At 70.5% G+C, this 56,495-nt stretch carries 56 protein-coding genes, 1 tRNA gene, 1 other RNA gene and 1 pseudogene (1 of these 59 cut by a window edge); 21 read left to right on the top strand and 38 right to left on the bottom strand.

Translation table 11 applies throughout. The features are described 5' to 3' along the window. Window positions 1-632 precede the first annotated feature (632 nt). Both ACFHWS_RS01680 and ACFHWS_RS01675 read right to left on the bottom strand, forming a co-directional pair. Window positions 633-705, bottom strand: a tRNA-Ala gene (locus tag ACFHWS_RS01680). Between the two features lie 90 nt (window positions 706-795). Next, window positions 796-1,350: a YqgE/AlgH family protein gene (locus ACFHWS_RS01675; protein WP_123605053.1), complete on the bottom strand. Its 555-nt coding sequence runs from the start codon at window positions 1,348-1,350 to the stop codon at window positions 796-798. A gap of 235 nt (window positions 1,351-1,585) precedes the next feature. Between ACFHWS_RS01675 and ACFHWS_RS01670 the strand changes: the two genes are divergently transcribed. Beyond that, window positions 1,586-2,389 carry an S-methyl-5'-thioadenosine phosphorylase gene (locus tag ACFHWS_RS01670; RefSeq protein ID WP_416567472.1) on the top strand — a complete coding sequence of 268 codons (804 nt, stop codon included), beginning with the start codon at window positions 1,586-1,588 and terminating at the stop codon, window positions 2,387-2,389. On the opposite strand, the gene ACFHWS_RS01665 is transcribed toward ACFHWS_RS01670, so the two are convergent. From ACFHWS_RS01665 to ACFHWS_RS01620, 10 genes are all read right to left on the bottom strand, one after another. Beyond that, a complete protein-coding gene (locus ACFHWS_RS01665) occupies window positions 2,351-2,611 on the bottom strand; it encodes a hypothetical protein (protein WP_416567471.1) in 261 nt (86 codons plus the stop codon). The two genes, ACFHWS_RS01670 and ACFHWS_RS01665, sit on opposite strands and share 39 nt — an antisense overlap. A gap of 3 nt (window positions 2,612-2,614) precedes the next feature. After that, on the bottom strand, window positions 2,615-3,589 hold the full coding sequence (locus tag ACFHWS_RS01660; RefSeq protein WP_416567470.1) for a hypothetical protein: 975 nt from the start codon (window positions 3,587-3,589) through the stop codon (window positions 2,615-2,617). A gap of 124 nt (window positions 3,590-3,713) precedes the next feature. After that, window positions 3,714-4,087, bottom strand: a transfer-messenger RNA (tmRNA) gene (gene ssrA / locus ACFHWS_RS01655). Between the two features lie 123 nt (window positions 4,088-4,210). Next, window positions 4,211-4,687, bottom strand: a complete 477-nt coding sequence (gene smpB / locus ACFHWS_RS01650; RefSeq protein ID WP_416556104.1) for an SsrA-binding protein SmpB — start codon at window positions 4,685-4,687, stop codon at window positions 4,211-4,213. 152 nt (window positions 4,688-4,839) lie between these two features. Then, entirely contained in the window at window positions 4,840-5,715 is an 876-nt protein-coding gene (ftsX, locus tag ACFHWS_RS01645) for a permease-like cell division protein FtsX (protein ID WP_416556103.1), read from the bottom strand. Between the two features lie 96 nt (window positions 5,716-5,811). Beyond that, window positions 5,812-6,492 carry a cell division ATP-binding protein FtsE gene (gene ftsE / locus ACFHWS_RS01640; protein WP_123603706.1) on the bottom strand — a complete coding sequence of 227 codons (681 nt, stop codon included), beginning with the start codon at window positions 6,490-6,492 and terminating at the stop codon, window positions 5,812-5,814. 219 nt (window positions 6,493-6,711) lie between these two features. Further along, window positions 6,712-7,827: a peptide chain release factor 2 gene (prfB, locus tag ACFHWS_RS01635; protein ID WP_282233698.1), complete on the bottom strand. Its 1,116-nt coding sequence runs from the start codon at window positions 7,825-7,827 to the stop codon at window positions 6,712-6,714. A 45-nt stretch (window positions 7,828-7,872) separates the two neighbouring features. Further along, window positions 7,873-8,388, bottom strand: coding sequence for a PadR family transcriptional regulator (locus tag ACFHWS_RS01630; protein ID WP_123603708.1), 516 nt, complete (start codon window positions 8,386-8,388; stop codon window positions 7,873-7,875). 220 nt (window positions 8,389-8,608) lie between these two features. Continuing rightward, complete coding sequence (locus tag ACFHWS_RS01625) at window positions 8,609-9,952, bottom strand: serine/threonine-protein kinase (protein ID WP_416556102.1); 1,344 nt, start codon at window positions 9,950-9,952, stop codon at window positions 8,609-8,611. 111 nt (window positions 9,953-10,063) lie between these two features. Further along, a complete protein-coding gene (locus ACFHWS_RS01620) occupies window positions 10,064-11,146 on the bottom strand; it encodes a hypothetical protein (RefSeq protein WP_416567469.1) in 1,083 nt (360 codons plus the stop codon). A gap of 184 nt (window positions 11,147-11,330) precedes the next feature. On the opposite strand from ACFHWS_RS01620, the gene pruA reads away from it, so the two are divergent. Beyond that, window positions 11,331-12,959 (top strand): L-glutamate gamma-semialdehyde dehydrogenase, encoded by a 1,629-nt coding sequence (gene pruA, locus ACFHWS_RS01615; protein ID WP_416567468.1) that lies wholly within the window; start codon window positions 11,331-11,333, stop codon window positions 12,957-12,959. Between the two features lie 19 nt (window positions 12,960-12,978). On the opposite strand, the gene ACFHWS_RS01610 is transcribed toward pruA, so the two are convergent. Further along, window positions 12,979-13,479: a DUF6912 family protein gene (locus tag ACFHWS_RS01610; protein ID WP_416556099.1), complete on the bottom strand. Its 501-nt coding sequence runs from the start codon at window positions 13,477-13,479 to the stop codon at window positions 12,979-12,981. Between the two features lie 108 nt (window positions 13,480-13,587). Between ACFHWS_RS01610 and ACFHWS_RS01605 the strand changes: the two genes are divergently transcribed. Both ACFHWS_RS01605 and ACFHWS_RS01600 read left to right on the top strand, forming a co-directional pair. Then, window positions 13,588-13,815 (top strand): helix-turn-helix transcriptional regulator, encoded by a 228-nt coding sequence (locus tag ACFHWS_RS01605; RefSeq protein WP_416556098.1) that lies wholly within the window; start codon window positions 13,588-13,590, stop codon window positions 13,813-13,815. 122 nt (window positions 13,816-13,937) lie between these two features. Next, on the top strand, window positions 13,938-14,588 hold the full coding sequence (locus ACFHWS_RS01600) for an Rv3235 family protein (RefSeq protein ID WP_416556097.1): 651 nt from the start codon (window positions 13,938-13,940) through the stop codon (window positions 14,586-14,588). A 34-nt stretch (window positions 14,589-14,622) separates the two neighbouring features. On the opposite strand, the gene secA is transcribed toward ACFHWS_RS01600, so the two are convergent. Beyond that, a complete protein-coding gene (gene secA, locus ACFHWS_RS01595; RefSeq protein ID WP_416556096.1) occupies window positions 14,623-17,577 on the bottom strand; it encodes a preprotein translocase subunit SecA in 2,955 nt (984 codons plus the stop codon). A 172-nt stretch (window positions 17,578-17,749) separates the two neighbouring features. Here secA and ACFHWS_RS01590 point away from each other — a divergent pair, with 172 nt between their 5' ends. Further along, complete coding sequence (locus ACFHWS_RS01590; RefSeq protein ID WP_416567467.1) at window positions 17,750-18,877, top strand: GNAT family N-acetyltransferase; 1,128 nt, start codon at window positions 17,750-17,752, stop codon at window positions 18,875-18,877. Window positions 18,878-18,977: 100 nt separating this feature from the next. Here ACFHWS_RS01590 and hpf read toward each other — a convergent pair whose 3' ends face one another. From hpf to mtrA, 5 genes are all read right to left on the bottom strand, one after another. Beyond that, complete coding sequence (hpf, locus tag ACFHWS_RS01585; protein ID WP_416556094.1) at window positions 18,978-19,673, bottom strand: ribosome hibernation-promoting factor, HPF/YfiA family; 696 nt, start codon at window positions 19,671-19,673, stop codon at window positions 18,978-18,980. A gap of 270 nt (window positions 19,674-19,943) precedes the next feature. Then, entirely contained in the window at window positions 19,944-20,660 is a 717-nt protein-coding gene (locus tag ACFHWS_RS01580) for a ComF family protein (protein ID WP_416567466.1), read from the bottom strand. A 13-nt stretch (window positions 20,661-20,673) separates the two neighbouring features. Next, window positions 20,674-22,500 carry an LpqB family beta-propeller domain-containing protein gene (locus ACFHWS_RS01575; RefSeq protein WP_416556092.1) on the bottom strand — a complete coding sequence of 609 codons (1,827 nt, stop codon included), beginning with the start codon at window positions 22,498-22,500 and terminating at the stop codon, window positions 20,674-20,676. Next, window positions 22,497-24,185: an MtrAB system histidine kinase MtrB gene (gene mtrB / locus ACFHWS_RS01570; RefSeq protein ID WP_416556116.1), complete on the bottom strand. Its 1,689-nt coding sequence runs from the start codon at window positions 24,183-24,185 to the stop codon at window positions 22,497-22,499. Before mtrB ends, ACFHWS_RS01575 begins: the two co-directional genes overlap by 4 nt. A gap of 130 nt (window positions 24,186-24,315) precedes the next feature. Then, window positions 24,316-25,005: an MtrAB system response regulator MtrA gene (gene mtrA / locus ACFHWS_RS01565; RefSeq protein ID WP_281551702.1), complete on the bottom strand. Its 690-nt coding sequence runs from the start codon at window positions 25,003-25,005 to the stop codon at window positions 24,316-24,318. Between the two features lie 208 nt (window positions 25,006-25,213). Here mtrA and ACFHWS_RS01560 point away from each other — a divergent pair, with 208 nt between their 5' ends. The 5 genes from ACFHWS_RS01560 (at window position 25,214) to ACFHWS_RS01540 (ending at window position 30,551) form a co-directional block, all read left to right on the top strand. After that, the gene (locus ACFHWS_RS01560; protein WP_416556091.1) at window positions 25,214-26,074 is read left to right on the top strand and encodes a hypothetical protein; all 861 of its coding nucleotides are present in this window, start codon (window positions 25,214-25,216) and stop codon (window positions 26,072-26,074) included. After that, complete coding sequence (locus ACFHWS_RS01555) at window positions 26,071-26,709, top strand: DUF4129 domain-containing protein (protein ID WP_416556090.1); 639 nt, start codon at window positions 26,071-26,073, stop codon at window positions 26,707-26,709. The genes ACFHWS_RS01560 and ACFHWS_RS01555 overlap by 4 nt, the downstream gene beginning before the upstream one ends. Next, entirely contained in the window at window positions 26,706-28,115 is a 1,410-nt protein-coding gene (locus ACFHWS_RS01550; RefSeq protein ID WP_416556089.1) for a DUF4350 domain-containing protein, read from the top strand. Before ACFHWS_RS01555 ends, ACFHWS_RS01550 begins: the two co-directional genes overlap by 4 nt. After that, a complete protein-coding gene (locus ACFHWS_RS01545; RefSeq protein WP_416556115.1) occupies window positions 28,109-29,110 on the top strand; it encodes an AAA family ATPase in 1,002 nt (333 codons plus the stop codon). Before ACFHWS_RS01550 ends, ACFHWS_RS01545 begins: the two co-directional genes overlap by 7 nt. A 64-nt stretch (window positions 29,111-29,174) precedes the next feature. Continuing rightward, window positions 29,175-30,551 (top strand): DUF58 domain-containing protein, encoded by a 1,377-nt coding sequence (locus ACFHWS_RS01540; protein ID WP_416556114.1) that lies wholly within the window; start codon window positions 29,175-29,177, stop codon window positions 30,549-30,551. Here ACFHWS_RS01540 and ACFHWS_RS01535 read toward each other — a convergent pair. Further along, entirely contained in the window at window positions 30,524-31,534 is a 1,011-nt protein-coding gene (locus tag ACFHWS_RS01535) for a stage II sporulation protein M (RefSeq protein WP_416567504.1), read from the bottom strand. The two genes, ACFHWS_RS01540 and ACFHWS_RS01535, sit on opposite strands and share 28 nt — an antisense overlap. 22 nt (window positions 31,535-31,556) lie before the next feature. Here ACFHWS_RS01535 and ACFHWS_RS01530 point away from each other — a divergent pair, with 22 nt between their 5' ends. Together ACFHWS_RS01530 and ACFHWS_RS01525 are read left to right on the top strand one after the other, a co-directional pair. Next, the gene (locus ACFHWS_RS01530) at window positions 31,557-32,642 is read left to right on the top strand and encodes an RDD family protein (protein ID WP_416556113.1); all 1,086 of its coding nucleotides are present in this window, start codon (window positions 31,557-31,559) and stop codon (window positions 32,640-32,642) included. Between the two features lie 39 nt (window positions 32,643-32,681). Further along, a complete protein-coding gene (locus ACFHWS_RS01525; protein WP_278173964.1) occupies window positions 32,682-32,834 on the top strand; it encodes a hypothetical protein in 153 nt (50 codons plus the stop codon). A 204-nt stretch (window positions 32,835-33,038) separates the two neighbouring features. Here ACFHWS_RS01525 and manA read toward each other — a convergent pair whose 3' ends face one another. The 7 genes from manA to ACFHWS_RS01490 all read right to left on the bottom strand — a co-directional run bounded on the left by manA (window position 33,039) and on the right by ACFHWS_RS01490 (window position 39,256). Then, window positions 33,039-34,229, bottom strand: a complete 1,191-nt coding sequence (gene manA, locus ACFHWS_RS01520) for a mannose-6-phosphate isomerase, class I (protein WP_416556086.1) — start codon at window positions 34,227-34,229, stop codon at window positions 33,039-33,041. Between the two features lie 10 nt (window positions 34,230-34,239). Continuing rightward, complete coding sequence (locus tag ACFHWS_RS01515) at window positions 34,240-35,454, bottom strand: SIS domain-containing protein (RefSeq protein WP_416556084.1); 1,215 nt, start codon at window positions 35,452-35,454, stop codon at window positions 34,240-34,242. After that, a complete protein-coding gene (locus ACFHWS_RS01510) occupies window positions 35,454-35,636 on the bottom strand; it encodes a Trm112 family protein (protein ID WP_416556083.1) in 183 nt (60 codons plus the stop codon). Before ACFHWS_RS01510 ends, ACFHWS_RS01515 begins: the two co-directional genes overlap by 1 nt. 66 nt (window positions 35,637-35,702) lie before the next feature. Beyond that, window positions 35,703-37,079, bottom strand: a complete 1,377-nt coding sequence (locus ACFHWS_RS01505) for a phosphomannomutase/phosphoglucomutase (protein WP_416567465.1) — start codon at window positions 37,077-37,079, stop codon at window positions 35,703-35,705. Window positions 37,080-37,231: 152 nt separating this feature from the next. After that, window positions 37,232-38,104, bottom strand: a complete 873-nt coding sequence (locus ACFHWS_RS01500; RefSeq protein ID WP_416556079.1) for a hypothetical protein — start codon at window positions 38,102-38,104, stop codon at window positions 37,232-37,234. A 54-nt stretch (window positions 38,105-38,158) separates the two neighbouring features. Continuing rightward, complete coding sequence (locus ACFHWS_RS01495; RefSeq protein ID WP_416567464.1) at window positions 38,159-38,371, bottom strand: DUF397 domain-containing protein; 213 nt, start codon at window positions 38,369-38,371, stop codon at window positions 38,159-38,161. A 24-nt stretch (window positions 38,372-38,395) separates the two neighbouring features. After that, window positions 38,396-39,256, bottom strand: coding sequence for a helix-turn-helix domain-containing protein (locus ACFHWS_RS01490; protein ID WP_416556077.1), 861 nt, complete (start codon window positions 39,254-39,256; stop codon window positions 38,396-38,398). Between the two features lie 166 nt (window positions 39,257-39,422). On the opposite strand from ACFHWS_RS01490, the gene ACFHWS_RS01485 reads away from it, so the two are divergent. Then, window positions 39,423-39,734 carry a hypothetical protein gene (locus ACFHWS_RS01485; RefSeq protein ID WP_416567463.1) on the top strand — a complete coding sequence of 104 codons (312 nt, stop codon included), beginning with the start codon at window positions 39,423-39,425 and terminating at the stop codon, window positions 39,732-39,734. Window positions 39,735-39,750: 16 nt separating this feature from the next. Here ACFHWS_RS01485 and ACFHWS_RS01480 read toward each other — a convergent pair whose 3' ends face one another. Further along, entirely contained in the window at window positions 39,751-41,256 is a 1,506-nt protein-coding gene (locus ACFHWS_RS01480; RefSeq protein ID WP_416567462.1) for an aldehyde dehydrogenase family protein, read from the bottom strand. A gap of 77 nt (window positions 41,257-41,333) precedes the next feature. On the opposite strand from ACFHWS_RS01480, the gene ACFHWS_RS01475 reads away from it, so the two are divergent. From ACFHWS_RS01475 to ACFHWS_RS01460, 4 genes are all read left to right on the top strand, one after another. Further along, a complete protein-coding gene (locus ACFHWS_RS01475) occupies window positions 41,334-41,669 on the top strand; it encodes an ArsR/SmtB family transcription factor (protein ID WP_416567461.1) in 336 nt (111 codons plus the stop codon). Window positions 41,670-41,697: 28 nt separating this feature from the next. Then, window positions 41,698-42,189: an SRPBCC family protein gene (locus ACFHWS_RS01470; RefSeq protein ID WP_416567460.1), complete on the top strand. Its 492-nt coding sequence runs from the start codon at window positions 41,698-41,700 to the stop codon at window positions 42,187-42,189. A gap of 150 nt (window positions 42,190-42,339) precedes the next feature. Beyond that, window positions 42,340-42,555, top strand: coding sequence for a helix-turn-helix domain-containing protein (locus ACFHWS_RS01465; RefSeq protein WP_416567459.1), 216 nt, complete (start codon window positions 42,340-42,342; stop codon window positions 42,553-42,555). Continuing rightward, entirely contained in the window at window positions 42,552-43,442 is an 891-nt protein-coding gene (locus tag ACFHWS_RS01460) for an SAM-dependent methyltransferase (protein WP_416556069.1), read from the top strand. Before ACFHWS_RS01465 ends, ACFHWS_RS01460 begins: the two co-directional genes overlap by 4 nt. Window positions 43,443-43,772: 330 nt before the next feature. Here ACFHWS_RS01460 and ACFHWS_RS01455 read toward each other — a convergent pair whose 3' ends face one another. Genes ACFHWS_RS01455 through ACFHWS_RS01440 form a run of 4 tightly spaced genes read right to left on the bottom strand, consistent with a single transcriptional unit; the run spans window position 43,773 to window position 47,948 of the window. Then, window positions 43,773-44,615, bottom strand: a complete 843-nt coding sequence (locus tag ACFHWS_RS01455) for an ABC transporter permease (protein WP_416556068.1) — start codon at window positions 44,613-44,615, stop codon at window positions 43,773-43,775. Then, window positions 44,612-45,523 carry an ABC transporter permease gene (locus tag ACFHWS_RS01450; RefSeq protein WP_416556067.1) on the bottom strand — a complete coding sequence of 304 codons (912 nt, stop codon included), beginning with the start codon at window positions 45,521-45,523 and terminating at the stop codon, window positions 44,612-44,614. Before ACFHWS_RS01450 ends, ACFHWS_RS01455 begins: the two co-directional genes overlap by 4 nt. Then, window positions 45,520-46,698, bottom strand: a complete 1,179-nt coding sequence (locus tag ACFHWS_RS01445) for an ABC transporter ATP-binding protein (RefSeq protein ID WP_416567458.1) — start codon at window positions 46,696-46,698, stop codon at window positions 45,520-45,522. The genes ACFHWS_RS01450 and ACFHWS_RS01445 overlap by 4 nt, the downstream gene beginning before the upstream one ends. An 11-nt stretch (window positions 46,699-46,709) precedes the next feature. Then, complete coding sequence (locus ACFHWS_RS01440) at window positions 46,710-47,948, bottom strand: ABC transporter substrate-binding protein (protein ID WP_416567457.1); 1,239 nt, start codon at window positions 47,946-47,948, stop codon at window positions 46,710-46,712. Window positions 47,949-48,197: 249 nt separating this feature from the next. Here ACFHWS_RS01440 and ACFHWS_RS01435 point away from each other — a divergent pair, with 249 nt between their 5' ends. The 3 genes and pseudogenes from ACFHWS_RS01435 to ACFHWS_RS01425 all read left to right on the top strand — a co-directional run. After that, window positions 48,198-48,407: a hypothetical protein gene (locus ACFHWS_RS01435; protein ID WP_416556064.1), complete on the top strand. Its 210-nt coding sequence runs from the start codon at window positions 48,198-48,200 to the stop codon at window positions 48,405-48,407. Window positions 48,408-48,425: 18 nt separating this feature from the next. Further along, the gene (locus ACFHWS_RS01430; protein ID WP_416556062.1) at window positions 48,426-49,190 is read left to right on the top strand and encodes a hypothetical protein; all 765 of its coding nucleotides are present in this window, start codon (window positions 48,426-48,428) and stop codon (window positions 49,188-49,190) included. A 144-nt stretch (window positions 49,191-49,334) separates the two neighbouring features. Continuing rightward, window positions 49,335-49,820, top strand: a pseudogene (locus tag ACFHWS_RS01425) (aminotransferase class III-fold pyridoxal phosphate-dependent enzyme); the annotation flags it as partial. A 106-nt stretch (window positions 49,821-49,926) separates the two neighbouring features. On the opposite strand, the gene ACFHWS_RS01420 reads toward ACFHWS_RS01425, so the two are convergent. After that, window positions 49,927-50,298, bottom strand: a complete 372-nt coding sequence (locus ACFHWS_RS01420; RefSeq protein WP_416556061.1) for a DUF3499 domain-containing protein — start codon at window positions 50,296-50,298, stop codon at window positions 49,927-49,929. A 219-nt stretch (window positions 50,299-50,517) separates the two neighbouring features. Between ACFHWS_RS01420 and ACFHWS_RS01415 the strand changes: the two genes are divergently transcribed. After that, the gene (locus ACFHWS_RS01415) at window positions 50,518-50,883 is read left to right on the top strand and encodes a metallopeptidase family protein (protein ID WP_233606708.1); all 366 of its coding nucleotides are present in this window, start codon (window positions 50,518-50,520) and stop codon (window positions 50,881-50,883) included. A gap of 32 nt (window positions 50,884-50,915) precedes the next feature. Here ACFHWS_RS01415 and ACFHWS_RS01410 read toward each other — a convergent pair whose 3' ends face one another. The 5 genes from ACFHWS_RS01410 to ACFHWS_RS01390 form a co-directional block, all read right to left on the bottom strand. Further along, the gene (locus tag ACFHWS_RS01410) at window positions 50,916-51,173 is read right to left on the bottom strand and encodes a WhiB family transcriptional regulator (protein ID WP_123605977.1); all 258 of its coding nucleotides are present in this window, start codon (window positions 51,171-51,173) and stop codon (window positions 50,916-50,918) included. A gap of 495 nt (window positions 51,174-51,668) precedes the next feature. After that, the gene (locus tag ACFHWS_RS01405; protein ID WP_416556060.1) at window positions 51,669-52,034 is read right to left on the bottom strand and encodes a phospholipase; all 366 of its coding nucleotides are present in this window, start codon (window positions 52,032-52,034) and stop codon (window positions 51,669-51,671) included. Between the two features lie 56 nt (window positions 52,035-52,090). After that, complete coding sequence (locus ACFHWS_RS01400; protein WP_416556058.1) at window positions 52,091-53,479, bottom strand: DUF4331 domain-containing protein; 1,389 nt, start codon at window positions 53,477-53,479, stop codon at window positions 52,091-52,093. A gap of 80 nt (window positions 53,480-53,559) precedes the next feature. Further along, on the bottom strand, window positions 53,560-53,844 hold the full coding sequence (locus ACFHWS_RS01395; protein ID WP_416556056.1) for a hypothetical protein: 285 nt from the start codon (window positions 53,842-53,844) through the stop codon (window positions 53,560-53,562). Between the two features lie 179 nt (window positions 53,845-54,023). Continuing rightward, window positions 54,024-56,495: the 3' portion of a bifunctional FO biosynthesis protein CofGH gene (locus ACFHWS_RS01390; RefSeq protein WP_416567503.1), read on the bottom strand. Its footprint extends 54 nt past the window's final position; only the last 2,472 of its 2,526 coding nucleotides appear in the window; its start codon lies off the right edge, out of view; the stop codon is at window positions 54,024-54,026.

The following is a 56,495-nucleotide window of genomic DNA, read 5'->3' as shown; positions in this document are numbered from 1 at the left end:
CGAGGCGACATCCATGCTGGACGTCTCCACCCGGGCCGGCGTCGCCATCACCCCGCGCCCCTCGCCGACAGGGCATCGGCCTGGCTGTTCTGTTCATCACCCATGACCTCGGCGAAGCCGTGCAGAGCTGCGACCAGATCCTCGTGCTACATCGTAGAGCGGTCCAAGCCGGACGGCCCGACGAGGTCGTCGCAACTCCGGACCTCGGCGATCCATCGGATCTGGTAGCTGCCACTCGCCGACACCTCCGACCTCATCGTCAGACCGCGACACCGAACGGCAGTGATCACGGCCCGCAGCCCGACAGGACGGCATCGAACAGGTACTCCACGGCTACCCAGGCCCGTTGCCACACCAGCACAGATTCGATGTGGTGCGGTGCCTCGCTGACGGTCTCGGACCCGGCAAGACTTCGACGAGCCGGACGGGTCAACGGGCCGACGTAGCCACTACCACCAGGCACATCGCTCCGGGAAGAAGGACGGTTTACGGCTGCCCCGACCATGCTCCGACCGCTGGAGCAGACCACTCCAGGAGGCCCAACAGCCTCCACGTCGTGAGACGATGTGATACGCGAAGCCAGCGACATTCACAAGTATCGCTTGAAAATGCCGCTGACCTGCGATTACGGGTGGAGCCGAGGGGACTCGAACCCCTGACCCCCACACTGCCAGTGTGGTGCGCTACCAGCTGCGCCACGGCCCCCGGTCGGCCCGGATCTCCCGGGCACCCGGCAATACTACACACGCCGCCCCGCGCGGTCATCTCGCGGGGTCGGCCGCCCGGGTCGCGGGGTCAGTTCATCGAGACGTCGGCCGGGAAGTGGGCCACCGCAGCCATCATGCCGCGCTGGCGGCGCAGCACCATCGGCCACAGGTCGTCCGGGCGGGCCATGAACGGATCGTCCGGCAGACCCTCCAGCACGAACCAGGAGCCGGCGTTGATCTCCTCCTCCAGCTGCCCGGCCGACCAGCCCGAGTAGCCGGCGAAGACCCGGATCCCGGAGATCGACTCGGCGAGCGGCCCCGGGTCGGTCGACAGGTCGACGGTGCCGAGCGGGCCGGCGATGCGGTGGAAACCCTTCACCCGGCCGGTCTGGGTGCGGGTACGGGCCAGGCAGATCGCCGACTCGGGCTGCACCGGGCCGCCCTCGAACAGCACCGACGGCTCCCGGGCGAGACTGCTCCAGCCACCCAGCACCTCGGCGACCGGCACCTCGGTGGCCCGGTTCAGCACCACCCCGAGCGCTCCTCCGGCCTCGTGGGCGACCAGCAGCACGACCGTACGGTCGAAGTTGGGATCCTTGAGCGTGGGCGTCGCGACCAGCAGTTGGCCGGTCATCGACGCCATCGACCGTCCCCCGATCCGCTGACCTTCACCGTGCACCTCGACCTCCCGTACCTGCCCACGCGGCACAGTCACGACCCCCACGGTCCGCGCGGACAGCGCGGCGCCGATCCGCCACGGGTGCAGTGAAAGCCATGCCTGGCACCATAGCTTGCTCGACAGCGCCCGGTTAAGGTCTAACCGCGCGGGCGTGGCACGGGCGTTTCCGGCCACCCTGCCCGAAACCGGGAGGGACCTGATGCAGGCGCAGGCAGAGCTGGCGGTGATCGGCGGATCCGGGCTGTACGCGTTGCTGGACAACGCGACGGAGCACCGGGTGCCGACGCCGTACGGTGAACCGTCCGATTCGATCACCGTCGCCGACGTCGGCGGACGGCGGGTCGCGTTCCTGCCCCGACACGGCCGGGACCACCGGCATCCGCCGCACCGGATCCCGTACCAGGCCAACCTGTGGGCGTTGCGCTCGCTCGGCGTACGCCAGGTGCTGGCGCCGTGCGCGGTCGGCGGGCTGCGCCCGGAGCTCGGCCCGGGCACCTTCGTCGTGCCCGATCAGCTGATCGACCGGACCAGCGGACGGGTGCAGACCTTCTACGACCAGGGTGCGGTGCACGTCAGCTTCGCCGACCCGTACTGCCCCACTGGGCGGTCGGTGCTGCTGCGGGTCGGCGCCGAGCAGGGCCTGCAGCCACGCGACGGCGGTGCGGTGGTGGTGGTCGAGGGGCCACGGTTCTCCACCCGGGCGGAGTCCAGGTGGTTCACCGCGATCGGCGGCGCGGTGGTCAACATGACCGGCCACCCGGAGGCCGTTCTCGCCCGGGAACTGGCGCTGTGCTACACGTCGATCGCCCTGGTGACCGATCTGGACGCGGGTGTCGAGGGTGGGCACGCGGTGACCCAGGAAGAGGTGTTCCGGGTGTTCGGCGAGAACACCGCCCGGCTGCGCACGCTGCTGCTGGCCGCGCTGGAGACCTGGCCGATGGATCGGGACTGCCCGTGCCCGCGGTCACTCGACGGCATCACCCTGCCCCTCGAGCTGCCCTGACGGTGCCAGCACCACCACGGCGGCGCTGATCCCGGCGACGTCGAGGCACATCCGGATCCGGTTGCCGGTCGCCGCGTCACCGGCCAGGATCACCGCCTCCCCGGCGGGAAGGTTCCAGGCTTCGGCCGGTTGGCGCTGCCCGGGCAGGCCCCGGTCGAGCAGTTGGGACATGGTCACAGCGGTGTCGTCCGGTTCCTGGCCCGGGCCGTACGGCTGTGGCATGGCTCAGCCGACCGCGACGACGTGCAGTGGGCGACCGGTGAGCGCGTCGAGCACTGTACGGGCACCGAGCGCCTCGTCGAGGGTCACGGTGACCGGATGGAACAGCAGTTGGTCGGTGCACTCCTGCGCGGTGCGGGTCACGCCGCCGGCGACCACTACGGCGTCCGCGTACTCCTGCACGAACGGGGTGATGTCGCTGTCGCAGGCGCCGACGCCGAGCCGGTACGCCAGGTCGGTCCCGTCGACGCCGGTAAGGTTCTGCGCGGTGACGAACGTGGTCATCCCGGCCGGCTCGGGCACCTGCGGTTCTGGGGCCGGTACGGCGGCCGATTCGTCGACGGCGACCCGGGCGACCGGACCGTCGAGCTCGGCGACGTCGAACAGCCAGGCGGGCACCTGCGCCGTGCCCCGGCTGGTCAGCAGATCGACGGTGCCGAGCGTGGCGGCGGTGACGGTCAGCGCCTGGCAGCCGAGCTCACCGGAGTTGGTGACACTGTCGTCCGGGCCGGGGGCGGCGCTGCCGGCCAGGTCGGTGGCGCTGCCGGTGGGGCCGGGCCGGGCCGCCTCGCACTGCGGCGGGTCGCCCTGGCGTAGCTCGGCGTACGCGTCGGCGGCGCTGACCAGCGGTACGCTCAGCGTCCCGTCGGGGAAGTCGACGGTGCCGTCGGCGGGTGTCTCGGTCGGCACGGTCAGCTCGGCCCGATACCACCCGGCGAGGAACGCCTGCTCGGTCTCCGGGGTGAACCCGGGCTCGGCGGGAAGGACGGTACGGCTCTGCAGGGGTGCGTAGCCGGCCAGCCACTCCTGCCGCCCGCTGGCGGTGCGCCACGCCTCGGCGACCTCGTCGGCGCGCTGCTGGAAGCTCTCCCAGCGTTCGTCGGCGGACCCGCCTGGCCCGCCGGGTCCGGTCCCGTCGGTCCGCGCGCAACCTGCGATCAGGATCAGTGATATGCCCAACAGGGCGGTGAAACGGCGCATGTCGGGTCAGACGCACCAGGTTGGCAGCGGGTTCCCGGACCAACTAGGCGATCGACTACACATAGTGAAGCCGACCGTACAACGCAGCCGGCCCACCGCCTGGTGGCGGTGGGCCGGCTGTCGTCCGTGGAGGTGCCGGGAATCGAACCCGGGTCCTTCGGCGTCTTGCCAGGGCTTCTCCGAGCGCAGCTCGCTGTGCCTCTACTCGGCCCCATCGATCACGCGAGCGAGTCGATGTGACGGGCCCAGTCGCGTTTGATCTCGCCGCACGAACCCCGCGACCGGGTTCGCTAGGCCAGCCCTCTCACTGATGCCGGTTACTGGGCCGAAGGCAGTCCCAGACCGACAGACTTGCTACTCGCCTCAGGCGGCGAGAGCGAAGTCAGCGCGCTTAGAGTTGGCGCTTATTGGTTTCCGACGACCGATTCACGAGACGACGTCGGCTTCCTCGGCTCGCTTCCCCTGCCGCAACGTACGAAGTCGAAACCAGTCACCCCCTGGTGTGCGGCGCGGCTCGGAGGTGGTCCGCGTCCGTACCGATCCTAACGCCTCCGGCCCCGGGCTTCATCCCGGTTACGGCCAGAAGGCTTGAGCCGGCTACGGGCAGAAGGTGCTACCCGGTCAGCCCATCCCCTTGCCGCGCCGGCCCACTGCCCGCTGGATCTCCCGGTCGGCGTCCCGCTTGGCCAGGTCCTGTCGCTTGTCGTAGGACTTCTTGCCGCGCGCGAGTGCCAGCTCGACCTTGGCCCAGCCGTCGGAGAAGTACACCGAGAGCGGGACCAGGGTCAGACCGCCCTCCCGCAGCTTGCCGAGCAGCCGGTCGATCTCGGTGCGGTGCAGCAGCAGCTTGCGGGTCCGGCGGGGCTCGTGATTGGTCCAGGTGCCCTGGTCGTACTCCGGGATGTGCATGCCGTACAGGAAGATCTCGCCCTGCCGTTCCTGGGCGAAGGCGTCCACCAGCGAGGCCCGGCCGGACCGCAGCGACTTGACCTCGGTGCCGGTCAGCGCCATGCCGGCCTCGTACACGTCGCTGATGGCGTAGTCGTGCCGGGCCTTGCGGTTCGAAGCGACGACTTTGCGCCCTTTCTCCCGCGGCATGGCTGCCTCCTCTCCGGACCCAGGCGCTGCTGCGCAGACGCGGCGCCGACGGACAACCGCGCCATGTTACCCCGCGACGACGCGCCGGCCGGTACCGGTTTTCCCGGTACCGGCCGGCGCGCGGCGGCAGATCGAGTCGATCGGGTCGAGCGTCAGACCCGCAGGTAGAAGCGCAGCGTCACCCAGGCGGTGATCGCGCTGACCAGGCCACCGACGCCGGCCATCACCGGGAACATCAGCAGTACGCTGCTCCACTCGATCGGGGTCAGCAGTTCGGTGAGGTCGCGCAGCGAGCCGTCGAGCAGGAACATCTTGCCCAGCACCAGGGCGCCGAAGCCCAGCAGCGAGCCGAACAGGCCGGCGACGACGGCTTCGAGTACGAACGGGGCCTGGATGAACCAGTTTGAGGCGCCGACCAGCCGCATCACGGCGACCTCGCGCCGCTTGCTGTACGCCGCGACCTGGATCGTGTTGCCGACCAGCAGCAGAGCCGCCACCGCCATGATCGATGCGGCGATCAGCGCCATGCTCTGCACCGAGCCGAGGATGTTGAAGATCTTGTCGAGCAGCCTGCGCTGGTCAACGATCTCGTCGATGCCCTCGGTGCCGTTGTACTTGTCGAAGATCGCCTGGTATTCCTCCGGATCGACCAGCTTGATCCGGAACGATTCGGGCAGTTGGTCCGGCTCGACCGCATTGACCAGGTCCGGGGCGTCGGCGTAGAGCGTCTGGAAGCGGTTGTACGCTTCATCCTTGGACTCGTACGTGACGTTAAAGATCAACGGGTCGGCGTCGAGCGAGCTCTGCAGGCTGTCGCGTTGCTCGTCAGAGACGTCGGACACCAGGAAGATCGAGACCTCGATCTGATCGTAGTAGAAGTCCTTCATCGAGTTGACCTGCAGGTACATCAGGCCACTCGCGCCCAGCATGGTGAGCGACACCGCCATGGTGATGATCATGGCGACGGTCATCGTCACGTTGCGCCACAGCCCGACCATCACCTCGGACAGGACGTATTTCGCGCGCATCGGGTTCCTCTTCCGGATCTGCCGCTGGATGGTGGTACCAGGCCGCCACGTGCCGGTGCCGGCCGACACAGGCCCCGGTGGAGCCGTGGTGGCTGGTTAGCCGTAGACGCCGCGAGCCTGGTCGCGGACGATCCGGCCGGCCTCGATCTCGATGACCCGCCGCCGCATCTGGTTGACGATGTTCGAGTCGTGGGTGACCATCACGACCGTGGTACCGGTGCGGTTGATCCGGTCCAGCAGCCGCATGATCTCGATCGAGGTGTCCGGATCGAGGTTTCCGGTCGGCTCGTCGGCGAGCAGCACCAGCGGCCGGTTGACGAACGCCCGGGCCACCGCGACGCGCTGCTGCTCACCACCGGAAAGTTCGTGCGGGTAGCGGTGCTCCTTGCCGCCCAGGCCGACCAGCTCCAGCACCTCCGGGACGACCCGCCGGGCGACCGCCTTGGTCTTGCCGATCACCTCGAGGGCGAAGGCGACGTTCTCGTAGGCGGTGCGGTTGGGCAGCAGCCGGAAGTCCTGGAACACGCAACCGATGGAGCGCCGGAAGTTGGGGATCTTCCAGGAGCGCATGGTCGTGACGTCCTTGCTGTTGACGATGACCTTGCCCTGGTTGGGGGTCACCTCGTGCAGCAGCAGCTTGATGATCGTGGACTTGCCGGAGCCGGACGGACCGATGAAGAAGACGAACTCGCCCTTCTCGATCGCAACCGACACGTTGTCCAGCGAGGGCCGGGACGCCTTCGGGTACGTCTTCGTCACTTGCTCGAGCGCAATCACGGGTGGTGAGTCTACGCGGTGTAACGGCTACGCCAAGTCCAGCCTGATGGTGGATGTCTCCTATGTCGGTAATGCGCGAGGTTTCGTACCAGCAAATCCCCGCGAAACCCAGGAAATCAGCCGTCTGGACCGAACCGACACCACCCGAAATGATGGGCTCAGTCACAGGCCGTACATGAGACTTGGATACGAATAGTAGTTGGGCAACTGCCGCCAGTATCAGTCCTCGGCGAGTTCCTGTTGCTTGCGCCAGCGGATGCCAGCCTCGATGAAGGCGTCCAGGTCGCCGTCGAGCACCGCGGTGGGGTTGCCGGTCTCCTGCTCGGTCCGCAGATCCTTCACCATCTGGTACGGATGCAGCACGTACGACCGCATCTGGTCGCCCCACGAGCCGGCGGCGTCGGTCTTGAGCCCGGCCATCTTGGCCTGCTCCTCCTGCCGCTTGCGCTCCAGCAGCCGGGCCTGCAGCACGCGCAGCGCGGCCGCCTTGTTCTGCAGCTGGGACTTCTCGTTCTGGCAGGTGACCACGATGCCGGTGGGGATATGGGTGAGCCGTACGGCCGAGTCGGTGGTGTTCACACTCTGCCCGCCCGGCCCCGAGGACCGGTAGACGTCCACCCGGATCTCGTTTTCCGGGATGTCGATGTGATCGGTCTGCTCGACCACCGGCAGCACCTCGACGCCGGCGAAGCTGGTCTGCCGCCGACCCTGGTTGTCGAATGGGCTGATCCGCACCAAACGGTGCGTTCCGGACTCAACGCTGAGGGTGCCGAACGCGTACGGCGCCTTGACCGTGAAGGTGGCCGACTTGAGACCGGCCTCCTCCGCGTACGACGTCTCGTAGACCTCGGTGGGGTAGCCGTGCCGCTCCGCCCACCGCAGGTACATGCGCAGTAGCATCTCGGCGAAGTCGGCGGCGTCGACACCGCCGGCCCCGGCCCGGATCGCCACCAGCGCCTCCCGGGAGTCGTACTCCCCGGAGAGCAGCGTGCGCACCTCCAACTCCTCGATCGCCTTGTGCAACCCGGCCAGCTCGGTGCCGACTTCAGCAACCGTGCCGGCGTCCTCCTCCGCCTGCGCCATCTCCAGCAGCAAGGCCGCGTCGTCCAGCCGGGTGCGCAACGACTCCAGCTTGGCGATCTCCGCGTTCGCGTACGACAGCCGGGAGGTGACCTGCTGTGCCCTCGCCTGGTCGTTCCAGAGGTCGGGGGCAGAGGCAGCCTCCTCCAGCTCCGCCCGGTCGCGGCGCAGTCGATCAATGTCGATGACCGCCTCGATCCGGCGAAGCGTGGCGTCAAGATCTTTTAGCTGGTCGGCATAGTCGGCAGTGGTCACAACCGACAACAATACGTCGTGACCACCGACGACCGCCGCCGGTGGTCAGCCCACCGGTGCGGTCTTCAGCCAGGAGAGTGCGGCCTTGTGGTAGGCGACGGCGAACTCGAGCGCGGCGGCCCCGAAGGTGTCGCCGTTCTTCTTCGCCTCGCGGGCCTGCTCGCGGGCCGCGGCCAGCGCTTCGGTGTGGTGCTCGCTCGCGTCCGCGTAGACCGTCTTCAACTGGTCGGCCGTGTGGTGCTCACCGAACGCCACCCGCAACGCGATCGGGTTGCGCACCGAGTCGCGACCCGGGGCGTCGGCCAACCACTTGAGAAACGCCCGCTTGCCGGCTGCGGTGATCGCGTACGGCTGGCTCGACCGCGGCCCGGGCTTGCCGAGCCGGACCAGGCCCTGCTCGGCAAGCACCGGTAGCTCCCGGTACACCTGGCTTCTGGTCATCGACCAGTAAGCGCCAAGTCGACGGTCAGCTTCAGCCATCAGCTGCCCGCCTGTCATGGGTCCTTCATGGAGCAGTCCGAGAAGGGCTGCCGCCGTGGGATTGATTCGTACATCCGCCATGCCCTCTACGCTGCCACTTTGTCGCCTCTACGTCCAGGATTTGGCGCGATCCGCGACCAACCGTGTTCTAAAGTGCACTGTCTGTGGACGACGGTCCGGTAAGGAAGATCAATATTTACCATCAGGCAGCAAAACGGACAAAGAATATGTTACCCGCAGCAACATGCCTAGGCACAGGAATCATTAGTGAAGTTTGAGGCATGAAGTCTACTTCGTCTGACTAGTTCGGAGTGTCCGGTCCGGCCACCCCGGACATCGGCCACTGTGGCACCGGGTCCCCGATCCGGAGCCCCAGGTCACCGGGCATATCCTCCGGAAAGCCTGGTAGCTGTCCCGGATCGGACGGTTGCGGCGTCCCGATGGCCACACCAGACCCAGCCGTCCCGCTCGAACCTACCTGGCCGGTGGGACCAACCGGGCTCCCCGACGGCGTCCCGCCCTGCTGATCGCCCGGGGGAACCGACCTCGGCAATGACTCCGCAGCCGGCGGTGCCGACGGCACCGCCGCGCCGACCGGGCCGATCGGGCCACTGAGCCGGCCCGGCTGCGAGCCGGCCCCCTGTCCGGCCGCCAGGGTGAGACCCGTTACCAACGCCGACAACGCGAGCCCCGCTCCGGCCAATCCGCCGAACTGCAGCGCCCGGCGTCGTGGCCGCGCTCCCACCGGAGCCGCGGAAGCGGCCGCAACGTCCCGGGGCCACCAGGTGACCGTATCCGCCGGCAACGCCGGCAACGCCGGCCAGCCGTCGAGCGCCGGTTCCAGACCACGCAGCCGGGCGACGAGCGACCAGGCGGTCGGCCGGTCGGCCGGCCGTGCCGCCAGGCACTGCTCGATCACCGGCCACACCGCCGGTGGCAGCCCGGGCGGTGGTACCGGCACACACCGCCGGTGCCGGGCGAGGACCTCGTCGGCGCTCCCGCCCCGGTACGGCGTACGGCCGCACAGCAACTCGAACAGCACGATGCCCAGCGCGTAGACGTCCGACGACCAGGTCGGCGGACCGCCGCTGGCAATCTCCGGCGCGGCGTACTCCGGGGTGGCCAGGGTGGCCCGGTCCGGCGCCGACGCGGGCCCGGTCCGGGCGGCACCAAAGTCGATCAGCCGCACCCGGCCGCCGTCCGCCGGCGCCAGCAGGTTCGCCGGTTTGACATCGCCGTGCGCGATGTCCCGTTCGTGCAGGTACGACAGAGCAGTGGCGACCTGCGCGGCGACGGCGACCGCGACAGCCGGGGGCAGCGGACCGTCCCGGCGGACCCGGTGGCGCAGGTCGTCGCCGTCGACCAGGTCCAGAACCAGGGCGGGCAGGTCGCCCACGGCGGTCCGGGCCCGGAGCCGGATCACGTTCGGATGGTCCAGCCGGGACAGCAGAGCAGCCTCGGTGTGGAAGCCCTCCACCAGATCGGGATACTCGGCGGCGTCCGACCGGAGCACCTTCACCGCCACCGGCACGTCGTCGCGCAGATCGTGCCCGTGGTGCACCGCGCCAACCGCCCCACGGGAGAACTGCGCCCCCAGCCGGTACCGCCCGTCGAGCGCCTGTCGCGTGCCGTACTGCCCGTCCACTCCGTCGACGGTAGGTGTGCGGCTGAGGCACGACGGTCACCAAAGCGACGCTTGGCACGAACCTGGGAGGGATCCGCGTCACTGTGACGGGAAGTTGTCCGACCGTGGACGTCAGCGGGTGCCGGCCGAGCCCACCGCCGGCTCGGAACCCACCGCCGGCTCGGAGCCGACAGCAGGTTCGGGACCCACCGCCGGCTCGGAGCCGACAGCAGGTTCGGGACCCACCGCCGGCTCGGCATCCGCAGTCGGCGCGGCATCTGCGGCCGGCTCCGGATCCGGCTGGCCGGGCAACGTCCGGCCGAGGCAGATCAACGCGGTGAACGCCGCAGTGAACAGGACGATCAGCGCCGAGTTGATCCGGGCCCCGTCGGCCATGGTCTGGAAGGCCTGGTCGCTTTCACTGAACGACCGGGCCAGATCGAGCAACTGGGCACCACCGACCCGGGTGACCACCTCGGCGATCACCAACAGCAAGCCGGGACCGGCCCCGGCGACCAGGTATCCCGGCCAGGGCAGCGGCCGGCCGGACCGGCGTACCGCCCGGTGCAGGTAGCCGAAGGTCACCAGCCCGGCGAGGGCGCCGGCCAGCAGGGCGGTGGCCCAGACCAGCCGGGACTGCGCGGCCAGCACGGATCCGGCGGTGTCGGCGGCTCCGAACAGCTCCAGCAACGGCCCCTTGGCAAGTTCCCGGGCGGTCGTCGTGCCGGCGACCGCCAGCGCGCCGGCGGCGGCCGCCGCCGTCAGCAGGCCGGCCCGGCGGTGCAGACCCGTCAACGCGCCGCCGACCGTGGCGCCGGCGAACAGCGCCCAGCCGAGGATCTCGACGGCCGACCCGCCCCGGCCGTCGCCGAACACGACGGCGGCGGCGGCACCGACGCCGGTCGACGCTCCGCAGCCGAGGGCGACAAGCAGTCTCGGCACCGCTGCCGCGCCCAGCCACCGGTCCGCCAGTCGGCGGGCCGCCTGGGCGACACCCGCTCCGGCGATCAGCGCCGCGAAGATCACCGCCGGGAGCCCGTACGCGGTCTCGGTCACCGCGAGCACCCCGTCGGTGGACGACCCCAGGGTGCTCAACACGGAGACGATCAGCAGGGTCACCCAGGCGAGGCTGAGCAGGCCGAGAACGACTGCCGCGCCGACCGAGCCGGCCGGGCCCGACTCGGCGTCGGGGGCGACTGCGGGTTGGCTGGTCATCGCTGGTGCCCTCCTGGTCGTCGGCGTGCTGTCGTCCGGTGCCGACCAGCGTACGCGGATCGGCGTGCGGGTCAGCCGGGCGTGCGACGATGGGCCCCGGACCGCGTCGCCGTGGCCGCCCCACCGGGTGCCCCGACGGGTCCGTCTTTCGCCGACGTTGTCGAGATCACGCCTGGAGCCTGTGATGGACGCCGTTCCCGCCACCCCCGACCCCCGCAACGAACCGATCCGCGACTACGCGCCGGGCAGCGCCGAGCGGGCCGACCTGAGCCGCCGGCTCACCGAGTTGTCGGCCGACCGGATCGAGCTGCCGATGACGATCGGCGGCCGGCAGCGGATGGCGGCGGGCGCGCCGATCGAGGTGGTGATGCCGCACCGGCACCGGCACGTTCTCGGGGTGACCGGTAACGCCGAGCCGGCCGACGCCGAAGCCGCGGTGGCAGCGGCGAAGCAGGCCGCACCGGGCTGGCGCAACCTGCCGTACGCCGAACGGGCCGCGGTCTTCCTGCGCGCCGCCGACCTGCTGGCCGGCCCGTGGCGGGACACGGTGAACGCGGCCACCATGCTCGGTCAGTCCAAGACCGCCTACCAGGCGGAGATCGACTCGGCCTGCGAGCTGATCGACTTCCTACGGTTCAACGTGCACTTCGGTCAACAGGTGCTGGCCGAGCAGCCCCGATCCGCACCCGGGGTGTGGAACCGGTTCGACCACCGACCGTTGGAGGGCTTCGTCTACGCGATCACCCCGTTCAACTTCACCGCGATCGCCGGCAACCTGCCGTCCGCGCCGGCGCTGATGGGCAACACGGTGGTCTGGAAGCCGTCCCCGACGCAGCAGTTCGCCGCCCACTTCACCATGCGGCTGTTCGAGGCCGCCGGGCTGCCGCCGGGGGTGATCAACCTGGTCACCGGGGACGGGCTGGCGGTGTCCGAGGTGGCGCTGGCCGACCGGGACCTGGCCGGCATCCACTTCACCGGCTCCACCCGGGTGTTCCAGCAGCTGTGGCGGACCGTCGGGGAGAACATCGGCCGGTACCGCTCGTACCCCCGGCTGGTCGGCGAGACCGGCGGCAAGGACTTCATCGTGGCGCATCCCAGCGCCGACCCGGCAGCGCTGCACACCGCCCTGGTCCGGGGCGCATACGAGTACCAGGGACAGAAGTGCTCGGCGGCGTCCCGGGCGTACCTGCCGAAGTCGCTGTGGACGGCCGGGCTGCGGGACCGACTGGTCGCGACGGTCGAGTCACTGCCCTACGGCGACGTGACCGACTTCACCAACTTCGGCGGCGCGGTGATCGACGACCGGGCGTTCGCCCGGCACGCGGCCGTGCTGGACCGGGTCCGCAACGACCCGTCGTGTCAGGTGCTGGCCGGTGGCACGGTCGACGACAGCGTCGGCTGGTTCGTCCGGCCCACCCTGTTGACCTGCACCGATCCCGGGCATGAGGTGTTCAGCACCGAGTACTTCGGCCCGATCCTGGCCGTGTCGGTCTATGACGACGACCAGTTCTGGGACGTGGTGGCCCAGGCCGAGGAGATCGCTCCGTACGCGTTGACCGGGTCGGTCTTCGCGACCGACCGGCGGGTGATCGACCGGGCCGGCGCCATGCTGCGGTACGCGGCCGGCAACTTCTACGTCAACGACAAGCCGACCGGGGCGGTCGTCGGGCAGCAGCCGTTCGGCGGCGCCCGGGGCAGCGGCACCAACGACAAGGCCGGGTCGAAGCACAACCTGCTGCGCTGGACGTCGCCGCGCACGGTCAAGGAGACGTTCGTGCCGCCGGTCGAGCACCGCTACCCGCACATGGGCTGAGCCGGGCGGGCCGGCCCGGTCACAGCAGCGTCTCCAGCTCGGACACGTCGTACCACTCCAGCTCATGGTCCTCGGCACCGTCCACGACGAACTGGGCGTCGGGGTCACCGACGGCGGCCTGCGACACGGCGGCCACCGCCGCCGCTACATCGTCGACCGCCTCGTCGCCGTCGACGTGCACCGCGGCGACCGAGGCGAAGGCGATCGGGCCGGCCAGCGTCACGGTGCTGGAGCCGAGCTCGGCGACCGACCGTTTCAGCGCGTCCGCCGGCAGGTCGACGGCGATCACCACCCGACGGCGCGGGGCGGCCGCATCGTCGCGCAGGTGGCGCAGTGACTCCTGGGCGGCGCGGGTGAACGCGACGTACTCCAGCTCCTCTTCGTCACCTTCGACGTACCACTCCCGCAGTGCGGGGGTCACCGTGTGCGCGACGTCGGCGGCGAGTTGGCCGGTGTCGCGGAGCCCGGCGAGCGCCGGCAGGGTGGCCGGGACGTAGACCCGGAGCAGGTTGTCGGACACGCTCGCCCCCCACAGATGTCGTCGCTGATGCAATGTACGCCGCCGAGCGGCCCTGCGGGGCCACGGTGGCACACTGAACCGACCGACGTAGACGAGCCGGGAGTCACCGTGGAGCCGAGGTTCCTGCAGTTGTCCGACGTCGCCGCCGAACTCAACGTATCCGACTCGCAGGTCTATCACATGGTTCGCAGTGGCGAGTTGCCCGCGATCAAGATCGGCGGACGCGGACAGTGGCGGGTGGAACGCGCCCAGCTGGAGAAGTACATCCAGCGCAAGTACGCCGAGACGGCGCAGTGGGTGCAGAGCAACCCGCTGATCGAGCGCGAGCCGGAGTAGTCCGGCGCCTACTGGTTGTCCGAACACCGTCATCGACAGACGTTGACGGACGGCGTCATGCTGGCTTCAAATTGGTCTGCCGAAGGCAAACGAAGGCAAACGCAAGATCAACAGGAGCTCGGATGACTGTCGCGACCCGGATCCGACGTCCCCCCGTCCGACTGCGACCCGCCCCACCGCTGGACCCGCCGTTCACCGACGAGCCGGCTCAGTTCGACATGCGTCCCGGTCCCGGCGTACAGCTGGCGCTCGACCTGGCCGGGGCGGCACCCGGCGCGGTGGTCGCCGACCGGTCCGCGACCACCGTCGGCCGACCGGCCAACGGGTCGGCCGGTGGCCACGGAGGGCTGCCGCCGGGCGCGCTCGCCGGCGCGTCACCGGAGGCCCGCCGGGCCGCGCACCGGTTCCTGGCCGCGAGCCTGGAGATCATCAACGGGTTCCGCCCGGCCGGCCACATCCGCCGGCTCGCCGACCCGGCACAGGCGCTCGCGGTCGGCGCGCAGCTGGCCGTCGCCGTCGACCGGGCCCGGAGACCGGACGAACCGGGCCGGGCCCGACGCGGGCCGGCATCGCCGCATCCGACGCCGATCGTCCGCGGTGGGCGGCGCCCCGTCGAGCTGCTCCGGGTCCGTCAGCTGCGGATCTGCGAGCCGGTCAGCGGCGTCGCGGAGGCCGTCGCGGTGCTCGGCACCGACGAACGCAGCTGGGCGCTCGCCTTCCGGCTGGAACGCCGGCCAACCGGCTGGTTGAGCACCACGGTCGACGTCGTGTGACCGGGCAACCCGCCGGGATCAGGTACCGCCGGGATCAGGCTCCGGGAGCGCCGTGGCAGCGCTTGTACTTCTTGCCAGACCCGCACGGGCAGGGCGCGTTGCGTGACGGCCCGTTGCTGCTGACGGCCTGGCCGGGGGCGGCTCGGCGGCCGGCGGCCGCCGGCACCGGCGGACCGGCCGCCGGTCGGCTGGCGGCGGGCGGGCGGCCCTGCCCCGCACGCTGGCCTTGGCCCTGACCGCCCTGGCCCGCACGCCCGGCCGGTGGGCCGCCGACGCCCAACGCCGGTGCCTGCTGCACCTGCACCCCGCTGTCGGCACCGTCGATGGTGGGCGAGACGTACTGCAGGCCCTGCGGACGCGGTGCCGCGCCAAGGCCCTTGGCACTCACCTGGACTCCGGCGCCACCATCGGGCACCGGAATCCGGGGTCCGGGCCGCTCCCCCGCCGGCGCGCCGGCACCGTCAGCCGGGGCCCCCGGCTGCTGCACCTGCACCTCGACGTTGAACAGGAAGCCGACCGTCTCCTCCTTGATGCCGTCCATCATGGTGGCGAACATCGCGTAGCCCTCACGCTGGTACTCGACCAGCGGGTCACGCTGGGCGTAGGCCCGCAGGCTGATGCCCTCCTTGAGGTAGTCCATCTCGTAGAGGTGCTCGCGCCACTTGCGGTCGATCACCTGCAGCAGGACCATCCGCTCCAGCTGCCGCAACGCGTCGGTGCCGAGCTCCTCCTCACGGCGCTGGTACGCCGCGTGGGCGTCCTCCAGTACCTGCGCCCGGAGGAAGTCGGCGTCCACCGCGCTGCGTTCGCCGCCGGCCTCCTCGATCAGCTCGTCGACGGTGATCCCCACCGGGTAGAGCTGCTTGAGGCTGGACCAGAGCTGGTCGAAGTCCCAGTCCTCGGCGTAGCCCTCGACCGTCGCCCCGTCGACGTACGCGCCGACCACGTCGTCGATCATCTTGGTGACCTGGTCGTGCAGGTCCTCGCCGTTGAGCACCCGCAGCCGCTCGGCGTAGATCACCTGGCGCTGCTTGTTGAGCACCTCGTCGTACTTGAGGACGTTCTTACGGGTCTCGGCGTTCTGGCCCTCGATCTGCGCCTGGGCGTTCTTGATCTGCCGGGTCACCATCTTGGACTCGATCGGCACGTCCTCGGGGATGTTGAAGCGCTCCATCACCGCTTCGACCGCCCCGGCCCGGAACCGCCGCATCAGCTCGTCCTGCAGCGACAGGTAGAACCGGGACTCACCCGGGTCGCCCTGCCGGCCGGAGCGACCGCGCAGCTGGTTGTCGATCCGGCGGGACTCGTGCCGCTCGGTGCCGAGCACGTAGAGGCCGCCGACCGCGGAGACCTCCTCGGCCTCGGCGGCGCAGGCCTGCTTGACCTGCGGCATGATGTCTTCCAGCGCCTTGTCGTACTCCTCGGCGTGCTCGACCGGGTCGAGCCCACGCTGGCGCAGCTGGGCCGCGGCGAGGTAGTCCGGGTTGCCGCCGAGCAGAATGTCCGTGCCGCGGCCGGCCATGTTGGTCGCCACGGTGACCGCGCCCTTACGGCCGGCCTGCGCGATGATCTCGGCTTCCTTGGCGTGGAACTTCGCGTTGAGCACCGCGTGCGGGATGCCCCGGCGACGCAGCAGCTGGGAGAGGATCTCCGAGTTCTCCACCGACACCGTGCCGACCAGCACCGGCTGGCCCACCGCGTGCCGCTCGGCGATGTCCTCGACGGCGGCGTTGAACTTGGCCTTCTCCGTCTTGTAGATGACGTCCGCCCGGTCCATCCGGACCATCTCCCGGTGGGTCGGGATGGTCACCACGCCGACGTCGTAGACCTTGTTGAACTCGCCGGCCTCGGTCTGCGCCGTACCGGTCATCCCGGCCAGCTTGCTGTAGAGCCGGAAGTAGTTCTGCAGGGTGATGGTGGCGAGGGTCTGGTTCTCCTGCTTGATCTCGACGCCTTCCTTGGCCTCGATCGCCTGGTGCATGCCCTCGTTGTAGCGGCGGCCGTGCAGGATCCGGCCGGTGAACTCGTCGACGATCAGGACCTCGCCGTCGTTGACGATGTAGTCCTTGTCCCGCTTGTAGAGCTCCTTGGCCTTGATGGCGTTGTTCAGGTAGCCGACCAACGGGGTGTTCACCGACTCGTACAGGTTGTCGATGCCCAGTCGGTCCTCGACCTTGGCGACGCCCCGTTCGGTCACCGCGACGGTGCGCTTGGCGTAGTCGATCTCGTAGTCGCCCTCGCCGTCCTTGCCGACCTGCATCCGCTTGACCACGGCGGCGAACTCGCCGTACCAGCGGGCGGAATGCTCGGCCGGACCGGAGATGATCAGCGGTGTCCGCGCCTCGTCGATCAGGATCGAGTCGACCTCGTCGACGATGGCGAAGTTGTGCCCGCGCTGCACCAGGTCGTCCTTTGACCAGGCCATGTTGTCGCGCAGGTAGTCGAAGCCGAACTCGTTGTTGGTGCCGTAGGTGATGTCCGCCTGGTACGCGGCCCGGTGGTCGGCCGAGGGCCGGTTGGGCAGGATCACGCCGACGGTGAGCCCGAGGAACTCGTGCACCCGGCCCATCCAGGCGGCGTCCCGCTCGGCCAGGTAGTCGTTGACGGTTACGATGTGCACGCCTTTGCCGGACAACGCGTTGAGGTACGCCGGTAGTACCGAGGTGAGCGTCTTGCCCTCACCGGTCTTCATCTCGGCGATGTTGCCGAAGTGCAGCGCCGCGCCGCCCATGATCTGCACGTCGTAGTGCCGCTGGCCGAGCACCCGGGCGGCGGCCTCCCGGGCGGTGGCGAACGCCTCTGGGAGGAGGTCGTCGAGGGACTCGCCGTCGGCGTACCGCTGACGGTACTGGTCGGTCAGCTCCCGCAGCTCCGCGTCGGTGAGGTCGACGTAGTCGTCCTCGATCGAGTTGACGGCCGTGGCGACCGCCTTGAGCCGACGCAACATGCGGCCCTCGCCGGCGCGGAGGACCTTCTCAAGAATCGACACGGATCAACGCTCCCCTAGACGGTGTGCCCCACCATCGTAGGCGCATCAATCGGTACGGCGGCAGTCGCAGCCCGCATCCAGCACCGGATATTCCGACATAACGGACCACGTCGACGTGGTACGCCCGGCATATGCGTTATGCACTGCGCGAAAGCTGCGTCAGGATGGGCCGGTGGAACCCGTCGAACTCACCGAGGGCGGCGTCCGGCTTCGGATGTTTCTGCCCGACGACGCCCCTGCGGTCGCCGAGGCCTGCGGCGATCCGACCACCCAGCGGTTCATCCCCGACCTGCCCCGGCCATACACGGTCGCCGACGCACTGCACTGGATCACCAAGGGGTCCACCGCCGCCTGGACCGGCGGCGGCGCAGCCTGGGCGATCGCCGACCCGGGCAGCGACGAGCTGCTCGGCTGCGTCGGGCTCAGCCGGGCGGTACCCGAGCGGGCCCAGATCGAGGTCGGCTACTGGATCACGCCCCGGGCCCGGGGCAAAGGAGCGGCCACCGCGGCCGCCATCGCCGCCACCGGCCACGCGGTGCGCTCCGGGTTCGGCCGGGTCGAGTTGCTCACCGACGCGGCCAACGCGGTCAGCCAGCGGGTGGCGCTGGCCGCCGGCTTCAGCTACGAGGGGGTACGCCGAGGCGCCGCCAGCCAGCCCGGCCGACTGCCAACCGTCGACCGGCAGGACCTGATGGTCTGGACCCGACTGGCCGGCGACCCACCGGGACCGACCCCACGCACCCTGCCGGACCTGCCCGGCGACGGGTTGACCGACGGGGTGGTCCGGCTGCGCCCGCTCGGCCCGGCCGACGCCGACTTCGCGTACCACCTGGAGTCGCTGCCCGACGTCGCCGCGACCTCGGTCCCACCGGTGGTGCCGACCCGCGCCCTGATCGAGGCGCAGTGCGCCAAGGCACCGGGGAGGTGGCTGGCCGGCCAGCGAATCGACGTGGTCGTCTGCGACGCGGCCAGCGGTACGCCGGCCGGGCGGATCGGGCTCAGCTATCTGAGTCCGGAACTCGGCGAGGCGATGATCGGCTATTCGCTGCTGCCCCAGTGGCGCGGGCGCAGCTACACCGCTCGGGCGGTACGGCTGCTCGCCCGGTGGATCTTCGCCAACACGGCCGTCGCCCGGTTGGCCGCCGGTGCGCTGCCTAGCAACGTCGCGTCCCAGCGGGTACTGAAGCGGGCCGGCTTTCAGCGCGAAGGGCAGAACCGGGCCCAGTTGCCCGGCGCGGACGCCAGCCGCCACGACAGTGTCCAGTACTCGCTGCTACCGGCCGACCTCGACAAAGCGTGAGCCGCGCAGGCCGGTCGGATACCATCGACGGCCGCCCGTTTGGCGGCGACGGCCAACGGTATCCGACCGGTCGACCACGAATTGTCAAAATGGTGGTCGATTAGGCGGTGACGGTCGGTTCAGCCAGCGCGATGACACCGTAGTCGTAGCCTTTGCGGCGGTAGACCACGCTCGGCCGGCCGGACTCCTTGTCCAGGAAAAGATAGAAGTCGTGCCCGACCAGTTCCATCTGGAACAACGCGTCGTCGACCGTCATCGGATCGCCCGGGTGTTCCTTCTCCCGGACGATGTGCCAGGGCTGGTCGTCGTACTCGTCGGCAACGTCTTCGTACCCATCGTCGGTGAAATCCTGCGCGGTGCGGTCGAGTACCGCGACCGATGTCGCCGGCTCCTCGGTCGGCTGGGACGGCGGCAACGGGGCGAATCCGTTCAGCCCGGCGGTCGGCAGCCCGGAGGTCGCCTCGGCCACCGAGACCGGCGCGTGCCGGCCGCGGTGTACCCGGCGCCGGTCGGCGGCGCGGCGCAGCCGGGTGTCCAACTTGCTGATGGCGGCGTCGAGGGCGCTGTAGAAATCCTTGGCGCACGCTTCCGCCCGGATCACCGGCCCGCGCGAGACACAGGTGAGTTCGACCCGCTGGCAGTGGTCCGACTGACGGGGATTGCGCTCGTGAAACAACTCGACGTCGACGCGCATCAGCTTGTGGTCGTACCGTTCGACCTTGGCCAACTTCTCGGCTACATGGGCCCGGTAGTGGTCGGGGACCTCTACGTTACGGCCTTTCACCACGATGTCCACGCGTGACCTCCCTGGAACGATCTCAACGATCGGTGTCGCTGCGAAAGAATTCGGGACCGGTCAGCGAACCAAGAGTGGTCGGCGTCAACCGGCCGGGTAGCGGAATACACCTCCCTCCGGGACACCTCGGGTGGTTATTCAACCACCGGCCATACCCCTGATGTGCCTACGCTAACTCGCCGACGGCGGCGCGTCATCAGTTCGGCAGAGACCGGTGCACGAAGATTCCCAGATTATGAACAAACCCTGACAAAGGACGCTAGACAGTGACTACCGCAGGTAACGGCGTCGCGTCGCTGCGAGCACCACGGCGGCGTACACCGGCAGTCCCTGCGCGACAAGGAGCCGGTGCACAGCGGCCAGCGTCGCACCGGTGGTGACGATGTCGTCCACCACGATCACCCGCAGTCGCGGATCCACCCGCAGCGAGATGTCAAGTCCGAACCGCCGGGGTCGAAACGCCGTCCGGGCGGACGCCAGCCGCGCCGCGCTGTCCAACCCGGCCGAGTCCGGACGGGTCCGGGCCCGCAGCGGCCGCGCCACCGCGACCCGCCGGCCGTCGACCCGCAACCGGGCCGCCGCGTACCGGGTCAGCCGGGCGAGATGATCACCGTGCCGGGCCCGCGCCGCCGCAGCGGTGCTCGGCACCGGGACCAGCAGCACCGGCCGGTCCCCACCGGTGCCGACCGCGGCGGCGACCGCGTCGCCGAGCAGCCGGCCCAGTGGCCGACCCAGCCCGTGCCGGCCCCGCTCCTTGTACGCCAGCAGCAGCTCCCGCAGTACCCCGGCGTACTCGCCCAACGCCACGCAGGGTGGCAGGTCGGGCGGGGCCGGCTCGGGGCGTACCGGCCGGGGGCGCAGCCGCTGCACCTCGGCGGCGCACCGGCCGCACACGCCGAACCGCAGCCGGCCGGCGGTGCGGCGGCAACCGGCGCACTCCGCCGGCAGCACCAGGTCGGCCAGTGCCGACCAGATGTCGCCCACCACCACCGCAGGTCAGTCAGTACAGGAAGAACGGGGCGGTCGGATTGGTAACCGGGTTCTCCGGCTCCTCGGTCTCGCCCGGCTCCACCCCTTCGATCTCCTCCGGCCGGATCTGCTCGCTCGGCTCGAACAGGTCGTACGGCACACCGTTGGCGACGTACATCCGGGCACCGACCGTGCCGCCGCTGACCGGGTTCGCCGGATAGCCGGCCAGGTGGGTCACGCTCGCCCCGCCGAGGTCCCGCAGCGAACTGGTCTCGATCGCGCCGTCCACCGTCACGTCGTACAGGCTGACCCGCCCGTCTGGGTTCGTGCCGGCCGCCACCAGCAGCGTCTCGGCCACCCAGTCGACCTGGGTGAGGTCGGACAGCGAGGTCGGCACCCGACGGGGTGGCAGCACCTCGACCTTGCCGCCCCGGTTCAGCGCGGCCACGTACAGCCGACCGTCGACCACCAGCGCGATCCGGTGACCGTCCGGGGCCGCACCGACCGACTGCACCTCGCCCGTCACCCCGGGCAGCGTGATCTGCTCGACCGCACCGCTGCCGACCCGGAACGAGTACAGCCCGCCGTCCGCGACGACGAGTCCCACGTCACCTGGTGCCTTGAGCCAGACCGGCCGGCCGATGTCGTCGAAGGTCCGGGTGCTGGCGTCGAAGCTGGTGCCCGCCCCGGTCGCCGCGCCGACGATCAGCCGCTCGGCGCCGCCGTCGGCCACCGCGAGGGCCGCGTACGTGCCGCCACCGACCTGGGTGAAGCCGGCGGTGACCACGTTCTGGTTGACCTCCTCGGTGAGCACCGGGATCGGCTCGCCGGAGCGCGCCGAGCTGCGCAATCGGTGCACCCGGCCCTGGTAGACGGTGAACCGTTCGGGCGTCTCGGGCAGCGCCTGAGTGCCGTTCATCGCCAGCAGGTCGGCACCCGGGTACACCTTCGGAGTCTGCCCCTGGATGGTCAACTCCAGGTCGTTGTCGAACTCCGGCCACAGCGACCACATCAGCTGGGCGGCCAATCGGTCGAGTTCGCGGTCGTCGGCGAACGGAGTCGCGTCGGCGATCAACGTGACCTTAAGCCGGTCTCCGGTGTCGGGCACGTTGCCACCCGAGCGGATGCCGCTCGGCAGCGCCTGCACCGCCGAGGCGAGCCAGTTCGACGGCCCGCTGATCAGCATCTCCAGCAGAACGGTGCGCTGACGCTCCAACGGCACCGCCACCGGCAGGTAACGCAGATCCGGCACCAGCGCCCGTTGGCTGGTGTCCCAGAAGTAGATGGTGCGCTGCAGGTAAAACGTGTTCAACGCGTCCACGCTGAGCAGCAGCGCCGCCGGCGGGTTGAGGACGAACTTGCCCGTCTCACCGGCCACCGACCCGACCTGGAAGGTGTACTCGGTGAACTCCGGCTCCTGGGCGGGCAGCGGCTCCAACGCGCCGTTCGGCCGCAGCAGGCCGAGCTGCTGGACGTCGAGCGCCACCTCCTCCACCCCGGCCTCGGCCCGAGTGATCTGCGGACGTTCACGCAGTCGAACCACGGTCAGCGCGACCTCGGGATTGGGGTCGCGAATGTCCGCACGGTCCTGCGGCGCGACGTACTCGCGTACCTGTTCCACTGCCCGTTCCGCCTCCACGGCGGCGGCCTGCAGGAAGTTGACGACGAACGCCTCGGTGTTGTTGCGTTCGTCGAGCCGCGAGGCCGGCGTCTGGGCACCGCTGCCACCGGTCGGCAGGCCGGGTGCCGGACCCTGCCCGTCGACCCGCACCTCAGTGTTCTCCGGAATGCCGCACCCGGCGGCCAGTACCCCGGCGAGCACCGACAGCAGCGCCAGTCGACGCCACCGGCGGATCACGGTGCCGCTCCGGTCGCGGCCACGCCGTCACTGGCCCGGCCGCCGGAGCCGGTGCTCTGCTCCGGGAGGACCACCATCCTGCCGACCGGTTCGGCGGCCGAGGGTGCGGGCTGCGTCGGCGCCCGCCACGGCTCGTCCGGATCGGCACCGTCCGACCCGCCGGGCGGCGGCCGGCGGTCCCCCGGTACCAGCCGCAGCGGTGACGAGGTGAGCCGGTCACCGGCCCGGGCCGGCAGGGTGAGCCGGAACTGGGCACCCTCACCGGGCGCACCCCACGCTTCGAGCCAGCCGCCATGCAGCCGGGCGTCCTCCACGCTGATCGACAGGCCGAGACCGGTCCCACCGGTCTGCCGGGCACGGGACGGATCCGCCCGCCAGAAGCGGTTGAACACCAACTTGTCCTCCCCGGCCCGCAGGCCGACCCCATGATCGCGTACGGTCACCGCGACCGCCGCGTCGTCGACGCCGAGAGTGACCACCACCGGCCGGCCCTCGCCGTGCTCGACGGCGTTGCCGACCAGGTTGCGCAGCACCCGCTCGACCCGCCGGGGATCCACCTCGGCGATAACCGGCGTCGGGGGCAGTCGCAGCTCGATCCGCACGCCGAGCCGTGCGGCCAGCCCGTCGAGCCGGTCGGCGACCCGGCGGACCACCGGCACCAGGTCGGTCGGCTCGGAGTCCAGCACCGCGAACCCGGCGTCGAACCGGCTGATCTCCAGCAGGTCGGTGAGCAGGCTCTCGAACCGGTCCAGCTCGGTCTGCAACAGCTCGGCGCTGCGGGCCGCCGCCGGGTCGAAGCCGTCCCGCTCGGCGAAGAGCAGATCGGCGGCCATCCGTACGGTGGTCAGTGGGGTGCGCAGCTCGTGCGACACGTCGGAGGTGAACCGACGCTGCAGCCGGGACATCTCCTCCAGCCGGGTGATCTGCCGCTGCAGGTTGGTCGCCATCTGGTTGAACGAGGCGGCCAGCATGGCCAGGTCGTCCTCGCCGTCGACCACCATCCGTTGGTCCAGCAGCCCGGCGGAGAGTCGCTGCGCGGTGCGCGCGGCTACCCGTACCGGTGTGACGACCAGCCTGGTGACCAGCGCGGCCAGCAGGCCGAGCAGCATCACCAGGGCCAGTCCGGTGATGAGCACGGTCGCCCGGATCTGGTTGGCGGCCTGATCCTGGGTGGTCAGCGGCACCAGGTAGTAGAGCTCGACCTGACCGAACTTGGTCGGCACCGGGGAGCCGTAGACCAGATACTTGAGCCGCCCCTCGCCGAGGTCACCGGTGCGGATCTGATGCGCCTGGGCACCGGAGCCGACGTGCCGGGCCAGCTCGTCGCTGATCATGCCGGACGCGTCCACCGCCGGCGATGTCGCCGACTGGATCAGTGGATAGCCGCTCGCCGCCATCACCACGACCACCCCACCCACCTGGTCGGGGTCGCCCCCGGCCAGGTTGCTGACGGTCAGCTCGAAGGTCACCCGGACCTGCGGGTCGAAGTACTGCGGATGCACGCTCATCTGCTCGGCGGCGTAGTCCCGCCCGTGGGTCAGCCGCCGCTGCACGTCCTCCCGGGCCCGGTCCAGCAGAATGTTGGTGCTCTGCGACGCCACCATGTACGCGAACCCGCCGACCAGCAGACCGGACGCGACCAGCGTGATGGTCACCACCCGCAGCTGCAGGGACCTGCGCCACATCCGCTGGGCGCCGCTGGTCACCGGCCGGGTCCGGGCCAGCAGCAGCTCCCGTGCCGGGCGCAGTGCGCCACTGACACGGGAAATCAGGTCGGACACGGTGCGGGATCGGCCAGCCACAGTACCGACCAGGCTAGCCGGTGCCCGCCTTGTAGCCCACGCCCCGAACGGTGAGGATGATTTCGGGTCGCTCCGGATCCGGCTCGATCTTGGCGCGCAACCGCTGCACGTGCACGTTCACCAGCCGGGTGTCGGCCGCGTGCCGGTAACCCCAGACCTGCTCCAGTAGCACCTCACGGGTGAACACCTGGCGCGGCTTACGGGCCAGCGCGACCAGCAGGTCGAACTCCAACGGTGTCAGCTTCACCTCCGCACCGTCGCGGCTGACGGTGTGCGCCGGCACGTCGATGGTGATCTGGTTCCCCGGTGGCCCGATGGTGAGCAGTTCGGGCGCGACGTCCTCGCCCCGGCGCAGCCGGGCCCGCATCCGGGCGACCAGCTCCTTGGGCTTGAACGGCTTCACCACGTAGTCGTCGGCGCCGGACTCCAGGCCGAGCACGACGTCGACGGTGTCGCTCTTGGCGGTGAGCATGACGATCGGGATGCCCGATTCGGAGCGGATCGCCCGGCAGACGTCGATCCCGCTCATCCCGGGCAGCATCAGGTCGAGCAGGACGATGTCCGGCCGATTGTCCCGGAAAGCGGCGAGCGCCCGCTCACCGTCGGCAACGAACGACGGCAGGAAGCCCTCGCTGCGCAGCACGATACCCATCATCTCCGCCAGGGCGGGATCGTCATCGACAACCAGCACGCGGGCTCTCATGTGACCAATATTCCATCCCGGTTCCATCGGCGGGGCACCGCCACCGGCCGGACCGGTCACAGCACTGCGGCACGGTCATGACATCCCCGCCCGGTCACGACATTCCGGACATCGCGCCGCCCTACAGCGGCTGACGGCGATCCGCGTGCCACGATGGTAGGCCAGCGTCCCGTCCGAACCATCGGCCACCTCGTCACCAGGAGTCCGCGTGGATCACGCCGGCCTGCCCGACGTGCTGCCGCTGCGCCCGCTCACCACGGGCGAATTGCTGGACGCAGCCGTTGGTCTGCTCCGCGGCCACGCACCCGTCCTGTTGACCGTCGGCGCCGTACTCGCTCTCGGTGAGCAACTGCTGCTGCTCCCACTGCGCGAGGCGGCCGGAACCACCGCCCCCGGATACCTGCCGAGCTGGAACCGGCTCGGCCTCTACTGGCTGCTGCTCGCCGCCGGGGCGGCCCTCGAAGCGACGGCGATCGCCATGCTCGGCGGCCTCACCTCGCGGGCGGCCGGAGGGGCGCTGTCCGGTCGGCACATCACCGGGGCCCGGCTGCTCGACCCGCGCGGCGGCCGGTTCGCCGCGGTCGTGCTGGTCGCCTGGGCGGCCGGGACCATCATGTTCGCCGCCGCGCTCGCCGGACCGGTCTGGTTCATCGGGTACGCGGTCCTCGGGCTGGCGGTCCCGGCCGTGGTGCTGGACCGGGTGCCGGTCTGGCAGTCGCTGGCCCGGTCCGCCGCGCTCGCCACCCGCGCCGGGCTGCGCGCCGGGCTGATCCGCGTCCTGGGCTACCTGATCTGGTTCGTCATCCGCGCCGGCCTGGCGATCGGCGCGGTGAACCTGGTCGACCGGGACGCGGCGTGGCTCGCCGTCGCGACCGTCGCCGGCTGGACACTTCTCAACGCGGTCGGCTACCCGGCACTCGCCTGCCTGGACGCCGTCCTGCACGTGGAGACGCGGATGCGCACCGAAGGACTGGACATCCGCCTACGGCGGGCGTCGATCCCGACGGCCGCCTCCCGGGCCGCAGCGTCGGTGAGACCGGACGCCGGTTTACCGGTGGCCGGCAGGTGATCACGACCGTGAGCCGCTGGTGGACCGAGTTCGTCGCCGCCGTCGGCGACGTCGTCCCGCTGCCCCTTGCCACAGTGCTGCTGATGGCCGGCGCCGCGTTGGCCGCCCTCGGATGGTTCCACTGGCCCCGCTGGTGGCCACGGCGCCGGCCCGGTCCATGGGGCTGGCCGGCACCACCCGGCCTGCCCCGCTGGCTGGCCGCGCTCGATCCACGCCGCTGGCGCCGCCGGCGGGCGGCGGCCGCCGACGGCCGCCCCGGTGGTTCGCCGGTGCCGCCGCCCCGGTCGACCGACGTTCCGGCCGCACTCGCCGACCGGTACGCCGACCAGGGCCGGTACGCCGAGGCAATCCGGGAACGGCTGCGCGCGATGGTCGTGGAGATCGCCGACCACGGGGTGCTCACCGACCGCCCCAGCTGGACCGTCACCGAACTCGCCGATGTGGCCGGGCGGGCCGAGCCGGCCGCCCACCCCGTGCTGACCGAGGCCGGCGGCATCTTCAGCGACGTGTGGTACGGCGAACAGCCGGCACTGCCCGGCCACGACCGGCGGATGCGCGAACTCGCCGGCCAGCTGCGTCACGCACTCGACCAGGACCGTCGGCCCGCCGGCCAGCGACCGGGCCGGCGACGGTGACCCGGCCCGGTGCTCGCCGCCAAGGGCTGCCACGGCGGCGGCGGTGGCTGCGGATCGCGATCCCGTTCACGGTGGTCGGCGTCCTGCTCGTCGGCACCGCCGTGGCGTACCAGCTGACCCACCCGGACCCGACCCGGCCCGGCTTCCTCTCCCCGACCAACCACGGCCCGGACGGCGGCAGCGACCTCGCCGCCGCGTTGCGCGACGACGGCATCACCGTCCACTCCGTTGACGGGACCGTCGACGCGATCCGCGCCGCGCTGACCGGACCCACCACGCTGTTCGTTCCCGCACCCACCCTGGTTCATCGGGACTACCTGCAGGCGCTCGGTCGGATGCCGGCCGGGACCCGGGTGCTGCTGGTCGACCCGCCGGCCCGGCTGCTACGTGGCGAGCCGCTGCCGGTCGAGCGCCGCACCCGGCGCTGGGCGGCCCAGGTCGACGATCCGGACCACGACGACCGGCGGTGCGCACTGCCCGAGGTGGCCGACACCGGACCGGCGGCGGCCGTACGGCAGCGTTACGCTGCCCCGCCCGGAATCGACCCGGACCGGTTCGACCTGTGCTTCGATGCCGGCCTGGCCCGGCTCGACTGGGGGCAGGCCGAGCTGGTGGTGGTCGGGGCGAGCGACCCGTTCCGCAACGACCGGTTCGACGAGCACCGCAACGCTCGGTTCGCCGCCCAACTGCTCGGCACCCGTGCGCAGGTGGTCTGGCTCGACCTCGCCCGCCCGGACACCCCACCGGAACCCGGGGAGCCGGTGCAGCAGCCGTCGATCCACCTCGGCGAGGACGACCCCGGCGCCGGCCCGCAGGTCAGCGCCCAGCCGACCGGGCAACCACACGGACCGGTGGCCAGCGAGGTCCGGCCACCGCAGGACACCCTGCTGGACGCTTTTCCGCCGTGGTTCTGGGCGTTGCTCGCCCAGCTGGCCGTCGCCGCCCTGGTGCTGGTGCTGTGGCGGGCCCGCCGGTTCGGTCCACCGGTGTCCGAGGCGCTGCCGGTGACGGTTCCGGTTGCCGAGACGATGCTGGGCCGAGGGCAGCTCTACCGGCGGTCCCGGGAACGGGCCCCCACCACGGGTATCCTGCGTACCGCCGCACTGGCCCGGCTTGTCCCGATGCTGGATCTGCCGGATCAACCTCAACCGGCGGACGTCGTGGCGGCGGTCGCCGACCGGACCGGGGCGTCCGCCGAGCAGATCGACGCGTTGCTGTACGGGCCGCCGCCCACCACCGACGGCGACCTGCTGCACCTGGCCCGGCGGCTGGCCGCCCTGCCCACCGAGGTCGCCGATCCGGCCAACCGCATCAACCCGGCAAATGAAGCGGAACGGACACCGTCCGGCGGGCCGGTGGCTCCGGCACCCCGGTCCCCATCCGCGATCGAAGGAGAACCCTGGTGACCCGACCCAGCGTGACCGCCGACATCGACGCCGACCTCGCCGGCCACGACGCCGCCCGCGACGCGCTGCGCCGGCTGCGAGCCGAGGTCGCCAAGGCCGTGGTCGGGCAGGACGCCGTGGTCACCGGTCTGGTCATCGCGCTGCTCTGCCGCGGGCACGTGCTGCTGGAAGGCGTCCCCGGCGTCGCCAAGACCCTGCTGGTACGCGCGTTCGCCGCAGCGCTGGATCTGGACGCCAAGCGGGTGCAGTTCACCCCGGACCTGATGCCGGGCGACGTCACCGGGTCACTCATCTTCGATCCACGAAGTGCCGCGTTCACCTTCCGGGAAGGCCCGGTCTTCACCAACCTGCTACTCGCCGACGAAATCAACCGGACACCACCGAAGACGCAGTCGGCCCTGCTCGAGGTGATGGAGGAGCATCAGGTCTCGGTGGAAGGGGTCCGCCGGCCGCTGCCGGCACCGTTCATCGTGGCCGCCACCCAGAACCCGATCGAGTACGAGGGCACCTACCCGTTGCCGGAGGCACAACTCGACCGATTCCTGCTCAAGTTGTCCGTACCGCTGCCCACCCGGAACGAGGAACTGGGCGTGCTGCGGGCCCACCACGCTGGCTTCGATCCGGCGGACCTGGCCGCCGCCGGGGTGCGCCCGGTCGCCGGGGCGGCCGACCTGGCCGCAGCCCGCCGGGCAATCGGGCAGGTACGGGTCAGCGAAGAGGTGTTCGGCTACATCGTGGACCTGTGCCGGGCCACCCGGACGGCTCCCGCGCTGGCGCTCGGTGCCTCACCGCGGGGCACCACCGCGCTGCTCAACACAGCCAAGGCGTGGGGGTGGCTGGCCGGCCGCGACTACGTCACACCGGACGATGTGAAGGCGGTCACCCGGGCCACCCTGCGGCACCGGATCCGGCTCCGGCCGGAGGCGGAGTTGGAGGGGGTCACCGAGGACGCCGTACTCGAATCGGTGCTCGGCGCCGTCCCGACGCCACGGTGACCGGGCCTGACGGCGCGGTGACCGGGCTGGTGGCGCCGCCGGCCGGGGCCGGACAGCCGCCGTGCTGACCTGGCGGGCGGCGGTGCTGCTCGGGGCCGGCGCGGTGACCCTGCCGTGGTGGCCGCGGCCATGGCTGGGTTTGGTGATCGTCACCGGATCGGTGGCCCTGTTCGCGCTGATCGACCTGGCGTGGGCCGCCCCGCTGAGCGCCCTGGAGCTGCGCCGCGACGGCGACCGGACCAGTTGGTTCGGCACTACGGCGACAGTGACGTTGCGGCTGCGCAACGGCTCCCGACGGCGGCTGCGGGCCGAGGTCCGCGACGCCTGGACCCCGTCGGCCGGCGCCGCCCCCGCCGAGAGCGCCGGCACCGATCCAGCCGATCGCGCCGGCACCGCCACTTACCCCGCCGGCACCGTCGGCGGTGGACCCATCTGGCGGGTACGGCTGGCACCGGGAGCTACCGCCGCACTACCCGCCGCACTCAGCCCGACCCGTCGCGGCGACCGCCGCGCCGTCGAGGTGACCGTCCGGTCCACCGGCCCACTCGGGCTGGCGTTCCGGCAACGACGCCGACGGCCGGCCACCCCGCAGTGGACGCTGCGGGTGCTGCCCCGCTTCGACTCCCGGCGGCTGTTGCCGGAGAAACTGGCCCGGCTGCGGGTGATCGACGGCATGCGGGCGGCCCGGGGACGGGGGCAGGGCACCGAGTTCGACAACCTGCGCGAGTACGTGGTCGGCGACGACGTACGGTCGATCGACTGGCGAGCCAGCGCCCGGCGCTCCGACGTACTGGTCCGGACCTGGCGTCCGGAGCGGGACCGGCGGGTGGTGTTCGTCCTGGACACCGGGCGCACGTCGGCGGTCCGCGTCGGCGACCAGCCCCGGCTGGACGTGGCGATCGACGCCGCGCTGCTGCTGGCCACGCTGGCACACCGGGCCGGCGACCGGTTCGACCTGCTGGCGGTGGACACGAAGGTCCGAGCCCGGATCTGGGGCGCAAGCCGACAGACCCTGCTGCCCCGGTTGGTCGCCGAACTGGCGGTGCTGCAACCGACGCTGGTGGAAACGGACCACGAACTGATGGTCGGTGAGCTGCTCCGCCGGGAGACTCGCCGGTCCCTGGTGGTGCTCTGCACCGCACTGGAGCCGGCGGCGCTCGGCGACGGACTGCTGCCGGTGCTGCCCCGACTCGTCGCCCGGCACCAGGTGGTGGTGGCCGCGGTCGGGGATCCGGCGGTGCCGGCCGTCGTCAACGGGCCGGTGCGCGACGTCGCCGACGCATACCTGGCCGCCTCCGCAGCACAGACCACGGCCGAGCGGGACCGGGTCGGTGGTGCGCTGCGTCGGCACGGCGTCCCGGTGCTGGACGCGGCCGCGCCGGGATTCGCCGGCCGGCTCGCCGACCTCTACCTTCAGCTGAAACTGCTCGGCCGGCTCTGAACCGGGTCGGCGGGGCGCCGGGCCGGATCAGCGGGGCGCCGGGAGCCGAGGATGAGGACGTAGCCGAGGAAAGCGAGCCAGGCGGCGACCCCGATGGCGACCCGCAGCCAGGTCGGCAGCGGTGCCGGGGTGACGAAGGCCTCGATCAGCCCAGCCACCGCGAACAGCAACACCAGCCCGAGCGCCACCAGTACGCCGGAGAGCCCGGCCTCGGCGACCGCCCGGCCCCGGGTCAGGTGCGCCGGCGGCGCGATCCACGCCCCGCCGATCCGCAGCCCCACGCCGGCAGCGATGAAGACGCCGGTCAATTCCAGCAGACCGTGCGGCGTGACCAGCCCGAAGAAGACATCGGCCCGGTCGTACGAGATCATCACCCCACCGGTGACCCCGAGGTTCAGCGCGTTCACCCAGAGTAGGTAGAGCACCGGGGCCACCAGTATGCCGGCGGCCAGGCACTGCGCGGCGAGCCAGGCGTTGTGCGCCCACAACTGGGCGGCGAAGTTCGGTGCCGCGTACCGGGTGTAGTAGCCGGCGAAGCTCGACTCGGCGAGCTCAGCGGCGGCCTGGTCACCGATCAGCAGCCGGGCGCTGTCCGGATTGCCGGCCACCCACCACATCAGAAAGCCGGTGAGCGTGCAGAAGGCGACGGCCACCGCCGCCCACCAGGGCGCCGCCTGGAACACCGCCCGGGGGAACCCGACGCTGAAGAACCGGCCTACCCGGGCCCAGGAGAATCCCCGACCCCGGGTGAGCCGAGCGCGGGCCGCCAGCACCAGCCGGGACAGCCGGGCGACCAGCGCCGGGTCCGGCGAGCGGCTGCGGACCGCCGACAGGTGGGTGGCGGTCCGCTGGTAGAGCGCGACCAGCTCGTCCACCTCGGCGACGGTTAGTCGCCGGGCACGCACGAGCTGTTCCAGTCGTCGCCACTGGGGCTCGTGCTCCGCCACGTACGCGTCGAGGTCCACGGTCACCTCCCGTCCCATAGTGTTCACTGGCAGGGTGGCCATGCAGACAACCGGGGGCGGCAGGCTGGTCAGCGGCGAAGCTGTCGAGGTGGAGGTACGGCTGGCCCGGCTCGGCTCGCGGCTGCTGGCCCTGCTCGTCGACCTCGTCGTGCAGGCGCTGATCGCGGTGGTGCTGGCGGTCCTGGCCGGGCTGCTGCTCGCATCGATGCGCGCGTCCATCGAGGTCGACGAGGCGCTCGGGCAGGCCCTACTCACGGTCGGCGCCGTCGTGGTGCTCGTCGGCTACCCGGTGCTGTGCGAGACGTTGAACGCCGGCCGTACCGTCGGCAAACTGGCGGTCGGCATCCGGGTGGTACGCGACGACGGCAGCCCGCCACGTTTCCGGCACTCGCTGACCCGTGCCCTGGTCGGCGTGGCCGCCGAGTGGCCCGGTCTGCTGCTGCCGCCGCTCACCTGGCTGGCCAGCCTGGTGACCTTGGCAATCAACCGGGACGGCAAACGCCTCGGCGACCTGGCCGCCGGCACGGTCGTGGTGCACGATCGGGCCCCGGCGGCCTGGGGGTGGGTGCCGGACATGCCGCCGGTGCTCGCCGGTTGGGCCCGTACCCTCGATCTGAGCCGTCTCGACGACGACCTCGCGCTGGACGTACGGCATCTGCTCGCCCGGGGGCACGGATTCGCCGAACCAACCCGCTCCGACCTGGTCCGGTTGGTGACCGAACAGGTCGCGGCGGTGGTCACTCCCCCGCCGCCGGCCGGTGTTCCGGACTGGGCCTACCTGGCGGCGGTTCTCGCCGAACGCCGTCGCCGGTCGGCGCAGCGGCTGGCCCGGACCAGGGCGGTGACCGCCGCGCTCTGGCCGGAACTCGCTGCGGTGAGTCCGGCGCGCACAAGCGCCCCGCGTCCGACGGCGCCGGTCCGGGCCGCTGCGCCAGAGTCGGTCGCGCCGACGCAGCGGGATGGACCGGACTGGCCACGCGGCAGCTGGCCGCGGCCACCGTGGCTGGGCCCGACGGCGGAGCAGCCGGACTGGACCGGGGTGCGCCGTCCACCGGTCGCCAGCACGCTGCGCACTGCCGGCGCACGATCCGACCGAGAGCGGCCGCCCGGATCCGCACTGTCGTGAACCGGCTTACGACTGGCCAGGTGTGGCAGCATCGGTGCCGTGAAGGCATTCCTCCCGTGGTTGGTCGTCCTTGCCCTGGTGATCCTGTTGAACGCGGTCGGGTTGCGCCCATTGGCCACTGCGCTGGCCCTCGGTTGGCTGGCGTACTGCATCTGGACCTGGGTCCGACCGGGCAGCCGCTCCCAGGGTTGACCTCGCCGGCACGCCACGAGTCGGTAATTTCCGGATTAGCTTGACAGCCTGACTACTCGCTGCGAGTCTATGGCTACGTCGCGTCACGATGATCGTCACGCTGACGCGCGGGGGAACCAAACCGGGGGGATGCGCGGGGCGGCTGTCGGTGAGCGGAGCGGACGCTCACCCGGCCGCCCCGCGTGCTTGTCCGCCAGCAGCCGGCTAGTCGATCGACGGATCGACCGAGGCGACGAAGGCCGTCCCAGTGCCGGAGACCGCCAATGGCGTCCCGCCGGCCGGCCCCACCGCCGCCTGCCCGGCCCGGACCGACACCGCCGCCACATCGTCGTCGACGGTGACCTCACCGGCGACACAGAGCACCACCCGGGGGCCTTCGACCGGCACCGACACCCGCCGCACGTCAGTGTCGAGCACAACCCGGTGCAGCACGAACTCGGCGACCGGCACCGGCCAGGTGACCACCCCGGAAGCGACCCGCTGGATGCGTACCACCGGGTCGTCGAGCACCTCGAAGCGCAACACCCGCAGCAGCTCCGCGACGTCGACATGCTTGGGGGTCAACCCACCGCGCAGCACGTTGTCACTGGCCGCCATGACCTCCACGCCGGCACCCCGCAGGTACGCGTGCAGGTTGCCGGCCGGCATCCAGATCGCCTCTCCTGGAGCCAGGGTGACCTGGTTGAGCAGCAACGCCACCAGCACCCCGGGGTCGGCCGGATAGTGCCCGGCCAGCCGGCGCAGCAGCGCCGCGTCGGCGGCGTACCGCGTCGGCAGCCGGTCGGCGCCCGCCACCGCCGCCGCGACCAGAGCCGGCCGTTGCGGCCCCGGCCATCGCAGCAACCGCTCCATCGCCTCCGGCAGCCCGCCCGGTCCGACCCGCAACGCCTTGATCACCGGCTCCATCTCGTCGACGCCCAACTCCGCCAGCACCTCGGCGGATTGCTGCGGTGCCCGGAAGCCGCAGAGCGCATCGAACTCGCTGAGCGCCACCAACAGCTCCGGCTTGTGGTGCGGGTCGACGTAGTTGCGCCCCGCCGAGGTGGACGGCAGCTTCGACTGCGCGGCGTACCCGGCGCGGGCCTGCGCCGCGTCCGGATGCGCCTGCAACGACAGCGGTGTCTCGGCGGCCAGCACCTTCATCAGGTACGGCAGCCGCCCGTCGAACCGGGTCGCAGTCGGCGCGCCCAGCCAGCCCACCGGATCCTGGTCGATCAGCTCCGGCAGCCCGACCAGCGCCCCGCCCCGCCGCACCTCGGACGGCGCGCCGGGGTGGGCACCCAGCCAGAGCTCCGCCTCCGGCCCGGGTGCCGGAGCCGGGCGCCCCTGCAGCTGCGCGATGACGGTCCGCGACCCCCAGGCGTAGTCCCGGATCCGGCCGGTCAACAGTTCCACGACGCCCGCCTCAGGTGGTGGAGAGTTCCTTCATCTCGCTCACCGCCGGCACCGCCATCGGGTCCAGATGGTGCGCCAACGCCAGGTAGACGGAGGCGAAGTCGGGGACCGAGATCAACGAGGCGAGCCGTTCCAGCGCCGAACCGCCCTCCGCGGTGATCACGTCGCACCGCACACCGCGCCGGTCCGCCAGGGTCTGCACCGCCTCGGCCCGGCGCTCCTCGACCACGAAGGGTTCGTCGGCGTCGTCCTCCGGGTTCAGCCCACCGTCGCGCAGCAGCACCAGACGCAGCCGGGTCGGCGACTCGGACTGGTCATCGTCGTCGTCCGGGTCGGCAAAAATGTCCCGGGTCGACTCCCCCAGGCCGCCGAAGACCCCGTCGAGCAGCCCTACCCGACCCCGGCCGGCCTCGCCGAGCGCCCCGGTGACCACCGGGTAGCGGGCGTTCGTGGACAGCGTGTCGCCGAACCGGCGGGCGGCGACCGACGCCACCGGCGACGAGCCCCAGACGATCGGCACCGAGCCGGCCAGCCCGAGAGCGAGGGCCTTCGCCGGGTTGACGAACGACTCGGCGGCCGGGCGGCACCGCTCGGCGTCGGCGTCCAGCCGGGCCGCCGTCTCCGCCAGATCCGCCTCGTTGACCTTGACCAGGCCCAACGCCCGCGCGGCCAGCAGCACCGGCACGGTCAACGCCCAGAGGCTGGCCCGGGCCGGAGCGCGCCGTGGCACCGGGACGAACGGGGCGCGTACCCCTTCGGCGACCGACTGCAGCTGCGAGTCGGGCGGCCCGACGGCGACCAGTCGGGCACCGCGCCGGGCCGCGGCCTGAGCCGCACCCAGCGCCTCCGGGCTGCGCCCCGAGGCGCTGACCGCGATGACCACGTCGGCCGCGCCGACCCAGCCGGGCACACCGGCGCTGCGGTGCGGAATCACCGGTACGGGACAGCGCGGGCCGGCCACAGTGGCCAGCACGTCACCGGTCCGCCCGGCGGTACCGATACCGGCGATGACCACCGCCCGGGGCCGCCCCTCGTCGGTGAGCACCCCGAGGTTTGCCTCGGCGGCCAGCGCCGCCGACTCGCGCACCTGGGCACCGGCCGACGCGGTGAACCGCAGCATGCCGCCGGGATCGGTCGAGTTGAGCCCGTCCACGTCGTCGAGCAACGCCTCGTCGGCGACCCGTCGACCCACCACCCCGGACGTGCCGTCGATCGGAACCGCCATCAGCCGGCCTCGCCGGGCCGGCGGGCCTCATCCAGCAGCAGCACCGGAATCCCGTCCCGCACCTCGAAGACCCGCGAGCACTCCGGACAGGTGAGGGTCGACGCGGCAGCGTCGTAGGTCAACGGCGTGTGGTGCGTGTCCGGGCAGGCGAGGATCTCCAGCAGCTGCGAATCCAGGGCCATCGGATGGCTCCTTCCACGTGTCTCGCCGACGGACCCCGTCCCGGGGTGCGCCTTCCGGTGAAGATCCTAGCCGCGAACCAGCGCGAGCACCCCGTCGCGCAGTTCGGCCATCCGCTCGACGGTCGGTGCCTCCACGTTGAGCCGCAGCAACGGCTCGGTGTTCGAGGCACGGATGTTGATCCAGGCACCGTCGTCGAAGCGGACGGTCAGCCCGTCCAGCTCGTCGGTGTCGGCGTCGGCGTACGCCGCCTTGATCTCGGCAAGCTTGGCCTGCTGATCGGTGACCGTCGAGTTGATCTCACCGGAGGCGACGTACCGCTCGAACTCGTGGGCCAGCTCGGACAGCGGCTTGTCCTGCTCGCCGAGCGCAGCCAGCATGTGCATCGCGGCCAGCATTCCGGTGTCGGCGAACCAGAAGTCCCGGAAGTAGTAGTGCGCCGAGTGCTCACCGCCGAAGACCGCGTTGGTCCGGGCCATCTCGGCCTTGATGAACGAGTGGCCGACCCGGGAGCGCACCGGCTCGCCGCCGTTCTCCCGGACGATCTCCGGCACCGCGCTGGAGGTGATCAGGTTGTGGATGACCGTCTCGCCGGGGTGTTTGGCCAGCTCCCGGGTGGCGACCAGGGCGGTGATCGCCGACGGCGAGACCGGCTCGCCACGCTCGTCGACGACGAAGCAGCGGTCGGCGTCGCCGTCGAACGCCAGCCCCAGGTCGGCGTTGTGCTCCCGGACCGCCTTCTGCAGGTCGACGATGTTTTCCGGGTTGAGCGGATTCGCCTCGTGGTTCGGGAACGAGCCGTCCAGCTCGAAGTACATCGGCAGGATCTCCAGCGGCAGGGCCGGCAGCACCGTGTCACCGAGCACCGCCGGCACCGTGTAGCCGCCCATCCCGTTACCGGCGTCGACGACCACCTTGAGCCGCCGGATCGCGGACAGGTCGACCAGGGTACGCAGATGCGCGGCGTAGTCGGCGAGCAGTTCACGCCGCTCGACCTGGTCTCCGCCGGACGGCACCTCGCCGCTGTCGATCAACGCCTGGGCCCGGTCCCGGATGTCGGTCAGCCCGGAGTCCTGGCCGATCGGCGCGGCACCGGCCCGGCACATCTTGATGCCGTTGTACTGGGCCGGGTTGTGGCTGGCGGTGAACATCGCACCGGGCAACTCCAGCGCGCCGGAGGCGTAGTAGAGCAGGTCGGTGGAGGCCAGCCCGGCGTGCAGCACCTCGGCCCCGGCGGCGGTGGCCCCGGCGGCGAACGCGTCGGCCAGCGGCGGCGACGACTCACGCATGTCGTGGGCGATGACGATCCGGTCGGCCTTGTCGCCGCGCTCGGCCAGGACCTGCACGAACGCGGTGCCGATGGCCCGGGCCACGGTCTCGTTCAGCTGGTCTGGAGTGGTGCCACGGACGTCGTAGGCCTTGACGATTTTGGACAAGTCAGACAAGGTCTCGCTCCTCAGCCGTGCCGATGCCAACACGAGTGAGGGTAACGGAGCGGTGCGCAACGCCTTCGGTCAAGGCTGACGGTCCATCCTCCGGCCGTACGATGTTCACCCTCCGGCCGGGTACGCCGCTGCCGCGAGCGCCCAGCCGCTGGTCAGCGCCGGATCCGGGGCAACAGCATGGTCGCCCCACCGTCCCCAGCGCTCCCACCGGGACCACCCGTACCGACGGGGGCCGACCGGGCCGGGCGCAGCCTGCGGATCAGCAGCACCAGCAGGGCGATGCCGACAGCGACCATGCCGACCCCGGCGGCCATCACACCGGTGCCGACATCGGAACCGTCGTCACCGCCCGGCCCACCGGCGGTACCGGCCGCGGCGAGCAGATCCTGGTCCGACAGTACGGCCGGCGCGTCGCTCGGCTCGGCGGTCGCGCCGTCGACCGTCGGTTCCGGGGTCGGTTCCGCACTTGGCGACGGGGTCGGCGGACCCGGCTGGTAGGTGCCGGCGAGCCGGCCGCCGACCTGTTTGGCCCCGGCTTCCCGGCCGAGCAGGACCCCACCGGCCGTGTACGCCTCACCGACGATGTGCGCGACTCCGGCGGGCGCACCGGCCCGGAACGCCATCCGGTAGCGGACCGAGCGGCTCTTGCCCTTGCACAGCTCGTCCTCCTCCGGCGCGGTGTGCTCGGTCAGCAACAGCCCGTCGCCGTTGTCCCACAGCGGCACGGTCACCCAGTCGTCGTCGATCCGGGCCTGCAGGCCGACCTGGTCGGGAGTGACACCGGGCAGCCGGATCGCCAGCGCGGTACGCACCGCCACGCACCCGTCGGTGCGTTTGGTCACCTTCACGGTCACCCCACCGGCCTTCTCGCCGACCGCGAACTTGCTCGGCAGATCAATCCGCACCCGCTCGTCCTGACCGTACGCGGGGGCCGCGGCGAGTGCCGCTGTGCCGACGGTCAGTGCGAGCACCGTCGCCAGTCGAGCCGCGCCACGCCGTACCGACATCTCCGCCTCGCCTCCCACGTCGCCGGCACCCGCGCTTCGGACGCCACCGCGCGACAGGCTACCGCGCTCCGGCTACGCGGCCGGACCGCGCAGCGCGCCGCCCCGGACATCGGCGACGAACCGCCCGAAGTCCGTAGCGGTGAAGGCGAGCACCGGGCTGGCCGGGTCCTTGGAGTCCCGTACGCCGACGGTCCCGCCGACGACGGCGACCTCGACGCAGCTGCCGTTGCCGCCGCTGTAGCTGCTCTTGCGCCAGCCCGCCCCGGTGAAATCTGCTGTGGACATGCGGTGCTCCTTGTCAGCGACGCGTCAGATCAGCCCGTCGGCGACCTCGGCGATGAACGCCCGGGAGTCGTCGCAGCCGAGCGCATCCGCCCGCAGGTCGTCGAAGACCAGGTTATACCGGGCGACGCCGGCCGGCTTCTCCACGTAGAGGTCGCCGGCCTCGTTCTCGACGTAGGCCACGTCGGCGTCGGCGGTCTCCGGGAAGGTCAGCACGGTGAACGGCCCGGTGATGCAGGCTGAGGCACCACGTGCGAACGGCAGGACCTGCAGCCGTACGGTCGACAAAGTGGACAGCTCGACCAGGTGACGCAGCTGCCGGCGCATCAACTCCGGCCCACCGACCAACCGGCGCAGCACCGCCTCGTCGAGGACCGCCCAGAGCCGCACCGGGTCGGTGTCGCGGGTCAGCACCCGCTGCCGGGCCATCCGGACGCCGACCTTCTCCTCGATGGTCTCGGCGCTGTGGCCGGGCAGAGTCTTGCGGATGACCGTCCGGGCGTACTCCTCGGTCTGCACCAAGCCGGGCAGCACGGACGGCTCGAACCAGCGCAGCTCGGCGGCGTCGTTCTCCAGCGCGATCAGCGTGGAGTATTCCCAGGTGAGACGTTCGCTGTACTCCTGCCACCAGCCGGTCTCCTGCGCCTGGCGGGCCAGGGCGACCAGCCGCTGCCGCTCGGGGCCCTCGATGCCGTAGACATCGAGCAGCTCGTGGACGGTGCCGGGCGAGATCCTGACCCGGGCCGTCTCGATCCGGCTGATCCGGGCGGTCGAGCAGCGCAACTCGGTGGCGACCTGCTCGGCGAGCAGGCCGGATGTCTCCCGCAGGGCGCGCAGCTCGCGACCGAGCTGCCGGCGTCGCACCGTCGGCGGCGATCCGACGACCATCAGGCACCTCCTTGACATCGATGCATGGACACCAGTCTCGCTCACCTCAAGCACGAAGTCAGCTACCAGTAGTTCAGATAGTGCTACTCAATGCACTTGCATGACTGATGACCACACAACACGATGACATCACCACACGTCACTGCGTACCGAATCGAGGACGACTGTGAGCGACCAGACCCGCACGGCAACCACCGCGATCCGTCTGGAGGCGGTCCTGCTCGACCGGGCACCGAAGGTGTTCGCCCTGTGCCGCTTCGACGACGACTACGACGAGTTGCCCGACGCGGACGAAGCGGTCGACACCGGCGGAGCGGTCGACGACGTCGTCGGCTGGGCGTTCGCCATGCCGGACGGCAAGGTGCTGATCGTGCACAGCGACGGCAGCCGCGACGGAATGACCTGGTGCAACGACATCGAGTCGGCGAGTCGGTTCTGGGCACCGCTGATCGGTGCCGACCTGCTGGCCGTCGCCTAACCTGCGAGGTGACAGGTCAGAGGTCGAGTCCGGTGAGGACCATCACCCGGGGATCGGTGTAGTCGTCCATCGCGCTGCGGACTCCTTCGCGGCCCACACCGCTGCCCTTGACCCCGCCGTACGGCATCTGGTCGGCCCGGTACGACGGCACGTCACCGACGATCACCCCGCCGACGGCGAGCGTGCGGTGCGCGGTGAACGCGGTCTGCAGGTTGTGGGTGAACACGCCGGCCTGCAGCCCGTACGCCGAGTCATTGACCGCCGCGAACCCGGCGTCGTCGTTCTCCACCCGGTCCACGACGAGCACCGGGCCGAAGACCTCCTCGGTGAGCACCTTCGCGCCGGCCGGCACCCCGGTCAGCACCGTCGGCGGGTACGTCGCGCCGTCGCGCCGGCCGCCGACCTCGATCGTCGCCCCGGCGGCCACCGCCTCGTCCACCCAGGACTCGACGCGTATCGCGGCGTCCTCGTTGATCAGCGGCCCGACGTCGGTCGCCTCGTCGGCCGGGTCACCGGCCCGCAGCGCCTGTACGGCGGCGACGAGCCGGGGCAGGAAGCCGTCGTAGAGCCATTCGTGCACGTACACCCGTTGCACCGCGATGCAGCTCTGCCCGGCCTGGTAGTTGGCGAAGGTGGCGATCCGCTGTGCCGCCCGGGTCAGCTCCTCGTCGCCGGTCCAGTCCTCGCAGATCACCGCGGCGGCGTTACCGCCCAGCTCCAAAGTGACGTGCTTGTCCGGCACTGAGCGACGGATCAGCGCGCCGACCGGTCCGGAGCCGGTGAACGACACCACCGGCAGGCGTGGGTCCGCGACCAGGTCGCCGGCCCGGTCGTTCGGCACCGGCAGGACCGAGACCATCCCGGCGGGCAAGCCGGTGCCTGATCCACTGCCCGGCGCGGCGGCCGGATCGGCCGGCTCGGTGACCTCGGCGATCAGTTCGCCGAGCAGCAGCGCGGTCAGCGGGGTCGCCGGGGCCGGCTTGACGATGATCGGGGCGCCGACCGCGATCGCCGGGGCGACCTTGTGCGCCACCAGGTTCAGCGGAAAATTGAACGGCGAGATGCCCAGCACCGGCCCGCGCGGCACCCGGCGGACCACCGCCATTCGGCCGGCGGCGGCCGGGTCGGTGTCCAGGCGCTGCAGGTCGCCGGAGAACCGGCGGGCCTCCTCCGCCGCCCAGCGGAACGTGGAGACGGCGCGGGCCACCTCGGCGCGCGCCCACTTGACCGGTTTGCCGTTCTCGGCGGTGATCAGCCGGGCGATCTCGTCGGCCCGCTGCGCGAGCCGGGCACTGATGTGGTCCAGTGCGGCCGCCCGGCGGTACGCGGGCAGCGCGGCGGCCTGCGGTGCGACCCGGTGCGCGGCGGCGACCGCCTGCTCGACCTGGTCGGGCGTGGCGTAGCTGGTTTGCCCGACGAGCCGCCCGTCGTACGGGTGGTGCACGGCCAGTGGCGCGTCACCGTGCGCCGGCTCGCCGGCCAGCCAGAACGGCGTACGCGGGGTCGGGTCGGGGTGATCCATCCGGCCAGCCTAAAGCCAGTGACCGAGGCACTCGATGGCCTTGACAACGTACAACCGATCGGTTGTATATTGGTCCCGTGATCGAGGAGAGCGCGGACCGGACGGACGCCATGTTCCACGCGCTCGCCGACCGCACCCGGCGCGACATCCTGCGCCGGGTGCTGGCCGGGGAGCACTCCGTCTCCACCCTCGCCGCCAAGTACGACATGAGCTTCGCCGCCGTACAGAAACACGTCACCGTGCTGGAGAAGGCTGGTCTGCTGACCAAGCGACGCAGTGGTCGCGAGCAACTGGCCAGCGGCGACGTGCAGGCGGTGCGTTCGGTGGCAGCCATGCTCGCCGAGCTCGAACACATCTGGCGTGGCCGCATCGCACGCATCGACGCGCTGATTGCAGCTGATCCGGATGGGTAGTCAACGATTCCGACGGAAGGACCGAACAATGCCCGTGACCGACGTCCAGCAGGACCTTGACAACCTGACCCTGACCATCACGGCGGACTTCGCCGCTCCGGTGGCGCGGGTCTGGCAGGTCTACGCCGACCCTCGCCAACTGGAGAAGGTGTGGGGACCGCCGACGTACCCGGCGACCGTGGTCGACCACGACCTCACGCCCGGCGGACGCATGACCTACTTCATGACCGGCCCGCAGGGCGACAAGCATGCCGGGTACTGGCTGCTTACCGCCGTGGACGAGCCGACGAGCTTTTCCTTCGACGACGGCTTCGCGGACCTGGACTTCAAGCCACTGTCGGAGTTGCCGGCCTCCCGCAACACCTACACCTTCGCCGAGCACAACGGCGGCACCCGGGCGACCTACGTCAGCAGATATGAGTCCGCCGAGGCGCTGCAACAGGTGCTGGACATGGGCGTGGTGGAGGGCTCCACCTCGGCGATCAACCAGATCGACGAGCTGCTCGCCCCCACTCCTTGATCAAAAGCGCTGCTGCGAGAAGCGCTCCGATTCCAGCATCCACGGCAATCCAACCGGTGGTCTACTTCCACGCTGGACTATCAGTCAGTGTCGTTAGAAGATGGACTTCGTTGAACCCGCTACCACGTCTGGGCATTCGAGGTGATAATCATGAGTGAACTCACGACAGAGCTTCGACGGCTCCGACTGACCCGGCGCATGAACCAGACGCAGCTGGCAAAGGCGCTGCGGGTGTCGAAGTCCCCGATAGCCAGCTTCGAGACCGGTCGGCTGGTGCCGAAGGAGGACACCGCACAGGCGCTCGACGAGGTGCTGAACTCCGGCGACAAGATCCAGCAACTGGCCTGTGATAACGTGCGTCGATGAGCTCGACATCGGAGCGTGCAGCGTCTGGACTTGGTCACGTTGATCGCGTCGCCGACTACTACGACGACAACACGCGTCGGTTCCTTTTGGTTGCCGAGAGCCCAGGCAGTGACGCAATACACCGTGGGGTATGGACGCCGGATGTCACGAATGCAACTCAGGCTGTGGACACCGTAAACCGCCTAATGATCGAGCGCTTGCGCGGGCAGGCTCCTTCGGCGAACGCAAGGGTGCTTGACCTTGGCTGTGGCGTCGGTGGGACGATGGTGCGCTTGGCCCGCGAGGTGGACGGGATCATTTCTGGCGTGACCATCAGCCGAGTGCAGGCCGAGATCGCAGCGAAACGGTTCGCCCGCGAAGGACTGAGCGACCGCTGTCACGTATTCTGTGCCGATTTTGCCGAACTGCCCGCAGAACCACACTACGACGCCATGGTCGCCGTTGAGGCAGTCGTCCACTCGCCGTCGCTGGAGAGCCTACTCCCGTCCCTGGCTGAGCGGCTGCGCCCTGGAGGTCGCCTTATCTTGTGCGACGACTGGATGACCGACAAGGATCGTGGGCTCGCCGCTCGTGAACTCTGTCTCGACCAGTTCCGCGCCGGGTGGCGTATCGGAAGTTTGCATACTGTGGCGGAGTTGGTAGCCATGTCCGGACGCGCCGGCTTACACCTGGTCGAAGACCTAGATCTTACTGCATATTTGCGTCTCGGGCGGCCACGCGACCGCGTGGTCAAGATGGCTGTCGGCGCCACAGCCGCAGTTCCACGGCTTCGCAACCGTCTTGTTGAGATCCCCTTTTGGGCCAACATGATTGGCGGGTCGGCGCTGCAAGTTGGATTGTCGCGGCGTTGGCTGGAGTACCACTTCATCGTGCTTGAAAAGGCATGAGGCAGACCACATCTTCTTCTTCTCTCGACACCTTGGCCGCTACCTGCGCCTGACAACGGGATTGGGACGCGACTGGCGAGCCACCGCCGCATGACGACCTCCGACCTGCATCGCTTCGATATTGCGACGGTCGACCGACTGAATTCGCCGGCTCCGGAGCCGCCGCTCGATTCCCGTCCTGCGGTATCAGCAGGTCGTCGCCGGTGTCAGGTCGGCGCCGATGACGCCGCAACCCCGGCCGGCAACGGATAGACCCGCTCGGCCGGCAGCAGGGCAGCGGCACCCGCGTCGTCACCAGCGGGCTGGAGGACTACACCCGGCTCAAGCACGTCACGCACGCGATCGAGCACTGACCTGGCCCCGCCGGCGGCTGACCGCACCGCCGAGCACCACCAGCAGCAGCGCCACCGCGAACATCGCCGTGCCGATCACGTTGACCTGCGGCGGGATGCCACGCTGGGCGGCGCCCCAGACGTACATCGGGAAGGTCACCGTGGTGCCGGAGTTGAAGTCCGTCACGATGAAGTCGTCGAACGACAGCGAGAAGGCCAGCAGCGCGGCGGCCACGATGCCGGGCAGCACCAGCGGCAGGGTGACCAGGCGGAACGTCTGCCATTCGGAGGCGTACAGGTCCATCGCCGCCTCCTCCAGGCGGGTGTCCATGCCGGCCAGCCGCGCCTTCACGGTGACCACGACGAAACTCAGGCAGAACATCACGTGGGCGGTCACCACGGTCCAGAAGCCCAGCGGCACCGCCCCGGCCACGAACAGGGTCAGCAGCGACGAACCCATCACCAGCTCCGGCGTGGCCATCGGCAGGAAGATCAGCAGGTTGACTGCGGAGCGGCCGCGGAACCGGTGCCGGACCAGCGCGAACGCCATCAGCGTGCCGAGGACCGTCGCCCCGGCGGTGGCCAGGAACCCGATCTGCACGCTGCGCAGCACCGCGTCGCACATCTCGGCGCTGGCGCACGGCTGCCGCCAGTTGTCCAACGTGAACTCGTTGAAGTCGTAGGACAGCCGGCTGGACGGCCGGTTGAACGACAACCCGGCGACCACCGCGACCGGCAGCAGCAGGTAGCCGAGCACCAGCAGACCCACGCCGAACACCCAGCGGTCGACCAGCCACCGGGCCAGTCGGACGCCGGTCCCCGTCGTACCCGGGCCCGTCACAGCACCTCCTCGGTGCCGGTGCGCCGGACGTAGACCGACACGATGATCAGGATCGCCGCCATCAGCAGGAACGACAGCGCCGCCGCCTGCGGATAGTCCAGCCGCACCAGGAACGCCGAGTCGATCACGTTGCCGATCATGTACTCGTTGGGGGTGCCGAGCAGCCGGGCGTTGATGTAGTCACCGGAGGCCGGGATGAAGGTCAGCAGGGTACCGGCGACCAGGCCGGGCGCCGACAACGGCAGGGTCACCCGCCAGAAGGCCCGCGCCGGGCTCGCGTACAGGTCGCTGGCCGCCTCCAGCAGCCGGGAATCGAGCCGGTCCAGGCTCGCGTACAGCGGCAGCACCATGAACGGCAGGAAGTTGTACGTCAGCCCGAGCACCACCGCGACCGGGGTGAACAGCAGGCGGCCGTCCGGCGCGAGCAGGTGCAGATCCCGCAGTACGCCGACCAGCCAGCCGTTCTCCGACAGGATCGTCTTCCAGGCCAGGGTACGTACCAGGAAACTGGTGAACATCGGGGCGACGACGCAGATCAGCATCAGGTTCTTCCACCGGCCGGCCCGCCGGGCGATCGCGTACGCCAGTGGGTAGCCGAGCAGCACCGCGATCACGGTGGCGATGCCGGCGAAGAGGAAGCCGCGACCGAACTGCGTCCAGTACGCCGACAGCGCGTCCGGGTAGTTGCCGAACGACCAGGTCATCGCGTACCCGGTGGCCAGCGAACCGGTCGGGTCGTACAGGCTGGTCGCGGCGAGCTGCACCGCCGGCACCGCAAAGAACAGGGTCAGCCACGCCCCGCCCGGCAACAGCAGCAGGTACGGCAGCAGCCGGCTGCGCCGCCGGGCGGCCGGCACCGGGGCGGGGGGCTTTCCCGCTCCCCCGCCGACGTGGGCCAGGATGCTCATGACGCAGGTACGGCGTCGTCGAGCAGCGGGGCGGTCTGGCCGCCGGCGCCCGGCTCGCGGGCCAGCAGGAAGGCGTGCGCCGGCTGCCAGTAGGCGACCACGTCGGCACCGACCGGCAGCAGAGCTCCGTCCCCGCTGTTCGGGCTGAACACGCTCAGCTCGGTGCCCCAGCCGGTACGCACCTGGTACTGGGTGCTGACCCCGAGGTACGCCAGCTCGGTGACCACGCCGGTGACCGACTGCGCCCCGGCCGGTACGCCGTCGGCGTCCCGGGTCAGGGCGAGCTTTTCCGGGCGTACCCCCAGATGGACCGGACCGTCGACGGACCGGGACCGGGCCGCGGGCACGGTGAACCGCGAGCCGTACGCGGTGACCAGCACGTCGTCGCCGGATCGGCCGGTGGCCTCGCCGGCCAGCAGGTTCGACTGGCCGAGGAAGTTCGCCACGAACGCGGTCGCCGGGAACTCGTACATCTGCGCGGGTGGGCCGAGCTGCTCGATCCGGCCGGCGTTCATCACCGCGACCGTGTCGGCCATCGTCATGGCCTCCTCCTGGTCGTGGGTGACGTACACGAAGGTGATGCCGACCTCGGTCTGGATGCGTTTCAGCTCGGCCTGCATCTGTCGGCGCAGTTTGAGGTCGAGCGCGCCGAGCGGTTCGTCGAGCAGCAGCACCTGTGGGTGGTTGATCAACGCGCGGGCCAGGGCGACCCGCTGCTGCTGCCCGCCGGAGAGCTGCTTTGGGCGGCGCGGGCCGAAGCCGTCCAGCTGCACCAGGGCGAGCATCTGCTCGACCTGCGGGCGCACGTCGCGGATGCCACGCCGCCGAAGTCCGAACGCGACGTTGTCGGCCACACTGAGATGCGGAAACAGCGCATAGCTCTGGAAGACGGTGTTCACCGGCCGCCGGTACGGCCGCAGCCGGGTGATGTCCCGCCCGCCGAGCAGCAGCCGGCCGCTGGTGGGCTGTTCCAGCCCGGCGACCATCCGCAGCGTGGTGGTCTTGCCGCAACCGGAGGCGCCGAGCAGGGCGAAGAACGCCCCCTGCGGGATGGTCAGGTCGAGTCCGTCCACGGCGGTGAACGGGCCGAACTGCTTGGTCAGGTCGGTCAGCTGCAGGTCACCGGCGGGTGGGTCGGCTGGGCGTGGGCCGCCGCCGGTCGGGTCGGTTGCCATCGGTTGCCGCCTCAGGCCCCGATGACCTGCTGGAACTTCTGCTCGTACGTGCGTTCCTGCTCCTCGGTCAGCGCCATGAACACGGCCGACCGGGCGAGCAGCGCCTCGTCGGGGAAGATCAGCGGGTTGGCGGCCAGCTCCGGGTCGACGGCGGTCATCGCCTCCTGGGCACCGGCAACCGGACAGATGAAGTTGACGTACGCGGCGACCTCGGCGGCGACCGCCGGGTCGTAGTAGTGGTCCATCAGCTTCTCGGCGTTGGTCTTGTGGGTGGCCTGGTTCGGCACCTGCATGTTGTCGGAGAACAGGATCAGCCCGGACTCCGGTGCCTGGAAGACGATGTTCGGGTCCTCGGCGGCCAGCTGGATCACGTCGCCGGACCAGCCGATGCAGGCGGCGACGTCGCCCCGGGCCAGGTCGGCGGCGTAGTCGTTGCCGGTGAACCGGCGGATCTGCCCGTCGGCGACCGCTTGGTGCAGCTTCTCCAGAGCGTCGTCGAACTGGGCGTCGGTGAAGTCGGCCGGGTCGTGCCCGTTCGACTGCAGCAGCAGACCCATGGTGTCGCGCATCTCGGTCAACGCGGTTACCCGGCCCTTGAGGTCGGCCCGGGTGAGCAGCTCGTCGATGGTGCGGACCTCGCTGGTGACGGTGCCGTTGTAGGCGATGCCGGTCAGTCCGGACTGCCACGGTACGGCGTACGAGTCATCCGGGTCGAACGGGCGGGCCCTCAGCGACGGCAGCAGGTTGGCCGTGACGTTGGGCAGGTTCGCCTTGTCGAGGGACTGCACCCAGCCGAGCCGGATCATGCGGGCGGCCAGCCAGTCGGTGAGCACCATGATGTCGCGTCCGGTGGGCTGGCACGCCGACAGCTGGTTCTGCACCTTGCCGAAGAACTCGTTGTTGTCGTTGATGTCCTCGGAGTACGTGACCGTGATGCCGGAGGTCTGCTGGAACGCCTCCAGGGTGGGTCGGCGGCTCTCGTCGTCGGCGTCGACGTCGATGTACTGCGGCCAGTTCGAGAAGTTGATCACCTGTTCGCTGTCGGACAGGTCCTCGCTGACGCAGCTCTCCTCGGTCTGCTGGGCGGCCGGGGTGCCACATGCGGCGAACGCGCCGCCGGCGAGCAGCAGCCCACCGGAGGTGGCGGCGCCGCGTACCAGGGCTCGCCGGGTGAGGGTACGGCGCATGCCGAGGGCCGCGAGCAGTGCGGCGGCCGGCGCGGACGGTGGGGGGCGGAGGCGACTGCGCATGGACGGCTCCTGGAGTGGTGCCGGTCCGAAGGACCGGAAGGGTGCGGGCCGGGGGTACGGCCTGACGCGTCTCAGCACTGCCACCGACAAGACCGTGACGGGTACCGGTGCAACATATGTCGATTGTTCACCGGGGTCCACAGGGGTCACAACTTGTTGCTACTGTTCAGCTACCAATGGTAGCTGAACAGAAAGGCGCCAGCCGTGCTCAAGTATCTTCGCAGTGCCTTGGCGGGAACACTACTAGCGGTGGCTACCAGCCTCGCGCTGACGGCCACTCCGGCGCAAAGCGCCCCGCCCGACTACCACACCGTCATTTACTACTACTATTCGGACAGCAGCCACGCCACCGAGGTCGGCATCGGCTACCACTTCCGGTGCCCAGATGGCAACTACAAGTATCTGACGGGCGAATCCACCGCGTACTTCACCTCGATCACAGTCCCGTACTGCTTCTAGCCCGCCCAGGACGGCACGGTGCGGCCGCAAGCCGGCCGCACCGGCAGCCGATACCTGGGGTACGGGCCGGGCGAGAAGTACTACGTCTACCCGGCCGGTCAGCGTACCTTCGATTTCACCGGCAGCGAGGGCTCCGAGTCCCCACCGTTCATCGTGGTCTCCAAGGACAACCAGAAGCTGACCGTCTCCGGCGGGTTGACGTTCCACCTGGACACCTCGTGCGAAGACGAGGGCGGGATGCTGCGGGAGTTCCACGAGGAGATCGGGTTGAAGTTCCAGCCGATGGTCGACGGCGACGGACAGATCACTGATCGCTGGCTGGAGATGCTGCGGTTCTACATCGGCCACCCGTTGCAGCGGGCGATGACCACCGAGGCGCAGAAGTACTACTGGCTGGCGCTGTACAACGACCCGGCCACCCGGGCCGCGTTCGAGACCGCAATAACAAGATTCCGCCGCAATCCCCAAGTGGCGCAGGCACGCCGACAGACCGTCGAAGGAACCGTGCGACTGTTGTGTGGATTCAACCCACCAGATGTTGTCGTTTTCAGCCTAGCTCTCCTCAATCAGGTCGGCCGGCGTCACCGCATCGAGCTTCGATTTGATCACGCAGGTCCCGGCCGCACCAGCGCCTACATGGATTATCCGATGCGTAACACCGGTACACGGGAGTTGACTGGCCGCAAGAACGTCCCAGACCGACGGACCAAAGTTCGACAGTGGACCGACATTGGCGCGGATCGACCAAAGCGGAGATCCTGGTCTCGAGGCGTCTTGGAGTGACCCACCTCGTTACAGGGAACTCCGCTTTCCCATGTCCGACCGACACACCATTGACCGCCGCCGCAACGGCTTAACCGAGCGGCGTTGCAGCTAGACGGGGTCCATGCCGAGCGCCACCGCCGTCAGGTGCCGGCGCTGCGGTGGGTCGCCGCCGTCTTTCTGGAGCCGGTGCAGAACGCCGGCGGCTGTTTCCCGCCGCCGCCGGGTTACTTCGAGCGGGTACGTGAGATCTGCGACGCGTACGACGTGCTGCTCGTCTCCGACGAGGTGATCTGCTCGTGGGGCCGGCTCGGCGAGTACTTCGGCACCCAGCGGTACGGCTACCAGCCGGACATCATCACCGCTGCCAAGGCGCTGACCTCCGGCTACTCCCCGCTCGGCGCGATGGTCGCGTCGGACCGGCTGATCGAACCGTTCCTGCACGGCACCGAGTCGTTCGGTCACGGGATCACCTTCGGCGGACATCCGGTCTCCTGCGCGGTGGCGCTGGCCAACCTGGAGATCTTCGCCTGGGAGGAGCTGACCGGGCACGTACGGGCCAACGAAAGCGCTTTCCGGGGCACTCTGGAAAAGCTGTACGACCTGCCGATCGTCGGGGACATCCGGGGCGACGGGTACTTCTACGGCATGTTCCCGGTGCTCGGCGACGGGGTGGGCACCGTCAACCTGGCCGGCCGTACCCTCGCCGACCTGATCCTCGGTCGGCTCGGCGGGGTCGGGGGCGGATCGCCCGAGGTCAGGCCGGCGGGATCACCCGGAGGTGGCCACGGCGGCCGGTCGACGGGTTGATGTCGATGTCGACGGCCTCCGGGTCGCCCGGTCGCGGTGGCGGGGCCGGGCGGGCCGCCTCCCGGACCGCCTCGGCGAGCGCCACCAGATCGTCGGTGGTCGGTGGGGGCGGGTCGAACTCACCCTCGTGCCGGACGACCTGCCAGCCACGGGGCGCGGTCAGGCTACGGGCGTGCTGCTCGCAGAGGTCGTAGGTGTGCGGTTCGGCGAACGCGGCGAGCGGGCCGACCACCGCGGTCGACTCGTTGTAGACATAGGTCAACGTGGCGACGGCCTGGCGGGGGCAGCCGTTACGGGAGCAGCGCCGTGGTGACCTCACGGCGGCACGTTATCTCTAATACCGGCTCGACTACCAGTTTGCCGACGCGACACGCCGGGACTCCTGATCCGCACGCCCGGAAAGGGCCGATCCGGACTACGCTGGGCAGGTGACCGGAGGATCCCAGTGACCATCCCCGTGCCCGGCAGCGCGCAGACACCTCGCCGGGCGCGTCGGGATCGCCGGGACCGGCACGGGCGCGGGCTGCGCGGTCGGCTGGTGCCGGCGACGGTGCCGTTGGCCCGGACCAAGGCCGAGGTCTTCGACGAGCTGGTCCTGGACACGGTCGAGACGCTGGAGCGGCGCTTCGCGAAGGAGCTGGCCGGCGTCGAATTCGCCGTCGAGGACGTCCCACCTGATCTGAACGTGTACGACTCCGACGTGCTGGAGGACGGTGAGGTGCCGCTGGCCCGGCTGCTGCCCGGCCGGCCGGGGCGTCAGGAGATGCCGCCGCGGATCGTGCTCTACCGGCGTCCGCTGGAGTTCCGGGCGTTGAACCGGGAGGATCTCGCCGACCTGGTGCACGACGTGATCATCGAGCAGGTGGCGAATCTGCTCGGCGTCGACCCGGACGAGCTGGCCTGAGTTGGCGACTCGTCCGGGTCGACAGCGGCAGGTCAGGCGACCCTGCGCTTGAGCTTGCGTCGTTCCCGCTCGGACAGTCCGCCCCAGATGCCGAACCGCTCGTCGTGACCGAGTGCGTACTCCAGGCACTCGGACTTCACCTCGCAGCGAGAGCAGATCCGCTTGGCCTCGCGGGTGGATCCGCCCTTCTCCGGGAAGAACGCCTCCGGATCGGTCTGCGAGCACAGCGCCCGCTCCTGCCACTCCGGGGCGTTACCGAGCAGGTCCGCGACCTCCAGCCGACCATCCATACGCGTGCCTCCTTTCGCGCGCCGCCCCACCCGGCCGGCGCAACCCCCCACGCGGAAGGCGTGTCCATCTTGCCCGTACGATCCGGTTTTGATGCAGCCCGTCCGAGCGACCCCGTTGAAATTACACGCGTGTAATGCGTGCGTCGTCAAGACGAACCTGGTAAATGGGCTTGCTGTCGCGCACCGGTCACCCGCCCTCCCCGTTGTCATCCGGCCCGCAACCTGCCCTATCGATTCAGACCCCCACCGGGTAACGCGGGACCGGCGAGTCGCACCACCCTGCCCGGCCTGACCGGCGAATCCCAAGCGGCGACGACGCTGTCCGCAGACGACATCGAGCCGGTGCCGCTCACGCGGCACCGGCTCGATGTCCGGTCGGACGACCGGTCTACCTCACTTGCCCTACTTTCCTCCCCAGGGTCCGTCACGCCTACGGCCCGGAAGCCGATCGCGCCTAGTGCATCGATCTCGTCACACTGTCGTGCGGGAGTCCCGTCACCCTGCCTTGGGGATCAGCCGCCCAGCGGTGGCGTGCTGCGGCCAGACGAACTCGGTCACCGCCCCGCCGGTGATCGTCACCTGACCGGCGGGCACCTCGTCGAAGCGCCACACGGTGTAGGAACCCGCCGGCAGATCGGTGTAGACGGCGCTGAAAAAGACTCCGTCGCGTACCTGCCGCTCCCGGACCGCCGCATGGGTACGCGGGGCCGGATCCGGCTGGTCCGGACCGGCGGTCGGGCTGATCTCGATCTCCCGGCCGTGGAACTCCTGTCCGGTGTAGATGATCAGGGCACCCATATCGCCGCCGATGTCGAGGACGACGCCGCCGGTCTCCGACGGGGCCAGACTGTGCTCGTGCATGCTCCCCACCTTCTTTGGATCTGCCGGGGCCGGCCCGGACGGGACGGACGGGCCGGTCAGGACGGGTTGTTGAACCCGTCGTACGGCACGCCGAGGTACGGGAACTGGTTCAGGAACGGGGCGGTCACGTCGGCAGCGCTCAGCCCATGAGTCACCGCGCCGGCCGCGTCGTCCGGGGTGAAGTTGTTGTCAATCAGCGGGAACGTCAATCCGGCGATAGCCCGCAGCGAAATGGTGACCACGTCGTCGGTCGTCCGTCGGCCGTTCGGGAAGCCGGCCAGGTCGCCGCCGAGCAGACCGAACCGATTCGGCTGGTCCGCCGGGGGGATCGCGGTGTTCAGCCGCAGCATGTCCGCCTGCAGATCGCCGGTGTTGTTCTGGAACCCGTCGATCAGCCCGGCCGGAATCCCGGTCAGTAGGATCGCCACCAGATCGGCTCGGGCCACGCCGGACTCGTTGAGCTCGGCCAGGTTGGGGAAGACGTCCGGGTAGAGCACCGGCAGCAGCTGCGCCAGTTCGGGCTTCTCCACCAGGCCTGCGAAGCGCTTGTCCTCCGCCGGGGGCAAGGTGTTCCACAGGTCCTTCTGCGCCATCGGCACAATGACCTCGTTGAACAGCGGATTACCGAGTCGCGACACCTGAACCGTCGGTCCGACGTTGACGTCAGCAGCCTTGGCATTGCCCAGCATCCGTACCTGCTGACGCCCGGCCGAGGTCCAGACCCCGATCACCGAACGCTGGTCGTTCACGCCGTACTGGCCGCCGCCACTGACCAGGTCGGTGATCGGGACCTGCAGCGCGATGCTGGAGACGTTCAGCCGGTCGGTGGCGTTCACCGGCTCGTCCGCCACGTTGAAGATGTCCTTGCCGACCACGTGCAGCTGCTGGAAGGGCCGCAGGTTACCCAGGTCGAAGATGGCACCCAGGTCAACGAAGAACCCCTCGGCCCGCTGCCCGGCGAAGACCCGTTCACCGCTCTTGAGCTGGAACGTGGCGTCATTGGCCAGCCCCACGTAGTCGGGGGTGGACAGCGGACCGATGTTGCACGGCGGGCAGGGCACATTACGGGCCAGCAACTGCGCCTTGCCGTGCGCGTCCACCTTGGTAACACTGTAGAACTGGCGCCGGTTCCAGTTCTCGCTGTCCAGCGCCTCGATCGGTCCGGTGTTGTAGAGAAAAGTGTTCTCGTTGGTGATCTCCGTGTGGAACCGGAACTGGTAGGTGATGTCCGGATGACCGTCGCCGTTGTTGTCCACGTGGATCTCGTAGAGCACGTCATCGCCGAACTCGAAGAAGTTCGGCCCGCCCGACGGCACCTGTAAAGGCAGATAGTTGGCGATGAGAGTCACCGTGTCGGGGCGGTCCGGACTCACGAACGCGTAAAGGTCGGTGCTGTCGGCAACCGGGTCCTTGGATATCTCCGGCGCTTCACGGTGCGAAGACATGGCTAACCTACCTCACATAGCCTGGATGAATCGGTGATCGATGCGGTACGCGTCAGGTGAAACGTGCCCGTATGGCGTAATCAGCCCTGGCTGGCGGCGCGCTGCAACCGGGCGGCAAGACCCTTGTCCCGTACCTCGATCCGCGACGTGCCGACGAAGACGTCCAGCGTGCCGTTGGACGGATCCCGTAGATGGACGACGATCGCCTCGTCCTCCGAGGCAGCTCCGGAGAGCCGGCTGTCCACGGCCGACGACAGGCCGCTGACGCTGACTGCGGCCGCGCCGACACCCGCGCTCGCCGCCACGGTCAGCACCTGGCGGCGGGAGATCTTGAACTTCGGTCGGTTCCGCTGGCGAGTTCTCATGGACAACCCTTCTGGTGGGTCAGGGGGTGACCCACTGTCGCGATGGGACCAGAGCCGGCGCGGCCCATCCGTCACCCGCAGTCGCCGGCACCTATCCATACGGCCGACGACGCCGGTGGGTTCGATCATCCGCGAATCGACTTTTGTCGGGTACGCCACCGCAGTGCGCCGGCCGGCCGTCAGCGCTGGTACGCGGTGGACCGGCGGACCGCTGGACGGCCGGCGGCGGCCGCGATCGACTGCAGCTGCGCTTCGGTACGCGCCGAGCCGTTGGCCGACCCGGCCATCCGCGAGATCGTCTCCTCCATCAGCGTCCCGCCGAGATCGTTGCACCCGCCGCGCAGCATCGCGACGGTGCCCTCGTCGCCGAGCTTCACCCAGGAGCACTGGATGTTGTGTACCCGGCCGTGCAGCAACAGCCGGGCCATGGCGTGCACGGCTCGGTTCTCCCGCCATGTCGGCCCCGGCCGGGCCAGCCCGGCGAGGTAGATCGGCGCGTTAGTGTGCACAAATGGCAACGCGACGAACTCGGTGAAGCCGCCGGTGCGGTCCTGCACCCCGGCCAGCACCCGGAAATGCGCCAGCCACTGACCGGGATGGTCCACGTGCCCGTACATCATCGTCGAGCTGGACCGCAGCCCCAGCTCGTGCGCGGTGGTCACCACCTCGACCCAGGTGGCGGCCGGCAGTTTGCCCTTGGTCAGCACCCACCGCACGTCGTCGTCGAGGATCTCCGCCGCAGTTCCCGGGATGGTGTCCAGTCCCGCCTCGCGCAGCATCAGCAGCCAGTCCCGGACCGGCATGCCCGCCTTCGCGGCGGCGGTGACGATCTCCATCGGGGAGAAGGCGTGCACATGCAGCTGCGGCACCCGTCGTTTGACCGCCCGGACCAACTCGGCGTACGCGGTCACCGGCAGCTTGGGATCGATGCCGCCCTGCATGCAGACCTCGGAGGCACCGGCCCGCCACGCCTCCTCGGCCCGGTCCGCCACCTGCTCGGCGGAGAGCCGGAACGCGTCGGCGTCCCGTTCCCGCTGGGCGAACGCGCAGAATCGGCAGCCGACGTAGCAGACGTTGGAGAAGTTGATGTTGCGGTTGACCACGTAGGTGACGTCGTCGCCGACGGTGTCCCGGCGTACCTCGTCGGCGATCCGGCAGACCTGGTCCAGCGCCGCGCCATCGGCGTTGAACAGGGCGAGCGCCGCGTCGGTGTGCCGTGGTTGCAGCAGCGCCGCCGGATCGTCGGCGGCCAGCCGCAGCCCGGCCCGCAGATTCGCGTCGCCAGCGCCGTCGCCGTTGGTGCCGGCACCGGTCGGTACGCTGATCCGGCCGGCGACCTCGGCCCAGTCGCCGTACACCCGGTCGAAGTCGCCCCGCCGGTTCCCGGTCCGCCCAGTGGTATCGATCGTGGTGTGCAGATCGGTCCGGCCGACCGGGGCGAACAGCTCCTCCGGCTCCTGCCAGGGGCGGCCGACCGGCATCGCCGACTCGTCGGCCAGACCGGTGCCCGGCTCGGCGAGCGCCGACACGTGCGCGGCCAGCCGCGGGTCCAGCCACGCCTCGCCGCGCCGCACATACTCGGGGTAGACGGTCAGCCGTTCCCGCAGGGTGAACCCGGCGGCGGCAGTACGCCGGGTCAGCTCGTCGATCTGCGGCCAGGGCCGCTCCGGGTTGACGTGGTCCGGAGTCACCGGCGACACCCCGCCCCAGTCGTCGATGCCGGCCCGCAGCAGCAGCGCGTACTCCCCCTCGACCAGGTTCGGCGGGGCCTGGATGCGGGCACCAGGCCCGAGCAGGAGGCGGCCGACGGCCACCGTCGCGGCCAGGTCACGCAGTTCGGCGTCCGGCATGCCACGCATCGCCGTGTCCGGCTTGGCACGGAAGTTCTGCAGGATCACCTCCTGGATGTGACCGTACTCGCGGGCCGCCGACCGGATCGCGAACAGCGACTCGACCCGTTCCCGGGGAGTTTCGCCGATGCCGATCAGCAGGCCGGTGGTGTACGGCACGCCGACCCGACCGGCGTCGGCGATCGCCCGCAGCCGCACCGCCGGTTCCTTGTCCGGCGAGCCGTGGTGCGGGCCGCCCGGCTCGGACCACAGCCGGGTCGCGATGGTCTCCAGCATCATCCCCATGCTGGGCGCCACCGGCTTGAGCCGTTGCAGCTCGGCCCAGCTCAGCACCCCCGGGTTGAGGTGCGGCAGCAGACCGGTCTCCTCCAGTACGGCGATCGCGCAGGCCCGCAGATAGTCGACGGTGGAGTCGTAGCCCCGCTCGTCCAGCCACCGCCGGGCCGCCGGCCAGCGGTCCTCGGGCCGGTCGCCGAGGGTGAACAACGCCTCCTTGCAGCCCTGCGCGGCACCGGCTCGGGCGATCGCCAGCACCTCGTCGCGGTCCAGGTACGCGGCGGGCAGCCGGCCGGGCACGGTGGCGAAGGTGCAGTAGTGGCAGCGGTCCCGGCAGAGCCGGGTCAACGGGACGAAGACCTTCCGCGAGTACGTGATCACGCCCGGCCGGCCGGCGTCCCGTAGCCCCGCGTCGCGCAGCGAACCGGCGAGGTCGAGCAGTTCGTCGAACTCGTCTTCGGTGGCGGCCAGCAGCGCGACCGCCTCGTCCAAGTCGAGACTGCGGCCGGTCGCGGCACGACGCAG

It is taken from the genome of Micromonospora sp. LOL_013, from assembly GCF_048060315.1.
In the GTDB taxonomy this organism is placed as follows: domain Bacteria; phylum Actinomycetota; class Actinomycetes; order Mycobacteriales; family Micromonosporaceae; genus Micromonospora_E.
Note: the sequence above shows the minus strand (reverse complement) of the source record. Positions and strands in the feature narration are given on the sequence as shown.

Bases quoted from the DNA above. Each gene is read 5' to 3' on its own strand.
- ACFHWS_RS01675 (WP_123605053.1), bottom strand. From the start codon at position 1,350: ATGGCGTCGATGACCGGCCAACTGCTGGTCGCGACGCCCACGCTCAAG.
- ACFHWS_RS01670 (WP_416567472.1), top strand. From the start codon at position 1,586: ATGCAGGCGCAGGCAGAGCTGGCGGTGATCGGCGGATCCGGGCTGTAC.
- ACFHWS_RS01665 (WP_416567471.1), bottom strand. From the start codon at position 2,611: ATGCCACAGCCGTACGGCCCGGGCCAGGAACCGGACGACACCGCTGTG.
- ACFHWS_RS01660 (WP_416567470.1), bottom strand. From the start codon at position 3,589: ATGCGCCGTTTCACCGCCCTGTTGGGCATATCACTGATCCTGATCGCA.
- smpB (WP_416556104.1), bottom strand. From the start codon at position 4,687: ATGCCGCGGGAGAAAGGGCGCAAAGTCGTCGCTTCGAACCGCAAGGCC.
- ftsX (WP_416556103.1), bottom strand. From the start codon at position 5,715: ATGCGCGCGAAATACGTCCTGTCCGAGGTGATGGTCGGGCTGTGGCGC.
- ACFHWS_RS01630 (WP_123603708.1), bottom strand. From the start codon at position 8,388: ATGGCGGATGTACGAATCAATCCCACGGCGGCAGCCCTTCTCGGACTG.
- ACFHWS_RS01620 (WP_416567469.1), bottom strand. From the start codon at position 11,146: ATGACCAGCCAACCCGCAGTCGCCCCCGACGCCGAGTCGGGCCCGGCC.
- pruA (WP_416567468.1), top strand. From the start codon at position 11,331: ATGGACGCCGTTCCCGCCACCCCCGACCCCCGCAACGAACCGATCCGC.
- ACFHWS_RS01600 (WP_416556097.1), top strand. From the start codon at position 13,938: ATGACTGTCGCGACCCGGATCCGACGTCCCCCCGTCCGACTGCGACCC.
- mtrB (WP_416556116.1), bottom strand. From the start codon at position 24,185: ATGTGGCGCAGGTCCCTGCAGCTGCGGGTGGTGACCATCACGCTGGTC.
- mtrA (WP_281551702.1), bottom strand. From the start codon at position 25,005: ATGAGAGCCCGCGTGCTGGTTGTCGATGACGATCCCGCCCTGGCGGAG.
- ACFHWS_RS01535 (WP_416567504.1), bottom strand. From the start codon at position 31,534: ATGGGACGGGAGGTGACCGTGGACCTCGACGCGTACGTGGCGGAGCAC.
- ACFHWS_RS01530 (WP_416556113.1), top strand. From the start codon at position 31,557: ATGCAGACAACCGGGGGCGGCAGGCTGGTCAGCGGCGAAGCTGTCGAG.
- ACFHWS_RS01515 (WP_416556084.1), bottom strand. From the start codon at position 35,454: ATGGCGGTTCCGATCGACGGCACGTCCGGGGTGGTGGGTCGACGGGTC.
- ACFHWS_RS01510 (WP_416556083.1), bottom strand. From the start codon at position 35,636: ATGGCCCTGGATTCGCAGCTGCTGGAGATCCTCGCCTGCCCGGACACG.
- ACFHWS_RS01495 (WP_416567464.1), bottom strand. From the start codon at position 38,371: ATGTCCACAGCAGATTTCACCGGGGCGGGCTGGCGCAAGAGCAGCTAC.
- ACFHWS_RS01490 (WP_416556077.1), bottom strand. From the start codon at position 39,256: ATGGTCGTCGGATCGCCGCCGACGGTGCGACGCCGGCAGCTCGGTCGC.
- ACFHWS_RS01480 (WP_416567462.1), bottom strand. From the start codon at position 41,256: ATGGATCACCCCGACCCGACCCCGCGTACGCCGTTCTGGCTGGCCGGC.
- ACFHWS_RS01470 (WP_416567460.1), top strand. From the start codon at position 41,698: ATGCCCGTGACCGACGTCCAGCAGGACCTTGACAACCTGACCCTGACC.
- ACFHWS_RS01465 (WP_416567459.1), top strand. From the start codon at position 42,340: ATGAGTGAACTCACGACAGAGCTTCGACGGCTCCGACTGACCCGGCGC.
- ACFHWS_RS01460 (WP_416556069.1), top strand. From the start codon at position 42,552: ATGAGCTCGACATCGGAGCGTGCAGCGTCTGGACTTGGTCACGTTGAT.
- ACFHWS_RS01450 (WP_416556067.1), bottom strand. From the start codon at position 45,523: ATGAGCATCCTGGCCCACGTCGGCGGGGGAGCGGGAAAGCCCCCCGCC.
- ACFHWS_RS01445 (WP_416567458.1), bottom strand. From the start codon at position 46,698: ATGGCAACCGACCCGACCGGCGGCGGCCCACGCCCAGCCGACCCACCC.
- ACFHWS_RS01440 (WP_416567457.1), bottom strand. From the start codon at position 47,948: ATGCGCAGTCGCCTCCGCCCCCCACCGTCCGCGCCGGCCGCCGCACTG.
- ACFHWS_RS01410 (WP_123605977.1), bottom strand. From the start codon at position 51,173: ATGGATGGTCGGCTGGAGGTCGCGGACCTGCTCGGTAACGCCCCGGAG.
- ACFHWS_RS01405 (WP_416556060.1), bottom strand. From the start codon at position 52,034: ATGCACGAGCACAGTCTGGCCCCGTCGGAGACCGGCGGCGTCGTCCTC.
- ACFHWS_RS01400 (WP_416556058.1), bottom strand. From the start codon at position 53,479: ATGTCTTCGCACCGTGAAGCGCCGGAGATATCCAAGGACCCGGTTGCC.
- ACFHWS_RS01395 (WP_416556056.1), bottom strand. From the start codon at position 53,844: ATGAGAACTCGCCAGCGGAACCGACCGAAGTTCAAGATCTCCCGCCGC.